Origin of the sequence: Nocardioides sp. NPDC023903, assembly GCF_040639295.1 — a bacterium.
Lineage (GTDB): Bacteria > Actinomycetota > Actinomycetes > Propionibacteriales > Nocardioidaceae > Nocardioides.
In genome coordinates, this window is record NZ_JBEZZS010000002.1 from 226,515 (window position 1) to 282,669 (window position 56,155).

General features: G+C 69.9%; 54 protein-coding genes and 1 pseudogene (2 of these 55 only partly in view). 31 read left to right on the forward strand and 24 right to left on the reverse strand.

Annotated elements, in window-relative coordinates:
• The 4 genes and pseudogenes from AB0F44_RS04550 to AB0F44_RS04565 form a co-directional block, all read left to right on the forward strand.
• On the forward strand, positions 1-506 hold the 3' portion of the coding sequence (locus AB0F44_RS04550) for an alpha/beta hydrolase (protein ID WP_357353100.1). It extends 316 nt beyond the left edge of the window; the window shows 506 of its 822 coding nt (coding positions 317-822); the start codon falls outside the window, past its left edge; its stop codon occupies positions 504-506.
• Positions 507-539: 33 nt separating this feature from the next.
• Complete coding sequence (locus tag AB0F44_RS04555) at positions 540-1,370, forward strand: alpha/beta hydrolase (protein ID WP_357353102.1); 831 nt, start codon at positions 540-542, stop codon at positions 1,368-1,370.
• 9 nt (positions 1,371-1,379) lie between these two features.
• Positions 1,380-1,976: pseudogene (locus AB0F44_RS04560) on the forward strand (MBL fold metallo-hydrolase); the annotation flags it as partial.
• A gap of 73 nt (positions 1,977-2,049) precedes the next feature.
• A complete protein-coding gene (locus AB0F44_RS04565) occupies positions 2,050-2,184 on the forward strand; it encodes a hypothetical protein (protein WP_357353104.1) in 135 nt (44 codons plus the stop codon).
• Between the two features lie 2 nt (positions 2,185-2,186).
• Here the strand turns inward: AB0F44_RS04565 and AB0F44_RS04570 are convergent, their stop codons facing one another.
• Positions 2,187-4,934 (reverse strand): AAA family ATPase, encoded by a 2,748-nt coding sequence (locus AB0F44_RS04570; protein WP_357353106.1) that lies wholly within the window; start codon positions 4,932-4,934, stop codon positions 2,187-2,189.
• A 496-nt stretch (positions 4,935-5,430) separates the two neighbouring features.
• On the opposite strand from AB0F44_RS04570, the gene leuS reads away from it, so the two are divergent.
• The 5 genes from leuS to holA all read left to right on the forward strand — a co-directional run bounded on the left by leuS (position 5,431) and on the right by holA (position 13,226).
• Positions 5,431-7,914, forward strand: coding sequence for a leucine--tRNA ligase (leuS, locus tag AB0F44_RS04575; RefSeq protein WP_357353108.1), 2,484 nt, complete (start codon positions 5,431-5,433; stop codon positions 7,912-7,914).
• Between the two features lie 51 nt (positions 7,915-7,965).
• The gene (locus tag AB0F44_RS04580; RefSeq protein ID WP_357353110.1) at positions 7,966-8,826 is read left to right on the forward strand and encodes a DegV family protein; all 861 of its coding nucleotides are present in this window, start codon (positions 7,966-7,968) and stop codon (positions 8,824-8,826) included.
• A gap of 115 nt (positions 8,827-8,941) precedes the next feature.
• Positions 8,942-9,829: a helix-hairpin-helix domain-containing protein gene (locus AB0F44_RS04585; protein WP_357353112.1), complete on the forward strand. Its 888-nt coding sequence runs from the start codon at positions 8,942-8,944 to the stop codon at positions 9,827-9,829.
• The gene (locus AB0F44_RS04590; protein ID WP_357353114.1) at positions 9,826-12,114 is read left to right on the forward strand and encodes a ComEC/Rec2 family competence protein; all 2,289 of its coding nucleotides are present in this window, start codon (positions 9,826-9,828) and stop codon (positions 12,112-12,114) included. The genes AB0F44_RS04585 and AB0F44_RS04590 overlap by 4 nt, the downstream gene beginning before the upstream one ends.
• A gap of 128 nt (positions 12,115-12,242) precedes the next feature.
• Positions 12,243-13,226 (forward strand): DNA polymerase III subunit delta, encoded by a 984-nt coding sequence (gene holA / locus AB0F44_RS04595; RefSeq protein ID WP_357353116.1) that lies wholly within the window; start codon positions 12,243-12,245, stop codon positions 13,224-13,226.
• A 208-nt stretch (positions 13,227-13,434) separates the two neighbouring features.
• Here holA and rpsT read toward each other — a convergent pair whose 3' ends face one another.
• The gene (gene rpsT, locus AB0F44_RS04600) at positions 13,435-13,695 is read right to left on the reverse strand and encodes a 30S ribosomal protein S20 (RefSeq protein WP_355227897.1); all 261 of its coding nucleotides are present in this window, start codon (positions 13,693-13,695) and stop codon (positions 13,435-13,437) included.
• 310 nt (positions 13,696-14,005) lie between these two features.
• Between rpsT and AB0F44_RS04605 the strand changes: the two genes are divergently transcribed.
• On the forward strand, positions 14,006-15,865 hold the full coding sequence (locus AB0F44_RS04605) for a long-chain fatty acid--CoA ligase (RefSeq protein WP_357353118.1): 1,860 nt from the start codon (positions 14,006-14,008) through the stop codon (positions 15,863-15,865).
• Here AB0F44_RS04605 and AB0F44_RS04610 read toward each other — a convergent pair.
• The 8 genes from AB0F44_RS04610 to AB0F44_RS04645 form a co-directional block, all read right to left on the reverse strand.
• Positions 15,850-16,794 carry a hypothetical protein gene (locus AB0F44_RS04610; RefSeq protein WP_357353120.1) on the reverse strand — a complete coding sequence of 315 codons (945 nt, stop codon included), beginning with the start codon at positions 16,792-16,794 and terminating at the stop codon, positions 15,850-15,852. The genes AB0F44_RS04605 and AB0F44_RS04610 overlap by 16 nt on opposite strands.
• 56 nt (positions 16,795-16,850) lie before the next feature.
• Positions 16,851-17,906, reverse strand: a complete 1,056-nt coding sequence (locus AB0F44_RS04615) for a hypothetical protein (RefSeq protein ID WP_357353122.1) — start codon at positions 17,904-17,906, stop codon at positions 16,851-16,853.
• A gap of 21 nt (positions 17,907-17,927) precedes the next feature.
• Positions 17,928-18,425 (reverse strand): DUF4919 domain-containing protein, encoded by a 498-nt coding sequence (locus AB0F44_RS04620; protein WP_350712926.1) that lies wholly within the window; start codon positions 18,423-18,425, stop codon positions 17,928-17,930.
• Positions 18,422-19,492 (reverse strand): hypothetical protein, encoded by a 1,071-nt coding sequence (locus AB0F44_RS04625; protein ID WP_357353124.1) that lies wholly within the window; start codon positions 19,490-19,492, stop codon positions 18,422-18,424. Before AB0F44_RS04625 ends, AB0F44_RS04620 begins: the two co-directional genes overlap by 4 nt.
• Positions 19,492-19,989 (reverse strand): DUF4919 domain-containing protein, encoded by a 498-nt coding sequence (locus AB0F44_RS04630; protein WP_357353126.1) that lies wholly within the window; start codon positions 19,987-19,989, stop codon positions 19,492-19,494. The genes AB0F44_RS04625 and AB0F44_RS04630 overlap by 1 nt, the downstream gene beginning before the upstream one ends.
• Positions 19,986-21,044: a hypothetical protein gene (locus AB0F44_RS04635; RefSeq protein ID WP_357353128.1), complete on the reverse strand. Its 1,059-nt coding sequence runs from the start codon at positions 21,042-21,044 to the stop codon at positions 19,986-19,988. The genes AB0F44_RS04630 and AB0F44_RS04635 overlap by 4 nt, the downstream gene beginning before the upstream one ends.
• Positions 21,044-21,346 (reverse strand): hypothetical protein, encoded by a 303-nt coding sequence (locus tag AB0F44_RS04640; protein ID WP_357353130.1) that lies wholly within the window; start codon positions 21,344-21,346, stop codon positions 21,044-21,046. The genes AB0F44_RS04635 and AB0F44_RS04640 overlap by 1 nt, the downstream gene beginning before the upstream one ends.
• A 78-nt stretch (positions 21,347-21,424) precedes the next feature.
• Positions 21,425-22,996, reverse strand: a complete 1,572-nt coding sequence (locus AB0F44_RS04645; protein ID WP_357353132.1) for an alkaline phosphatase D family protein — start codon at positions 22,994-22,996, stop codon at positions 21,425-21,427.
• Between the two features lie 188 nt (positions 22,997-23,184).
• Here AB0F44_RS04645 and AB0F44_RS04650 point away from each other — a divergent pair, with 188 nt between their 5' ends.
• The gene (locus AB0F44_RS04650) at positions 23,185-23,628 is read left to right on the forward strand and encodes a hypothetical protein (protein ID WP_357353134.1); all 444 of its coding nucleotides are present in this window, start codon (positions 23,185-23,187) and stop codon (positions 23,626-23,628) included.
• Here AB0F44_RS04650 and AB0F44_RS04655 read toward each other — a convergent pair.
• A complete protein-coding gene (locus AB0F44_RS04655; RefSeq protein ID WP_357353136.1) occupies positions 23,601-24,845 on the reverse strand; it encodes a sigma-70 family RNA polymerase sigma factor in 1,245 nt (414 codons plus the stop codon). The two genes, AB0F44_RS04650 and AB0F44_RS04655, sit on opposite strands and share 28 nt — an antisense overlap.
• A 37-nt stretch (positions 24,846-24,882) precedes the next feature.
• Between AB0F44_RS04655 and AB0F44_RS04660 the strand changes: the two genes are divergently transcribed.
• The 4 genes from AB0F44_RS04660 (at position 24,883) to AB0F44_RS04675 (ending at position 28,589) form a co-directional block, all read left to right on the forward strand.
• Entirely contained in the window at positions 24,883-25,251 is a 369-nt protein-coding gene (locus tag AB0F44_RS04660; RefSeq protein WP_357353137.1) for a YciI family protein, read from the forward strand.
• Positions 25,252-25,284: 33 nt separating this feature from the next.
• Positions 25,285-26,214: a hypothetical protein gene (locus AB0F44_RS04665; RefSeq protein WP_357353139.1), complete on the forward strand. Its 930-nt coding sequence runs from the start codon at positions 25,285-25,287 to the stop codon at positions 26,212-26,214.
• Between the two features lie 61 nt (positions 26,215-26,275).
• Positions 26,276-28,144, forward strand: a complete 1,869-nt coding sequence (gene lepA, locus AB0F44_RS04670) for a translation elongation factor 4 (RefSeq protein ID WP_357353141.1) — start codon at positions 26,276-26,278, stop codon at positions 28,142-28,144.
• A gap of 91 nt (positions 28,145-28,235) precedes the next feature.
• On the forward strand, positions 28,236-28,589 hold the full coding sequence (locus tag AB0F44_RS04675; RefSeq protein ID WP_357353143.1) for a hypothetical protein: 354 nt from the start codon (positions 28,236-28,238) through the stop codon (positions 28,587-28,589).
• Here AB0F44_RS04675 and AB0F44_RS04680 read toward each other — a convergent pair.
• Both AB0F44_RS04680 and AB0F44_RS04685 read right to left on the reverse strand, forming a co-directional pair.
• A complete protein-coding gene (locus tag AB0F44_RS04680) occupies positions 28,576-29,157 on the reverse strand; it encodes a hypothetical protein (RefSeq protein ID WP_357353145.1) in 582 nt (193 codons plus the stop codon). The two genes, AB0F44_RS04675 and AB0F44_RS04680, sit on opposite strands and share 14 nt — an antisense overlap.
• Before the next feature lie 105 nt (positions 29,158-29,262).
• Positions 29,263-29,670 (reverse strand): VOC family protein, encoded by a 408-nt coding sequence (locus AB0F44_RS04685; protein ID WP_357353147.1) that lies wholly within the window; start codon positions 29,668-29,670, stop codon positions 29,263-29,265.
• A gap of 85 nt (positions 29,671-29,755) precedes the next feature.
• On the opposite strand from AB0F44_RS04685, the gene AB0F44_RS04690 reads away from it, so the two are divergent.
• The 3 genes from AB0F44_RS04690 to AB0F44_RS04700 all read left to right on the forward strand — a co-directional run bounded on the left by AB0F44_RS04690 (position 29,756) and on the right by AB0F44_RS04700 (position 31,755).
• Positions 29,756-30,715: a WYL domain-containing protein gene (locus tag AB0F44_RS04690; RefSeq protein WP_357353149.1), complete on the forward strand. Its 960-nt coding sequence runs from the start codon at positions 29,756-29,758 to the stop codon at positions 30,713-30,715.
• A 79-nt stretch (positions 30,716-30,794) separates the two neighbouring features.
• Positions 30,795-31,271, forward strand: coding sequence for a pyridoxamine 5'-phosphate oxidase family protein (locus AB0F44_RS04695; protein WP_357353151.1), 477 nt, complete (start codon positions 30,795-30,797; stop codon positions 31,269-31,271).
• Between the two features lie 31 nt (positions 31,272-31,302).
• Positions 31,303-31,755, forward strand: a complete 453-nt coding sequence (locus tag AB0F44_RS04700; protein ID WP_357353153.1) for an NUDIX hydrolase — start codon at positions 31,303-31,305, stop codon at positions 31,753-31,755.
• On the opposite strand, the gene AB0F44_RS04705 is transcribed toward AB0F44_RS04700, so the two are convergent.
• A complete protein-coding gene (locus AB0F44_RS04705; RefSeq protein WP_357353155.1) occupies positions 31,740-32,264 on the reverse strand; it encodes a cupin domain-containing protein in 525 nt (174 codons plus the stop codon). The two genes, AB0F44_RS04700 and AB0F44_RS04705, sit on opposite strands and share 16 nt — an antisense overlap.
• Positions 32,265-32,318: 54 nt before the next feature.
• Here AB0F44_RS04705 and AB0F44_RS04710 point away from each other — a divergent pair, with 54 nt between their 5' ends.
• On the forward strand, positions 32,319-33,227 hold the full coding sequence (locus tag AB0F44_RS04710; RefSeq protein ID WP_357353157.1) for an aminoglycoside phosphotransferase family protein: 909 nt from the start codon (positions 32,319-32,321) through the stop codon (positions 33,225-33,227).
• A gap of 6 nt (positions 33,228-33,233) precedes the next feature.
• Here the strand turns inward: AB0F44_RS04710 and AB0F44_RS04715 are convergent, their stop codons facing one another.
• Positions 33,234-34,073 (reverse strand): hypothetical protein, encoded by an 840-nt coding sequence (locus AB0F44_RS04715; protein WP_357353159.1) that lies wholly within the window; start codon positions 34,071-34,073, stop codon positions 33,234-33,236.
• Complete coding sequence (locus AB0F44_RS04720; RefSeq protein ID WP_357353161.1) at positions 34,070-34,561, reverse strand: SigE family RNA polymerase sigma factor; 492 nt, start codon at positions 34,559-34,561, stop codon at positions 34,070-34,072. Before AB0F44_RS04720 ends, AB0F44_RS04715 begins: the two co-directional genes overlap by 4 nt.
• Before the next feature lie 88 nt (positions 34,562-34,649).
• On the opposite strand from AB0F44_RS04720, the gene AB0F44_RS04725 reads away from it, so the two are divergent.
• Positions 34,650-35,297 carry an MOSC domain-containing protein gene (locus AB0F44_RS04725; RefSeq protein ID WP_357353163.1) on the forward strand — a complete coding sequence of 216 codons (648 nt, stop codon included), beginning with the start codon at positions 34,650-34,652 and terminating at the stop codon, positions 35,295-35,297.
• Here AB0F44_RS04725 and AB0F44_RS04730 read toward each other — a convergent pair.
• Together AB0F44_RS04730 and AB0F44_RS04735 are read right to left on the reverse strand one after the other, a co-directional pair.
• Positions 35,294-36,415, reverse strand: coding sequence for a hypothetical protein (locus AB0F44_RS04730; protein WP_357353165.1), 1,122 nt, complete (start codon positions 36,413-36,415; stop codon positions 35,294-35,296). The genes AB0F44_RS04725 and AB0F44_RS04730 overlap by 4 nt on opposite strands.
• Positions 36,412-36,900, reverse strand: a complete 489-nt coding sequence (locus AB0F44_RS04735; RefSeq protein WP_357353167.1) for a sigma-70 family RNA polymerase sigma factor — start codon at positions 36,898-36,900, stop codon at positions 36,412-36,414. The genes AB0F44_RS04730 and AB0F44_RS04735 overlap by 4 nt, the downstream gene beginning before the upstream one ends.
• A gap of 112 nt (positions 36,901-37,012) precedes the next feature.
• On the opposite strand from AB0F44_RS04735, the gene AB0F44_RS04740 reads away from it, so the two are divergent.
• A complete protein-coding gene (locus AB0F44_RS04740; RefSeq protein ID WP_357353169.1) occupies positions 37,013-37,525 on the forward strand; it encodes a helix-turn-helix domain-containing protein in 513 nt (170 codons plus the stop codon).
• Positions 37,522-38,763 carry an MFS transporter gene (locus AB0F44_RS04745; RefSeq protein WP_357353171.1) on the forward strand — a complete coding sequence of 414 codons (1,242 nt, stop codon included), beginning with the start codon at positions 37,522-37,524 and terminating at the stop codon, positions 38,761-38,763. Before AB0F44_RS04740 ends, AB0F44_RS04745 begins: the two co-directional genes overlap by 4 nt.
• 3 nt (positions 38,764-38,766) lie before the next feature.
• Here the strand turns inward: AB0F44_RS04745 and AB0F44_RS04750 are convergent, their stop codons facing one another.
• Positions 38,767-39,825 (reverse strand): hypothetical protein, encoded by a 1,059-nt coding sequence (locus AB0F44_RS04750; protein WP_357353173.1) that lies wholly within the window; start codon positions 39,823-39,825, stop codon positions 38,767-38,769.
• Complete coding sequence (locus AB0F44_RS04755; protein WP_357353175.1) at positions 39,822-40,325, reverse strand: SigE family RNA polymerase sigma factor; 504 nt, start codon at positions 40,323-40,325, stop codon at positions 39,822-39,824. Before AB0F44_RS04755 ends, AB0F44_RS04750 begins: the two co-directional genes overlap by 4 nt.
• A 145-nt stretch (positions 40,326-40,470) precedes the next feature.
• Between AB0F44_RS04755 and AB0F44_RS04760 the strand changes: the two genes are divergently transcribed.
• The 4 genes from AB0F44_RS04760 (at position 40,471) to AB0F44_RS04775 (ending at position 48,071) form a co-directional block, all read left to right on the forward strand.
• Positions 40,471-42,234 carry a serine hydrolase domain-containing protein gene (locus tag AB0F44_RS04760; RefSeq protein WP_357353177.1) on the forward strand — a complete coding sequence of 588 codons (1,764 nt, stop codon included), beginning with the start codon at positions 40,471-40,473 and terminating at the stop codon, positions 42,232-42,234.
• A gap of 172 nt (positions 42,235-42,406) precedes the next feature.
• Entirely contained in the window at positions 42,407-43,120 is a 714-nt protein-coding gene (locus AB0F44_RS04765) for a hypothetical protein (protein ID WP_357353179.1), read from the forward strand.
• Positions 43,117-44,634, forward strand: coding sequence for a DNA polymerase Y family protein (locus tag AB0F44_RS04770; protein ID WP_357353181.1), 1,518 nt, complete (start codon positions 43,117-43,119; stop codon positions 44,632-44,634). Before AB0F44_RS04765 ends, AB0F44_RS04770 begins: the two co-directional genes overlap by 4 nt.
• Before the next feature lie 14 nt (positions 44,635-44,648).
• The gene (locus AB0F44_RS04775) at positions 44,649-48,071 is read left to right on the forward strand and encodes an error-prone DNA polymerase (protein ID WP_357353183.1); all 3,423 of its coding nucleotides are present in this window, start codon (positions 44,649-44,651) and stop codon (positions 48,069-48,071) included.
• A gap of 116 nt (positions 48,072-48,187) precedes the next feature.
• On the opposite strand, the gene AB0F44_RS04780 is transcribed toward AB0F44_RS04775, so the two are convergent.
• Entirely contained in the window at positions 48,188-48,895 is a 708-nt protein-coding gene (locus AB0F44_RS04780) for a GNAT family N-acetyltransferase (protein WP_357353185.1), read from the reverse strand.
• Positions 48,896-48,988: 93 nt separating this feature from the next.
• A complete protein-coding gene (locus AB0F44_RS04785; protein WP_357353187.1) occupies positions 48,989-50,200 on the reverse strand; it encodes an MFS transporter in 1,212 nt (403 codons plus the stop codon).
• 95 nt (positions 50,201-50,295) lie between these two features.
• On the opposite strand from AB0F44_RS04785, the gene hemW reads away from it, so the two are divergent.
• Positions 50,296-51,507 (forward strand): radical SAM family heme chaperone HemW, encoded by a 1,212-nt coding sequence (gene hemW, locus AB0F44_RS04790; protein ID WP_357353189.1) that lies wholly within the window; start codon positions 50,296-50,298, stop codon positions 51,505-51,507.
• Positions 51,508-51,596: 89 nt separating this feature from the next.
• The gene (locus tag AB0F44_RS04795) at positions 51,597-51,791 is read left to right on the forward strand and encodes a PspC domain-containing protein (protein WP_350664544.1); all 195 of its coding nucleotides are present in this window, start codon (positions 51,597-51,599) and stop codon (positions 51,789-51,791) included.
• 7 nt (positions 51,792-51,798) lie between these two features.
• Here AB0F44_RS04795 and AB0F44_RS04800 read toward each other — a convergent pair whose 3' ends face one another.
• Together AB0F44_RS04800 and AB0F44_RS04805 are read right to left on the reverse strand one after the other, a co-directional pair.
• On the reverse strand, positions 51,799-52,647 hold the full coding sequence (locus AB0F44_RS04800; RefSeq protein ID WP_357353191.1) for a DUF3097 domain-containing protein: 849 nt from the start codon (positions 52,645-52,647) through the stop codon (positions 51,799-51,801).
• 19 nt (positions 52,648-52,666) lie between these two features.
• Positions 52,667-52,939 (reverse strand): hypothetical protein, encoded by a 273-nt coding sequence (locus AB0F44_RS04805; protein ID WP_357353193.1) that lies wholly within the window; start codon positions 52,937-52,939, stop codon positions 52,667-52,669.
• Between the two features lie 197 nt (positions 52,940-53,136).
• Here AB0F44_RS04805 and hrcA point away from each other — a divergent pair, with 197 nt between their 5' ends.
• The 3 genes in view from hrcA to AB0F44_RS04820 are tightly spaced (at most 37 nt apart) and all read left to right on the forward strand, a layout consistent with a single transcriptional unit that may run on beyond the window.
• On the forward strand, positions 53,137-54,171 hold the full coding sequence (gene hrcA, locus AB0F44_RS04810; RefSeq protein ID WP_357353195.1) for a heat-inducible transcriptional repressor HrcA: 1,035 nt from the start codon (positions 53,137-53,139) through the stop codon (positions 54,169-54,171).
• A gap of 37 nt (positions 54,172-54,208) precedes the next feature.
• Positions 54,209-55,402, forward strand: a complete 1,194-nt coding sequence (gene dnaJ / locus AB0F44_RS04815; RefSeq protein WP_357353197.1) for a molecular chaperone DnaJ — start codon at positions 54,209-54,211, stop codon at positions 55,400-55,402.
• An 18-nt stretch (positions 55,403-55,420) separates the two neighbouring features.
• Positions 55,421-56,155, forward strand: the 5' portion of a protein-coding gene (locus tag AB0F44_RS04820) for a 16S rRNA (uracil(1498)-N(3))-methyltransferase (protein ID WP_350664551.1). It continues 9 nt past the right edge of the window; only the first 735 of its 744 coding nucleotides appear in the window; it begins with the start codon at positions 55,421-55,423; its stop codon lies beyond the right edge, outside the window.

Genomic DNA, 56,155 nt, shown 5'->3' on the forward strand with positions numbered 1-56,155 from the left:
CGGTCATCACCAACGCCGCCACCGGCGACCCCGACGTCACGGCGCTGGTCTACGTCGCCGCGTACGCGCCGGCAGCGGGCGAGAACATCCTGGCGATGAACGCCCTGGGCGGTGGCCACACCGAGGTGACCGACCATCTCGTCACCAGGCCGTTCCCCGGTGCCCAGCCCGGCGACATGGATGCCTATATCGACCCGGCGTGGTTCCCACAGGGGTTCGCGCAGGATCTGCCGCGTGCCGAGGCACGGTTCCTGGCCGCCTCGCAGCGGCCCGGCGCACTCGCAGCACTCGTCACACCGTCGGGAGAGCCGGCATGGGAGGACCAGCCGAGCTGGTACGTCGTCGCGAAGCAGGACCGGATCATCCCGCCCGAGGCGGAGCGCGCCATGGCGGCCAGAGCCGGCTCGAGGACTGTCTCCGTCGACTCCTCCCACGCCGTGATGATCAGCCACCCCGGACTCGTCGCCGACGTCGTCCACAACGCGGCGCGCACCACTGTGCGCTGACATGCCTGACCGAGCACCGAAAGGGAACCTGACATGAGCACTCCGGACACCATCGTCCTGATCCACGGCTTCTGGGTCACACCCCGATCGTGGGAACACTGGAAGGCCCGGTACGAGGCCAACGGCTTCACCGTGCACACCCCCGCCTACCCGGGCTTCGAGGTGGAGGTCGAGGCCCTCCGCGCGGACCCGACCCCGATCGCGGACCTCACCCTGGAGGCGATCGTCTCCCACCTGGAGGCCTTCCTCGACACGCTCGACACCGCGCCGATCATCATGGGCCACTCCGCCGGTGGTGCGTTCGCGCAGGTCGTGATGGACCATGGCTACGGAGCCGCGGGCGTCGTACTCAACTCCGCCCCGACCGAGGGGGTCCGAGCCACGCCGTGGAGCCAGCTCCGCTCGGTCTTCCCGGTCCTCAAGAACCCGGCGAACCATCACCGCGCCGTCGGGTTCGACGCCGAGCAGTGGAGGTACGCCTTCACGAACACCTACACCGAGGAGGAGTCGGCGGCGTTCTACGAGCGCTACCACATCCCCGCGTCGGGACGCGTCCTGTTCGACTCCGTGCTGGCGAACTTCCAGCCCGGCCACCAGGGCGCCTGGGTCGACTTCAAGAACGCCGACCGCGCGCCGCTGCTCTTCCTGTCCGGGTCCGAGGACCACATCATGCCCCCGTCGGTGCAGGCGTCGAACCTCAAGCACTACAAGGGCGCCGGAACGGTCACCGAGCACGAGACGTACGACGGTCGGCCGCACCTGATGGTGGCGGGCCCGGGATGGGAGGAGATCGCCGACCACGCGCTCGAGTGGGCGCTCGCCCACGCGGTACAGCGGGGGGCCGCCGAGCCCACCGCGTCCTGAGGGCACGCGATGGACCTCACCCTCACCCATGTGGGCGGGCCGACGACCGTCCTGGAGGTGGCCGGGTGGCGGATCCTGACCGACCCGACCTTCGACGCCCCCGGCCGGACGTACAGGTTCGGCTGGGGTACGTCCTCGAGGAAAACCGCAGGTCCTGCGGTCCCCGCCGCCGAGATCGGCGCCATCGACGCCGTCCTCCTCACCCACGACCACCATGCCGACAACCTCGACGACGCCGGCCGGGCGCTGCTGCCGGGCGTCGGCGTGGTGGTCACCACCGCCTCGGGCGCGGTCAGGCTCACCAGGTCGGGCCTGGGCCCGGCGGTCCGGGGTCTGCGGCCGTGGCAGACCACGGTGCTGCAGGCTCCGGGCCGTCCGACGGTCACGGTGACCGCGACTCCTGCGCGTCATGGTTTCCGCGGCAGCAGGCCGATCGTCGGTGATGGCATCGGCTTCTCCCTGACCTGGGAGGGGCAGGAGCACGGAGCGGTCTGGTATTCGGGGGACACGGTGCTGTACGACGGCCTCGAGGAGGTCGCGAACCGGGTCGACGTCGGGACCGCGGTCCTGCACCTCGGACGCGTCGGGTTCCCGGTGACCGGGCCGCTCGCCTACACGATGGACGGGCGGGACGCGGTCACGCTGTGCGAGCTGCTGGACCCGGCCACGGGTGGTGCCGGTGCACTACGAGGGCTGGTCGCACTTTCGTCAGGGGAAGGACCGGATCCTCGCCGACCTGGCCGACGCTCCGCATGGGATCGCGGACCGCTTCCGCTGGCCGACGCCGGGGGTGGCGCTCCGTCTGCTGGTCTAGACCTACGCGTTCAGACGGTCGGCCAGCTGCCGGCGGGAGGAGATGCCGAGCTTCTGGAAGACCTTCCGCAGGTGATAGTCGACGGTGTTCGGGCTGATGAACAGGTTGGCGGCGATCTCGGCGTTCGTACGTCCGGACGCGGCCAGCCGCGCGATCGTGTGCTCCTGCGTGGTGAGATCGAGCCGTGGAGCTGCCTCGCCGCCTGCGGCATCGTCGGGGCGGACGCCGAGGATCTCGAGCTCTGCCAGGACGCGCGGGACGAAGATCTCGGCCCCGCTGTGGCGCAGGTGCTTCAGGGCGAGCCGCAGCTGCTCGGCAGCCTCGCGACGGCGCCGGACGCGACGGAGCCACTCGCCGTGGAGCAGGTACGACCGACCGAGCTCGGTCTCGGCCAGCGTCTTGTGCAGGGCCGCGATCGACGCGAGGTAGTGGGCCTCGGCCGCGTCGTCCGGGCTCACCAGCGCGAGCGCGCGCTCGGCGACTCCCTCGCACCACGGCATCCCGTTGACCGCTGCCCGGCTCGCCAGATCCTCCGCGACGCGCTGTGCCTCGTCCAGGTGGCCGGAGCGTACGGCGGACTCGACGAAGTCGGCGTACCACATCGGGGTGACCTGGAGGAACGGCTCCTCGATGAGCGGCTTGTGGCGTCGGTAGGCATCCTCGTAGCGCCGGTCCGCCAGGTCACGCGCGACCAGGCCCTCGATCCCCGAGAACTGCACCCCGCCGAAACCGACAGCGCCGGCGCCGTCGGCCACGGCCTCCACCAGCTCGCGCGGCTCGCCGGACCACGCCATCACGGCGACGTTGGGCACGTTCGCATCCTCGTGGCCCATCGCGACACGCACCTCCCGATTCGACTCCACGAAGCGGTGCGCTCGGTGCAGCGAGCCGCCGTAGACCTCGGAGAGGGCCATGATCCACAGCAGCGAGTCGAGCACCAGCAGCGCGCCCCGGTCACGTGCGGCCCGTGCGGCCCGGCTGAGACCGGCGGCTCGGCCCTCGTCGTCCCAGAGGTAACCGCCGACACCGGCGAGCACGGAGCCGAAGTTCATGAGCTCGTCATCGGGCAGGGCGAGGACAGCGTCGTACGCGGCGCGAACCTGTGGGTAGGCCGTGTCATAGGGCTCCAGGATCAGTGCGGCCAACCCTCGCAGGACCACGGACCAACGGCCGTGCCGGTCCGCGCCGACCCGCATCCGCTCTCCGAGCTCGCCCTGCGTCACGCCCGTCATGAGTCGGTCGGCACTCGAGCACCGGTCGAATGCCCGGAGCAGAGCATCCTGCTCGCGGACGTCGTCGAAGCCGTGGAAGAGGTCGGCGGCCAGCAGCTGATCGGACGCGCCGCGCATCACGCCCTCCCGCTCGGCCCGCAGCACTGACAAGGCGCTCCGAGTCACCAGCGCACGACCTCGGGTGACCTGGCCGGCGGACTCCTCGTCGATCGCTTCGATGAGCTGCTGCGCGAGATGGGCGGCGCCGACCGCCAGGGCCGCCTCGGCCGCCCCGACCTGGCGTGAGGTACGCCCCTCGCCCGGCGGGCTGAGATCGGCGCCGCGGGCGAGCAGACGGGCGCTGGAGGCGAGGCCACCACGCCGGGCGGCCAGGATCGCGGTCCGGTCGAGCCGCTGGGCAACGGCCTCGTCCGTCCCTACGACGGCCCTGGCGGCATGCCATGCCTCCGCCTCGACGAGGTTCGACCGGTCGGCGGCCCGCGCGAGGGCACGGTGGACCCGGCGTCGCTCGACGCCCGAAGCCGCGTTGTAGACCGCCGAGCGCACCAGGGGATGGCGGAACCGTACGGTCGGGGTGAGCTGGACGAGCCCGGCGACCTCGGCGCGGTCGGCGTCGTCGAGGGTGAGGTCCAGCTCCGCGCCCGCGGCGGCGAGCAGGTCGATGTTGCCGGTCGAGTCAGCCGCAGCCAGCAGAACCCAGGTCTGGACCGCCTGGTCGGCCTGGCGTACGCGGCGTACGTAGTGGGCCTCGAGGTGGCGACCGACGGGGACGGGCTCGCCGGCCATGCCCAGATCCGGCAGCTCGTGGACCAGCGACTCACCGGCGAGGTCGATCAGGGCAAGCGGGTTGCCGCCGGTGGCCTGGGCGATCGCCAGGGCCACCGACGGCGGGAGCGGTTCCGTCGCCGCGCGGTTCAGCAGGCGGACGGCGGCATCGGTGTCCAGGCCGGTCAGCGCAAGCTGGGGCACCCCACCGAGATGCTCGGCCAAGCGGGCCTCGTCACGCCCGGCGAACACCACCGCGACGCGCTCCACCGCGATCCTGCGGGCCACGAACGCCAGCGCGTCCAGGCTTTCCGGGTCGAGCAGATGAGCGTCGTCGATCGTGCAGACGATGCCGTGCCCGTCGCTCGCGGCGGCCAGGAGCCCGAGGACTCCCAAGCCGACCAGATAGCGGTCGGGCGGCGGTCCGTCTGCCTCGCCCGAGGCGACCAGCAGGGCCCGGCGTTGCTGCTCCGGGAGCATCTCGCACTCGCGGCGCAGCGCCGTCGCCAGTCGCTGGACCGCGGCGAACGCCATGTCCGACTCGGACTCGTAGCCGTCGACCCGAACGACCCGGAGGCTCGTGTCCGCGGTGGCTGAGGTGAGCAGCGCGGACTTGCCCACCCCCGGCTCGCCGAGCACTGCGATCGATCCGCCCTTGCCGTTCCGCGCACGGCTCAGCAATGCGGCCAGACGTACCTGCTCTGATGCTCTGCCGACGAGCGCGGCCTCAGGCCGCTCGGGGATGTTTCCCACGGGCCGACGTTAGCCACCGGGGCAGCCGTGGCGCATGACCAATATGCCCTAAAACTTGGACTCCGCTGCTCGGAGCGTTCCTTGGATGAGATGGGGGGGTCCTCATTCACGACCGACATCACGAGCAGCGGAGCGCCGCCAGTCTGGCACGCTCAGACGGGCCGTCGCAATAGGTGAAGGCCCCTCCGAGCCTATTTTCTGTCGGTCGATCTGCAGGGCGGAACTCATGGACTATGGAAAGTACTAGACCAGAGGATTTGGACCGTACTTTCCAGGCCCTCTGACCCAGACGGGCCATGCCCGCGAACGGGTCGCGAATGACGATGGCCGTCGTGGTCGGCTACCCTTGACACATGCAGATGTCTGTCCTGCTTCTTAGGCAGCCGCGCTGACCCTGAGGGACACACCCCGGTCACGCGGCCACCCCTCCATGTGAGGGGTTTCTTTGTTCCAGAAGCAGTCTTGACGCACGACACTCGACAAGGACGAAAGACCAATGACGCAGGAGCAGGCCGAGCAGGCGACGTACGACGTCGTGGAGTTGCAGGACAAGTGGCGCCCCATCTGGGAGAAGCTGGAGCCGTTCAAGGCGGGCCAGCGCGAGGGGGCTGAGAAGCGCTATGCGCTCACGATGTTCCCCTACCCGTCCGGTGACCTGCACATGGGCCACGCCGAGGTGACCGCGCTGCACGACGTGATCGCCCGCTACTGGTGGCTGAAGGGCTTCGACGTCCTGAACCCGATCGGCTGGGACTCCTTCGGCCTGCCCGCCGAGAACGCCGCGATCAAGCGCAACGAGAACCCCGCCGGCTGGACCTACGCCAACATCGAGACCCAGGCGGAGTCGTTCAAGCGCTACGGCATCTCCTTCGACTGGTCGCGCCGCCTGCACACCTCCGACCCGGAGTACTACAAGTGGACGCAGTGGATCTTCCTGAAGCTGTACGAGGCCGGCCTGGCCTACCGCAAGAAGTCGCCGGTCAACTGGTGCCCCAACGACCAGACCGTGCTGGCCAACGAGCAGGTCGTCAACGGCGAGTGCGAGCGCTGCGGCGCGGTGGTCACCAAGCGTGATCTGACGCAGTGGTACTTCAAGACCACGGCCTACGCCGAGGAGCTCTACAACGGCCTGGACCAGCTGCAGGACACCTGGATCGGCAAGGTCGTCAACATGCAGCGCAACTGGATCGGCCGGTCCGAGGGCGCGCACGTCGACTTCGAGATCTCGCTGACCTCGGGTGAGACCAAGAAGGTCACCGTCTTCACCACCCGTCCCGACACGCTGTACGGGGCGACCTTCATGGTCGTCGCCGCCGACGCGGACCTGGCTGCCGAGATCGTGGCGCCGGACCGGGCTGCCGCGCTGGAGGGCTACCTGCAGGACGTGCGCAAGGCCTCCGACATCGACCGGCTGGCGACCGACCGTCCCAAGACCGGTGTCGACCTGGGCGTCACCGCGACCAACCCCGTCAACGGCGAGCAGATCCCGGTGTGGGCGGCCGACTACGTGCTGGCCGACTACGGCACCGGCGCGGTGATGGCCGTTCCTGCCCACGACCAGCGCGACCTGGACTTCGCCAAGGCGTTCTCGCTGCCGGTGCGCCGCGTCGTGGACGTGCCGGGCGCGGAGAACCCCGAGGAGACGTACGTCGCGACCGCGGGCGACGGTGCGTACGTGAACTCGCCGGAGCTGGAGGGCGTCGCCGACAAGGCGGGCGGCATCCACAAGATCATCGAGAAGCTGGAGGCCGACGGCCACGGCAAGGGCACGATCAACTACCGGCTGCGCGACTGGCTGCTGTCGCGGCAGCGCTACTGGGGTGCGCCGATCCCGATCGTGCACTGCCCGGTCGACGGCGAGGTGCCGGTGCCCGAGGCCGAGCTGCCGGTGCAGCTGCCGGAGCTGAAGGGCGCCGACCTGAAGCCGAAGGGCGTCTCGCCGCTGGCCGCGGCCTCGGAGTGGGTCAACGTCTCCTGCCCGAAGTGCGGCGGTCCGGCTACGCGCGACTCCGACACGATGGACACCTTCGTGGACTCGTCGTGGTACTTCCTGCGCTACCTGTCGCCGACCGACGAGACCCAGGCGTTCTCCTCCGAGCTGGCCCGCGAGTGGGGTCCGGTCGACTTCTACCTGGGCGGCGACGAGCACGCGGTGCTGCACCTGCTGTACTCGCGGTTCTTCACCAAGGCGCTGCGCGACATCGGCCTGATCGACTGGGACGAGCCGTTCACGTCCTACCTGTCCCAGGGCAAGGTCATCAACGGCGGCAAGAAGATGTCGAAGTCGCTGGGCAACGGTGTGAACCTGTCGGACGTGCTGGAGGAGTTCGGTGTCGACGCGACCCGTCTGACCCTGGTCTTCGCCTCCCCGCCGGAGGACAACATCGACTGGGCCGACGTCTCGCCGGCCGGCTCGGTGAAGTTCCTGCAGCGGGCCTGGCGCCTGGCCGGGGACGTGACGTCCTCCCCGGATGTCGACGTCTCCGGTGGTGACGTCGCGCTGCGGCGTACGACTCACAAGACCATCGCCGAGGCCGAGCAGCTGATCGAGTCCTACCGGTTCAACGTGGTCGTGGCTCGCGTGATGGAGCTGGTCAACGCGACCCGGAAGGCGATCGACTCCGGTGTCGGTCCCGCCGACCCCGCCGTACGTGAGGCCGCGGAGACGGTCGCGATCCTGCTCTCGCTGGTCGCGCCCTACACCGCCGAGGAGATGTGGGAGCGTCTGGGGCACGAGCCGACGGTTGCGCGGGTCGCGTGGCCGACGGTCGAGCCCCACCTGCTCGTGGAGGACTCGGTGACCGCAGTGGTCCAGATCAAGGGCAAGGTGCGTGCGCGCCTGGAGGTCTCGCCCTCGATCTCCGAGGCTGACCTCGAGGCCGCCGCGCTGGCCGACCCAACGATCGCGGCCGCGATCGAGGGTCAGACCGTACGCAAGGTCATCGTCCGCGCGCCGAAGCTCGTCAACATCGTCGTCTGATCGGATCGGCTCGCGCTGTCGACGCGATGGGTCGATCTGTAGGCTTCTGACATGGCCCGGGTAGCGATCGTGACCGACTCGACCGCGATGCTTCCATCCGATCTCGGGGATGCCACGGAGCTGATCACATCGGTGCCGTTGCAGGTGATCGTGGATGGGACGTCGTACGACGACGGGGTGGAGGAGACGTCGCCCGAAGCGCTGCTGACGGCGTTGGCGGCGCACAAGACGGTGACGACCTCAAGGCCATCGCCGGCGCTGCTGGCGGAGGTCTACGACAAGCTCGCGGCTCAGGGCTTCGAGGAGATCGTCTCCATCCACCTCTCCGCGGAGCTGAGCGCGACGTGCGAGTCCTCCATGCTCGCCGCGCGGGAGGCTCCGGTGCCGGTGACCACCGTGGACACGCGGCTGGTCGGGCCCGGGGTCGGCTTCGCGGTTCTGGCCGCCGCGGAGGTGGCCGGGCGAGGCGGGAGCGCTGCTGAGGCGCGCGAGGCGGCGTTGTCGCGGGTTGCCGCGACGCGTTCCTACTTCTACGTCGACACGCTCGAGTACCTGCGCCGGGGCGGGCGGATCGGAGCCGCCGCAGCCCTGCTCGGGACGGCGCTCGCGGTCAAGCCGCTGCTCACGATCGAAGAGGGTCGGGTCGTGCCGCACGAGCGGGTGCGTACGGCTGAGCGGGCGATCGCGCGGCTGCAGGCGCTCGGGGTCGAGGTGGGCGAGGATGCCGACGCCGTCGAGATCGTCGTCGCTCATCTGGGCAGCCCGGACCGTGCGGCCGCGATGGCCGCGGGGCTCTCCGCGGAGCTGGACGGCAAGATCAACGGCGACGTACGCGTCGGGGTGCTGGGCGCGGTGCTCGGTGCGCATGTCGGGCCGGGGTGTGTGGCGGTCGTTGTGGGGCCCAAGCTCTGAATCTGGACCTGATTGTGGGCCGGTTACCGTCCACAGGGGCGGTTGAGGATCGGGTTCTCCACAGGCGCTGAAAACGCGCTCGGAAGTGTCGGCGCGGGCGCATAGCTTCGGCGTCATGCGGACCCGACCGACCTCTGATCACGCCGATGCCGTCGCCCGGCGGCTGGAGCAGCTGCGCGCCGAGCTCGACCCGCCGGAGGAGGACCAGGGCGAGGAGGACTGGCAGCCGCCGTGGTGGGACGGGCCGCGGGCGACCGACACCGCGGAGCTGGATCCGTTGGTGCCTGTGCCGGGACGTCACGCGTCTCGGCGGCAGGTCGTGATCTCGCCCGACGCGGTGCTGCCGGAGCCGCTGCGCGGGCGGGTGAGCCTCGGTCCATGGCACCTCGTCGTCGTCTCGCTGGTGCTGGTCGCCGGGTTGGCGGTGGCCTGCTGGTGGATGATCCGCGCCGACCCGGAGGTGGTGCCGGCCGCCCGGGCCTCGCCCTCGGCCTCCCCGCTGGTCGCGCTGCCGACCGGCTCGGCCCCGCCCGGGAGCACGGCCGCGGTGCCGTCGGGCGGTGCGCCGACCGGGACTGTGACGGTCGACGTCGAGGGCAAGGTGCCCAAGCCCGGCATCGTCGTGCTGCCGGTCGGGTCGCGGGTGGTGGATGCCGTCGAAGCCGCTGGTGGGGCGCCCCACAAGCACCTCGCCGGACTCAACCTCGCCGCTCTGCTCAGCGACGGTCAGCAGATCGTGGTGGGTGCGCCCAACGGGGGAGTGGGCGCTGCTGCAGCCGGCTCCGGTGGTCCGGCCGCTGGGGCGCCGGGAGCGGGAGTGAGCCTCAACGCGGCCTCCATCGAGGAGCTGGAGACGTTGCCCGGGGTGGGGCCGGTGACGGCGCAGGCGATCATCGACTGGCGCACCACCAACGGCGCGTTCACCTCCGTCGACGAGCTGCTCGAGGTCGACGGAATCGGGCCGAAGACCTATGACTCGTTGGCACCGCTGGTCACGCTGTGAACGACCTGCGACTGCCGCTGCTCGGGGCCGGCGCGTGGGCGGGAGCGTTGACCGGGCCTGTCGTGGTCGCTGGCGGACGGACGGGAGTGGTTCTCCTGGTGCTCCTTGCCGCGGTCCTCGGCGTCGGCGGTGGATGGGCCGCTAGGAAGCGCCGCCCGACGGTGCTGGCGTTGGTCCTGATGATCGCCGGGACCGCGATCGTCGGGGGCCTGCACGCCGCCCGGGTCAGCGACAACCCGGTGGCGGACCTGGCCGCGCGCAAGGCGCAGGTACGGGTGGTCGCCACCGTCACCACCGACCCGAAGGAGGTGCGGGGCGAGCACGCGACGTACCAGCTCCGGCGTGCCAGCGTGCGGGAGATCAGGGGCCGTGGGGTGGTCTACCGGCTGCGTACGCCGGTGGTCGTGCTCGGCGACGAAGCGTGGGAGGACATCCCGCTGGGGGCGACGGTGTCGACGACCGGACGGCTGGGGAAGAGCGACTCGCACGAGGAGTCGGCGCTGCTGATCGCGGGGGCGCCGAGGGTCGTGTCGGGTCCGGGGATCTGGTGGCGAGCCTCCGAGACGCTGCGTGGCTCGATCCGGCAGGCGGTGGCACATCGGCCGGCTGACCAGGCGGCGCTGGTCCCTGCGCTGGTCGACGGCGACGACACCGGTCTCTCCGACGAACTGGCGGACGACTTCCGTACGACCGGACTCACCCACCTGCTCGCGGTCTCGGGCACCAACCTGACCCTCGTGGTGGGGTTCCTCCTCATCGTCGCCCGCTGGGCCGGGGTGCGGGGGAGAGGGCTGTACGCCGTCGGGGTGCTCGGCATCCTCGGGTTCATCGTCCTCGCCCGCACCGAGCCGAGCGTGGTACGAGCCGCCGCGATGGGTGCGGTCGGACTGCTGGCGATGACCCACAACGGACGCCAGCGAGCACTGCGCGGGCTCGGCGCGGCGGTGATCGGGCTCTTGCTGGTCGACCCCGGGCTGGCGACCTCGGTCGGGTTCACCCTCTCGGTCCTGGCCACGGCCGGCATCCTGCTCTTCGGGCCACCGTGGCGCGACGCTCTGAGGCGTTGGATGCCGCAGTGGTGCGCGGAGGCGATCGCGGTCCCGGCAGCGGCGCAGTTGGCCTGCACTCCGGTGGTCGCCGCCATCTCCGGCCAGGTCAGCCTGGTCGCGGTGCTCGCCAACCTGCTCGTCGAGCCCGCCGTCGCACCTGCGACGGTGCTGGGTCTCCTCGGAGGTCTGCTCGGGCTGGTGTGGGATCCGCTCGGCATGGTCGCCGGCACGATCGCGACCTGGTGCGTCGCCTGGATCATCGCGGTGGCCCGTTTCGGTGCCGGACTGCCGACCGCGGAGGTCGGCTGGGCGACCGGGCCGCTGGCATTGGCGGTGCTGGTGGGCATCTGTGCCGCGATCGCCTTCCTGGCGCCTCGGATCCTGCGGCATCCGGTCGCCGGGGTTGCCGGATGCCTGGTGCTGCTCGCGGTCGCGCTGGTGAGGCTGCCGAGCCCGGGCTGGCCTCCGCCGGGGTGGGTGCTCGTGATGTGCGACGTGGGACAAGGAGATGCCTTGGTGGTGCGCACCGGTTCGGGAAGTGCCGTCGTCGTGGACGCCGGTCCCGATCCGGACCTCGTCGACGACTGTCTCGACCGCCTCGAGATCGAGGAGGTTCCGCTCGCGGTGATCACCCACTTCCACGCCGACCACGTCAACGGCGTCGAGGGCGTCTTCGCCGGGCGCCGGGTCGGTGAGCTGTGGACCTCACGGCTCCAGGACCCGCCCGAGGGCGTACGGGTCCTCGGGGAGACCGCCGGCGTGGCCGGGGTGGTGCCGGTTCCGGCTCCCTACGCGGCCACGACCACCATCGGTGAGGTGCGGATCCAGGTGCTCTGGCCAACGGGCGAGTCCGACACCCGCGGTCCCGGGGACGGCTCCACCGCCAACGACGCGAGCGTCGTCCTCCTCGTCGAGTCCCGCGGCCTGCGTCTGCTGCTGACCGGCGACATCGAGCCGGAGGGACAGGACCAGCTCGCCGACGACCTGGCCGAGCTCGACATCGACGTGCTCAAGGTGCCCCACCACGGCTCCCGCTACCAGGACCTCGACTGGCTGCGTACGCTCCGGGCGCAGGTCGCACTCACCTCGGTCGGTGCCGCCAACGACTACGGCCACCCGGCCGCCGCCACGGTCCAGGGGCTCGAGGAGAGCGGCACCAAGGTCTACCGCACCGACCGAGACGGCTCGGTCGCGGTGGTCGAGTCGGGAGGTGAGGCAGCCGTGGTGACGCGATAGGTCTCGACCCGCTTCGCGGCTTCGCAAGCTCAGCCGCTGCGCTCGCTCGACCTTCTCCCGTTGCGCCGCCGCTCGTTCCTCGCGGCGCCGCAGGCTCGAATGTCGGTGCCGTGTGGGAGGGTTTGGGCATGGCACGCACCGCCTCCGCACCGAGCCCCACCGGCAACCTCTCGGCCTCCGACGTCCTGGGTCGGGTGATGCTGGTGACTGGCAAGGAGGAGTTCTTGGGGGAGCGTACGGTCGCGGCCGCGAAGGCCGCGGTGAAGGCCTACGACGCCGAGGCTGAGGTCTCCGAGGCGACCGCCGCCGACCTGACGCTGGCCACGCTCGGCGAGCTGAGCGCGCCCTCGCTCTTCTCGAGCATCCGGTGCGTCGTGGTGCGCAACCTGGAGAACCTGCCGGACGAGTCGGTCGCGGGCCTGATGGAGTACGCCGGGATGCCGTCGGAGGAGGTCGGGCTCGTCCTTGTCCACGGCGGCGGGCAGAAGGGCAGCGGCACGCTCGCCAAGCTCCGCAAGCTCCCGAAGGTGACCGAGCACAAGTCCGTCGAGCTGAAGGCGCGTGAGTTCGGTAGCTTCGTGAAGGCCGAGATGCGGCTCCACGGAGCGAGCATCGACGAGGAGGGCGCCGACTTCCTGATCCAGGCGGTCGGCCAGGACCTCCGCGCCTTGGCGGCCGCAGCGAGCCAGCTCGCCGGCGACAACGAGGCGAAGCGACTCGGCCTGGATCATGTGAAGCAATACTTCGGCGGCCGGGCCGAGGTGAAGAACTACGTGATCGCCGACGCGATCATCTCCGGCGACCGGGTCAAGGCCCTCGAGGAGATCCGCTGGGCCCTCGACACCGGCTCCTCCCCGGTCTACGTCCTCTCCGCCGTGGCCGGCCAGCTGCGCACCGTCGCCAACCACGTCGCCGGCATCCGCGACAGCGGCACCCCGCCCTGGAAGCAGAAGTCCATCGCCGGCCTCGCCCGCGGCTGGTCCCGCGAAGGCATCGGCGAGGCCCTCCGCTCGGTCGCCCGAGCCGACGCCGACCTCAAGGGCGCCGCCAGCGACCCGGCGTACACGCTCGAGCGCCTCGTCCTCACCCTCGCCTCCCTCCGCCAGCGCTGACCCCCCGAGGCGTCACCCCGGTCGGCCGAGGCGTCACCTAGGACGGCCGAGGCGTCAGGTACGTCGGCCGAGACGGCAGTACGGTGCCAACTCGGCCGACGCAAGTGACGTTTCGGCCGACGTAAGTGCCGTCTCGGCAGGGGCGGGACGTCTCGGCAAATGACGAAAGCCCCCGTCGCTAAGGACGGGGGCTTCGGCGGGGCTTACCTCAGAGGGAGGAAGCCTTCTTGGCGATCGCCGACTTGCGGTTGGCGGCCTGGTTCTTGTGGATGACGCCCTTGGAGGCGGCCTTGTCGAGCTTCTTGGTGGCGACCTTGGCGGTCTCGACCGCAGCGTCCTTCTCGCCGGCCTCGGCGGCGGCGTGGAACTTGCGGATGACGGTCTTGAGCTCGCTCTTGACGGCCTTGTTGCGCTCGTGCGCCTTCTCGTTCTGCTTGTTGCGCTTGATCTGCGACTTGATGTTCGCCATGGGTGAATGATCTCCAGTGCTTCGACGTGTGGTGGTGCGAGCTCTCAATCCGGCCCCTCGGGGAAATGAGAGGGGAGAGGCCTACGCGAACACGCTTGCGGTCAAGATTACAGACTCGCGTCGTTTGGCCTCAAATCGCCGTACCTCCCATAGCTACTCCGGGGTAGGCTGTGGTGATCTCGGTCACGAGATTTCCGGCGGAACCCCCTGTTGCGGCTCGGCTCCAGCGTCTAGGGTCCCCCGCGCGGTCCCTCTCGTGCTAACCGCCCACCGTTCACCCCCCACGCACACACTGCAGGCCAGGAGAATCATGCCGACCCAGTCCGCGATCGATCTCGCATTCCTCGACGAGATGCCGGCGAACTTCGCCCTTCACTTCCTCAACCGGGTCAAGGCGACCCCGAATGCGGAGGCGTTCCGTTATCCCGTGGTCGGCTCGACGACCGAGGCAGGCGGAGAGGAGTGGAAGTCGCTGACCTGGAAGGAGGCCAGCGACCTGGCCAGCCGGCTCGCCGCGGGCCTCGTCTCGCTCGGCCTCGAGCTCGAGCAGCGGGTCGGCATCGCCTCGACCACACGCTACGAGTGGATCATCGCCGACCTCGCGGTGATGCTCGCCGGCGGCGCCACCACGACGGTCTACCCGACGACCAACGTCGACGACACCGCCTACATCCTCGGTGACGCCGAGTGCCGCTTCGTCTTCGCCGAGGACGACGGTCAGCTCGCCAAGATCGCCGAGAGGGCCGCCGACCTGCCCGAGATCGTCAAGGTGATCACCTTCGACGGCGAGACGGACGGCGAGCGGGTCATCGGCCTGGACGACCTGGCGGTCATCGGCGACAAGTACCTCGCCGACCACCCGGACCTGATCGAGGAGACCGCGGCAAAGATCACGCCGGACCACCTGGCCACACTGGTCTACACCTCCGGCACCACCGGCCGGCCGAAGGGCGTACGCCTGCTCCACCGGGCCTGGGTCTACGAGGGCGAGGTATTCCGGGCCAAGGGCGACGTGCTCGGCCCCGACGACCTGCAGTTCCTGTGGCTGCCGATGTCGCACGTCTTCGGCAAGGTGCTGCTCTCGGTCCAGATCGCCTGCGGCTTCCCGACCGCGATCGACGGCCGGATGGACAAGATCGTCGACAACCTGGCGATCGTGAAGCCGACCTTCATGGGCGCCGCTCCGCGCATCTTCGAGAAGGTGCACGCCAGGATCACGATGATGGTCGAGAACGACGGTGGCGTGAAGAAGAAGCTCTTCGACGCCGCCTTCGCCAACGGCATCGCCCGTGACCGGTTGCTGCGCGAGGGCAAGTCCGTGCCGACCTCGATCGCGCTCAAGCACGCCGTGCTCGACAAGCTGGTGCTCAGCAAGGTCCGTGACCGCTTCGGTGGCCGCGTACGGTTCTTCATCTCCGGCTCGGCCCCGCTCAACCGCGAGATCGCCGAGTGGTTCCGGGCCGCGGGGATCCTGATCATGGAGGGCTACGGCTCGACCGAGAACGCCGCAGGCGCGTCGGTCGGCACTCTGCAGGAGAACAAGCTCGGCACCGTCGGCAAGGCGTTCCCGGGCAGCGAGGTGAAGATCGGCGAGAACGACGAGCTGCTCATCCGCGGCCCGCACGTGATGCCGGGCTACCACAACCTGCCCGAGGAGACCGCCAAGGCGCTCGACGCCGAGGGCTGGTACCACACCGGTGACAAGGCCTCGATCGACGAGGAGGGCTACATCACCATCACCGGCCGGATCAAGGAGCTCTTCAAGACCTCGGGCGGGAAGTACGTCGCGCCGCCGGCGATCGAGTCGAAGTTCGCCGCGCTGTGCCCCTACACCAGCCAGTTCCTGGTCTTCGGTGCCAACCGCAACTTCGTCAGCGCGCTGATCGCCCTCGACCCCGAGTCGATCACCGCCTGGGGCGCCTCCCACGGTCTGGAGGGGAAGTCCTACGAGGAGATCGTCACCTCGCCGCAGGTGCGCGAGCTGATCGGCGGCTACGTCGACGAGCTCAACGCGGGCCTCAACCGCTGGGAGACCATCAAGAAGTGGGAGATCCTCGAGCACGACCTGACCGTCGAGAGCGGTGAGCTCACCCCGTCCCTGAAGGTGAAGCGCAACGTCGTCGAGGCGAAGGAGCAGGCGCGGATCGACGCCTTCTACGCCGGGTCCTGATCCCAGGCTCGGCGCTCCGCCAGCCAGTCCAGACACACCTCGCCCTGCCACCGCTGCATTCTGCGGAGGTGGGGCGAGGTCGTCTTGACCGGCTGGTCGGCGGCGGCCAGGAAGTAGCCGGCGAAGAGGGCCAGGACGGAGTCGATGGCCTCCGGTGCGGCCTGCGACAGCAGCGGATGGGCGGCCAGGAACGACTCGGCGTCGAGGCCGTCGCCGCGCGGCCCGACCAGCAGCAGGAGCGAGTCGATCCAGTCGGCGCCGAGGACCGGCCAGGTCCACTCGACCAGCAGGACACCACCGTCGGGGCGGATGAGGATGGTGTCGTCGCGTACGTCCAGATGGACCAGCGTCTCGCCGGCCGTGTGCTCCGCGAACCCGGCGGCGAGCTCGGCAGCCTGGTCGGCATACGGGTAGCCGGCCACCCGGTCCCACAGGGCGGGGTAGGAGGCGTGCTCCTCGGCGAAGGTCGGCCAGCCGATGCCCGGCGCCGGGGTGAGCGCGGCCGCGGTCTCGACCAGCGCCTGCGAGACGACCTCGAGGTCCGAGGGCGTCCAGGGCCGTGACGGCAGCCGCGACTCGACGTACTCGAAGGCCAGGACCACCCACTCGCCGTCGTCGAACCACTTCAGCTTGGGGGCGGGGACCCAGCCGGCGAGCTTCTTCAGCTTCGCCGCCTCCTCCCGGTAGAGCGCCGCGGAGTCGCGCTGAGCCTTGGCGGAGGCCGCCTTCACGAAGTGCTGGGAGCCGTCCCGGCAGGTCAGCACCGAGGCGAACCCCGGCGTGAACCCGGCCCCGTGCGACTCCGCCGAGACCACGGGCCCACCGCCGAGCCGCTTCTCGATCGAGGACCGCAGGAAAGGCGGCAGGTGGGGCCACTCCAGGCGGCGGGCGGTCTGCCCGTGCGGGATGTTCGTCGGGATCGCGCTCACGCCCACATCCTTGTGTACGCCGGCCATGATGCGCCAGCGCACCACGGCACCGGTGGCTACGACATCGGCGGCTGGTCGAGCTGTGCGGCGGGCTTGCCCGTGGCGACGTCCCAGGCGGCGACGCCCTCCTCGGCCGACGCGGTGTAGAGGGTCTTCCCGTCGGGGCTGAAGATCACCTTCGAGCCCGACAACGCGGTCCGAACGAGGTCACGGGACTCGCCGGCACCGCCCAGCGCCTTGGGTGCCCACAGGATCAGCCCGGCATCGTCGGAGTCGCTCGTGGCAGCCAGCGAGCGAGAGTCGGGGGAGAAGGCGACGGCGGCGACCGGGTGACCTGGAAGCGTCTCGGCGGCCTCGAGCGTCTTGGCGTCCCAGATCGTGGGGTAGCCCTCGGTGGTCACACCGGCGATCCAGCGGCCATCCGGGCTCCAGACCGGGTCGGCGACGTTCGCGGCCGCGACGGTGCCGACCTCGTCGCCCGATTCGGCCTCCAGGACCGAGACGCTGTCGCCGGAGGCAACCGCCACCAGGTCACCGTCCGGGCTGAACGAGATGGATCCGACACCGTTGCCGAGGTCGGTGCTCGCCACCTCGTCCCCGTCCTCGACCGACCAGATGATCAGGTCGCCCTCGAGCCCGGCGCCGGCCACGAGCCGCCCGTCGGGGCTGAACGCGATCTCGCCGACCGGGCTGGCATCGGTGACCTTCGGGTTCGGCAGGCCCTCGAGCCGCTGGGTCTGCTTGTCGCCGTCCACCTCGACCAGCGCGATGTCCGAGCAACCGACCTTCCGTGCGACGAGCGTGAGGTCGGGGCTGATGGCGCCGTAGCCGGTCTCGGAGATCGTCTCGTACGCACCACCGGCTGCGTTCCAGCGGCAGGTGCCGTCGGTGCAACTGGCCACGACGTACTTCCCGTCCGGGCCGGCGACCAGCGAGCCAGGGTCGAGCCGCGAGGGCATGACCGCGGCCGCCAGGCTGATCGAGTCACCGGATGTCCCGAGCGCGGAGATGTCGCAGCCGTCCTGGTCGGGGTCGCCGGCGCACCCGGCCAGGAGCGCGGCGGCGAGCACGCCGATGAGCGGGACGCTGAGGACGTACGTTCGGGGTTTCATCGGTCCTTCTGGAGAGATCGGTCAGGCGAACGAGGACACGTCGAAGTAGGCGACGGTGCCGTCGGTGCAGGTGAGGCGGTCGAGTCGACGGCCCCCGGTCTCGACGAGGTCCTGGCGGTCCCGGACCTTGTCGAGGGCTCGGAGCATGTCGTACTCGTCGTTGATACGCAGCACCGACCACGGATGTTGCTCGCTGCCGTCGCCGGTGGAGCGGATGCTGCGCAGCGCGGCACCGGCGACCTGGCGCTCGCGGGCGGCGGCGCGGCCCTCGCCGGACTGCTCCAGCGCGGTGGCCATCCGCAGGTGGACCGAGGGGCTGAAGATCGCCCCCGGCATGGCCCGCCGCAGCTCGGCGGCGGCCGCGGCGTACGACCCCTCGGCGAGCAGCCTGTCGACCGAGTCGAGGTCGAGATCGGCGGTGAAGTTGGCCGCGCCACGGACGGCGCGGCGAAGCGGCCCGAGGGTCTCGGGGCCGGGGTCGTCGAGGTAGGCGGAGACCAGGTCGGCGTACGTCGTCATCGGGACTCCTCCAGGAGCCGGTTGAACTCCTCCTCGGTGAGGTTGTTCAGGTAGTCACGGCCCGAGTTGCGAGCGTCGGTCTCGACGGGCTGGTTGTAGTACTCGTCGAAGGAGTCGCCGTTGTCGGTGCTCTTGTAGTCGTCGAAGTTCTCCTCCCACTCCTCGGCCTGCTCCTCGGTGATCCCGTCTTCCTTGTGCTCGTCGAAGGGGTCGTCCTCCCACCAGAACTGCCAGTCGTTCTTGTCGTCGATGGCCTCGTGCTGGCGACCGTGACGGACCTCGTGGGCGACGGTGTTGATCAGCATGCCGGGGTTGTCGAGCACATTGGGGTTGAGCGCCATAGTCGGCTCTTCGTCGCTCCAGTAGCCGAACGTGACGCCGTTGCTGTCCCACTTGTCGTTCGCCAGGGCGTCCCAGTCGATGGTGGGCATGTCGACGCCGCTCTCCGCGGCGATCTTCTTGACCATGGCCTCCAGCACGGCCTTGCGCTCCTCGATGCTGAGCGTCTCCCACTTCTCCGCGATGGCCGGGTCGATGTTGCCGTACTCGTCGCCCTGCTCGTTGATGCCGGTCGGCAGGCCGCGGGCGAGGATCGCGTCGACGCCGACCGCCTTCGCCAGTGCCTTCTCGATCTCGTCGGCGAGCTCCTGGGCGACGTTCTGGCGGCTGTTGCCCCACTCCTCGGCCTCGAAGCGGCTCTTGAACGTGGGTGGGGTGGCCGTGCTGGTCACCGTGCCGTCGTCACTGACCGTGAACTCCTGGGTCTTGGCCCGGTCGAGGATGCCCTGGACGAGTCGCTCGATGGCCTCGACCTCGGGCTCGGCGGTGTAGAGCGCCTTCTGCATCTCCTGCTTGGCGGTGATGTGGCTGCTGAGGTCCTTGACGAGACCGTCGCGGTGCCCTCGGGCGGCGTCCGCCGCCATCCCGGTCCAGGACTTGGCCACGCCGTTGGCCTCCAGCTCGTCGCGGCTGGTCTCCAGCTTGCGGAGGTCGGCCTTGAGGCCGTCGCCGGCGTCACCCAGCGGTGCCGCCTTCCAGGTCTTGACCTGGCCGAACGTGATCGCCATCAGACGAGCGCGGTCGCGTCGAAGTGAGCGAGGGTCCCGTCGGTGCAGGTGTGGCGGTCGATACGCCGCCCGTCGGCCTCCAGGAGATCCTGGCGGCCGGGGACCTTCTGGAGCGCGCGGAGCAAGTCATATTCGTCGTTGATCCGCAGCACGGTCCAGGGGTGCTCCTCGGTGCCGTCGCCGCTCGCCCGGATGCTCCGCAGGGCGGCGCTGGCGACCTGGCGCTCGCGGGCGGCGGAGCGCTCCTCACCGGAGCGCTCCAGAGCGGTCGCGAGGCGCAGGTGAGCGGACGGGCTGAAGATCGCCCCGGGCATGAGTGCCCGCAGCGCGTTCGCGGCCTCGGCGTAATTGCCGTCGGCGAGCAGCTTGTCGACGTCGCTGAGGTCGAGGTCGATGGTGAAGTTGGCGGAGTTGCGGACCGCGCGGCGCAGCGGCGCCAGCGTCTCGGGGCCGGGGTCGTCGAGGTAGGCGGTGACCAGGTCGGCGTACGTCGTCATTTCGACTCCTTCAGGAGACGGTCGAGCTCTTCGGGTGACACGGTGTCGAGATATTCACGACCGGACTTGCGGGCATCTGCCTCGACGGGCTGGTTGTAGTACTCCTCGAACGTGGCGCCGTTGTCGGTGCTCTTGTAGTCGTCGAAGTTCTCCTCCCACTCCTCGGCCTGCTCCTCGGTGATGCCGTCCTCCTCGTGCGCGTCGAAGGGGTCGTCCTCCCACCAGAACTGGAAGTCGTTGTTGTCCTCGATCGCCTCGTACTGCCGGGCGTGACGCAGCTCGTGGGCCACGGTGTGCAGGATGTCGGGGTCCTGGAGGCGGTTCGGGTTGAGGCGTACGGTGTGGTCGCCCTCGCTCCACGAGCCGTTGGTGTTGCCGAGTGTGCCGTCCCAGACGATGTCTTCGACCTCGACGCCGTACTCCTCGGCGAGCTCTTTGATCTTCTGGTCGATGATCGCCTGCTTCTCGGCGTCGGTGAGCTGGGCCCACCGCTCGGCGGTCTCGGGGGACGCCATCCCGCGCTGCTCGCGGGTGTCGTCGAGCGACTGGTCGGTGCCGGAGGGGATGCCGTCGGTGAGGATCTGGTCCACACCGGCCGCCTTGGCGAGGGTGTCGGTGATGTCGTCGGCGAGCTCCTGGGCGACGGTCTGGCGGCTGTTGCCCCATTCCTCGGCTTCGTAGCGGTTCTTGAACGTCGGTGGGGTGGCGGTGCTGGTCACCGTGCCGTCGTCGCTGACGTTGAACTCGTTCGTCTTGGCCCGGTCCAGGATGCCTTGGACCAGGCGCTCGATGGCCTCGACCTGGGGCTCGGCGGCGTAGAGCGCCTTCTGCATCTGCTGCTTGCCGGTGATGTGGCTGCTCAGCTGGGCCACGAGAGTGTCGCGGTGGCCGCGAGCGGCGTCGGCGGCGACACCGGTCCAGGACTTGGCCACGCCGTTGGCCTCGAGCTCGTCGCGACTGGTCTCCAGGTTGCGGAGGTCGGCCTTGAGCCCGTCGCCGGCGTCACCCAATGGTGCCGCCTTCCAGGTCTTGACCTGGCCGAACGTGACCGCCATCAGTTGGGGCCCATGACCTTTCCGGCCTTTTCGCTGGCGGCCTTGTCTGCGGCCTCGAATTCGTCGAGAGCCTTCTGCATCTCCGCGGCCAGCTTCTGGGAGCTGTCGGCCGCGGCCTTCGTCTCATCGGTCCAGCGGTTGCCGAGATCGGACATGTAGGTGACCGACTCCGCCCCTGGGACCGCAGCGCCCGCCTTGGTCAGATAGCCGGCGGAATCGGCTTTGCGTACGGCGCTCTCGGCGTCCGTGGCGATGCCGATGGATGTCTTCATGTCCTTGGGGACGACATGAATTTCGCTCATGGTCTGCTGGTCCTCCTGGGCCCGAACGGGAGACGGCTAGGGCGTGTCTTCGGAGAGACACGCCCTAGCCGGGAGACCCTAACGGAAACTCGGGTCCAGCGTCTTCGTAAATAGCGCTCCGCCGTCGACGTCACGGAGGGTGACGGTGAGCTGCTGCGTACGTCCGTCGATCTCGACCTCGCCGAAGAACTGGAAGCCGTCGGCGGGTGAGGTGTTGGCGGCCGGGGGAGCGGCCACGAACTCGGCGGCCGGACCGAAGGTGGGGTCGAGCTTGTTGGGGCCGAAGGCGCCGGCGTTGAGCGGGCCGGAGACGAACTCCCAGAACGGGTCGAAGTCCTGGTAGGCCGCGCGGTCCGGCGAGTAGGAGTGCGCCGCCGTGTAGTGGACGTCGGCGGTCAGCCAGACGTGGTTGCGGATGCCGAGGCGCTTGAGCCCGGTCAGGACCTTGGCGATGTCGAGCTCGCGGCCGAGCGGGGCGCCGGCGTCGCCCTGGGAGATGCCCTCCTGCAGGGTGCCGTCGGGGACGACCAGGCCGATCGGCAGGTCGGCGGCGATGACCTTCCAGGTGGCACGGGAGGCGGCCAGCTCGCGCAGGAGCCACTTCGTCTGACGCTCGCCGAGCACGCCGCCGTCGGCGCTCGTCTCGGCGTTGGTCGTGTTGGTGTCCTTGTGGGTGCGCATGTCGAGGACGAAGAGGTCCATCAGCGGGCCGTAGGAGAGCTTGCGGTAGATCCGGCCGTCGGGGTCGGGGGAGGCGTCGCCGACCGGGATGTACTCGTGGAAGGCCTGCTTCGCACGGGCCGCGAGGACGTCGACACGGCGCTCGGTGTAGCGGCCGTCGTCGGGGAGGATCTCGCCCGGGTACCAGTTGTTGGTGACCTCGTGGTCGTCCCACTGCGCCACGATCGGCGTCTGGGCGAGGAACGCGCGCCAGTTGTCGGCGAGCAGGTTGTAGGCGTACTGCCCGCGGAACTCGGCCAGCGTCTCGGCGACCTTGTCCTTCTCCTCGGTGACGATGTTGTTCCAGACCCGTCCGTCGGGGAGGGTCACGGTCGAGGTGAGCGGGCCGTCGGCGTAGACGTTGTCGCCGGAGCTCAGGAAGAAGTCGGCCTCGCGCGCCGCCATCGCGGGCGCGATCCGGAAGCCACCGAAGTCGGGGTTGGCGCCCCAGCCCTGCCCGGCGATGTCGCCGGACCACAGGAACCGGATGTCCTGGCGACCTGCCGGGGCGGTACGCAGTCGGCCCATCTCCCAGGCGCTGCCGCGTCGCGGGTCGTCGGGGTCGACGGCGCGTACCCGGTAGAAGTAGTCGCGCCCCGCCTCGAGGCCGTCGACCTTCAGCTCTCCGGTGAAGTCGCTCTTCGCGGTCACCACCGGACCGCTCACGGGCCGGGCTCGGCGGAAAGACTCGTCGGCCGAGATCTCCGCGACCAGGCGCGAGGTCTTGTCCGCGCGGCTCCACAGGACACCGCCGCGGGCGCCGACGTCGCCGGACTGGACGCCGTGGGTGAGGGCCGGGCGGTTGCCGCGGACGAAGGCGGGGGCGGAGGTCGAGACGGCGTTGGCGGCTGCAGCGGTCGTGGGGATGACGAGTCCGGCACCGGCGGCGGCACCGAGGCCGAGGACGGAGCGGCGGTTGAGTGGGGTCATGGACCAAACCTGCCGATTCCGGCGGAACGACCGGTGAGTTCCGCGGGTCGTGTCGGTGAACACGTACGCCAAGGGTGCCGTCCCCGGGTGGAAGAAGAATTTCTTTCACCCGGATGTCGAGAACGCCGGGCGGGCTCCGAGAGAGGGGTGAAGGCCGGAGATGCCGGCCGCACCTGAGGAGCGACATCATGAACGACGAGTACGCCATGCCCGCCATGCCCGCACCGAGCCCCGGCGTCCGCGCCCTGGACCGGCTCATCGGCACCTGGAAGGTGACCGGTGGCGCGGACGGCGAGGTGACCTACCGCTGGATGGAAGGCGGCTACTTCCTGCTGCAGGACGTACGCCTGGAGCAGTTCGGCCAGGTCACGACGGGAATCGAGGTGATCGGCAACCTGCGCCCCTTCGGTGAGGAGCCGAGCGCCGACGTGCACTCGCGCTACTACGACAACACCGGCGCCACCCTCGACTACGTCTACGAGCTCGACGGCGACACCCTCACCATCTGGGGTGGGGAGAAGGGCTCGCCGGTGAAGTTCGTCGGCACCTTCGACGAGACCGGCGACGTGATGACCGGCGAGTGGGACTATGCAGGCCAAGGCGGCTACGAGTCGACGATGACCCGGGCCTGATCCGCACGCCGCAGCAGGTAGTCGCGTTCGGCCTCGTTGGCGGTCAGCTCCGCAGCCGCCCGGAACTGGGCGGCTGCGGACGGGTCGTGCCGTTGGTCCAGCAGGTGCGCCCGCACCGCGAGGACCCGCTGCGCGGTCAGCGGATCGCCGGCGAGGCCGTGCTTCGCGTCGAGCTCGTCCAGCAACTGCAGGCCGACCACCGGGCCGAACGCGTGAGCCGCCGCGACCACGCGGCCCAGACGGACCGGCGCGGTGGGCAGCGTACGTTCCAGCAGCAGGTAGAGGCCGAGGATCTCGCGCCAGTCGGTGTCCGTGGCGGACTCCGCGTGGGCATGGACGGCGGCGATCGCCGCCTGGAGCAGGAAGGGCCCGGGATCACTCCGCCCCCACACCTCCTCCAGTACGGCCAGCCCCTCCTCGATCAACGCGCGATCCCAGCGGGAGCGGTCCTGCTCGGCGAGCGGCACCAGGCCGAGGTCGGGGTCGGTGCGTGCCGGCCGCCGCGCTTCGGTGAGCAGCATCAGCGCCAGCAGACCGGCGACCTCGGGCTCGTCGGGAGTAATCCGCGCGAGCATCCGGGTCAGCCGGATCGACTCGTGCGCCAGGTCGACCCGGCCCAGCTCGGAGCCGGCGGTGGCGGTGTAGCCCTCGTTGAAGACGAGGTAGAGCACGTCGAGCACGCCGCCGATCCGATCGGCGCGCTCGCTCTCCCCGGGTGGTGTGAAGCGGGCGCCGGCCTTGCGCAGCGTCTGCTTCGCCCGGCTGATCCGGGTGCCCATGGTGTTCTCCGGGACACCGTACGCATGGGCGATCTCGGTCGTCGTCAGCCCGCCCACGGCGCGCAGCGTGAGCGCCACCTGCCCGGTCCGCGACAGCGCCGGATGGCAGCAGAGCAGCAACAGCGTCAGGCTGTCGTCGGTCTCCGCCGCCGGGCCGGCCGGAGTGACCACCTCGGCGATCCCGACCTGGAGCTCGCGGCGATGGGCCGCCTGCTCGGAGCGGAGCAGGTCCACCATCCGCCGGTAGCCGATCCTGGTCAGCCAGGAGCGCGGGTTCTCCGGAACGCCGTCGCGCGCCCACTGGACGCTGGCGTCCAGCAGTGCCTCCTGGACAGCGTCGTCGGCCGCCTCGAACCGGCCGAAGCGGCGGACCAGGGCGCTCAGGACGTACGGCGCCTCGGCCCGCAACAGGTCCTCGAGCGCCGCTGGTCCGGTCATGCCGACAGAGCCTAGTTTCGGGGACTAGTTTCGGGGCATGAAATACCTGCTGCTGGGATACACGCCCGCCGACGCCTGGGACGCCTCCGAGACGGCCTCCGAGGAGGCGCTCGCGGCGTTCGCGGAGTACCAGAAGTTCGAGGAGGAGCTGGTCGCCAACGGCGAGCTGGTCAGCACCGAAGGTCTGGGGCACCCGGCGGTGTCGGTCACGGTCCGGCCCGGCGAGAACGGTCCGGTCGCGACCGACGGGCCGTTCGCCGAGCTGAAGGAGGTGCTGGCCAGCTTCGCGGTCATCGACGTCGCCAGCCAGGAGCGCGCCATCGACATCGTGTCGCGGATCGTCGCGGTCCTCGGGGAGCCGATCGAGATCCGGCCGGTGATGGGGGATGACTTCGCACAGGTGTGACCCGCTGGGATGCGGGTGGCAGTATCTGCGGTGATGTGGGCGAGAAAGAACATGTACGCCGCTGTGCTGCTGCTCCTGGTGGCGCCGGTGCTGTTCGGCTGCGCCGCGGAGCCTCCGGCCGAGGCGGAGTCCGCCTCGCCGTCGATGCCCGCGATCACGGCACCCGAGACGTCGGCGAGCGCGCCACCACGCGCGCCGGAGTCGCTCGACATCCCGTCCGTCCCGCCTGCTGACGACCGCGGGATCGTCGAGGGCGGTGACCTGAGCTGGCCGCAGTGCCCCGAGGGGATGGGCATCAAGGAGCGTCGGACGCTGGGGCTGCCGATGCCGCTCGCCTCGGCGGAGTACGTCGTCATCGGGCTCACCAACGGTCCGGCGTTCACCCCCAACCCGTGCCTGGCCTCGCAGGTCGAGTGGGCCAAGAAGAACAAGGTGATGACCTCCGCCTATGCGGTCACCTCCTACCCCCGTGACGCCACGATCCGTGAGTACGGCGGCGAGGGGCCGGGGGACCCGGACACGAAGATCGGCCGGCTGACCAACGTCGGCTACCAGCAGGCGGTGTGGAATCTCGAGGAGATGAAGCGCGCTGGCCTGGAGTCGCCCTCGGTCTGGCTCGACGTCGAGCCGGTCGCTGTCTGGGAGTGGTCCGACGATGTCGAAGCCAACCAGGCGGTGGTCAAGGGCGCCCTGGCCGGCTACCAGGACGCCGGGAAGCGGGTCGGGGTCTACTCGATCGAGGGCCTGTGGACGCCGATCGTCGGCGACCTGCAGCTGCAGCTGCCCGAGTGGCGCCCGGCGGGTGAGGCATCGCGGGCCGCGGCCCTGGAGCGGTGCGGTGGCGATTGGATGTTCCAGGGCGGCGCCGCGGTGATGGTGCAGTGGCTCGAGGACGGCCGCGACCGCAACGTGACCTGCCCCGGCGAGTCGGTGCAGCTGCCGCTTTGGTTCCATCAGTACTGAGCGTGGGACAATAGGCGGTGACGTACCCGCCCCCGTTCTTGAGCATCTACGAAAGCAGCCTGTGACTCACTCCGCGCCACAGCCCGGCTCCACTGATCCGGCGATCATCCGCAACTTCTGCATCATCGCCCACATCGACCACGGCAAGTCGACGCTGGCCGACCGGATGCTGCAGCTGACCGGTGTGGTCGACGAGCGTGCCGCGCGGGCGCAGTACCTCGACCGGATGGACATCGAGCGCGAGCGCGGGATCACGATCAAGTCCCAGGCCGTGCGGATGCCGTGGACGGTCACCGAGGGCGACGACGCCGACAAGACGTTCGTGCTCAACATGATCGACACCCCCGGCCACGTCGACTTCACCTACGAGGTGTCCCGGTCGCTGGAGGCGTGCGAGGCGGCGATCCTGCTCGTCGACGCGGCGCAGGGCATCGAGGCGCAGACCCTGGCCAACCTCTACCTGGCGATGGGTGCCGACCTGCACATCATCCCGGTGCTCAACAAGATCGACCTGCCCTCCGCCAACCCGGAGAAGTACGCCCTGGAGCTGGCCAACCTCGTCGGCTGCGAGCCCGAGGACGTACTCCAGGTCTCGGCCAAGACCGGGATGGGCGTCGAGGGACTGCTCAACGAGATCGTGGCCCAGACTCCGGCTCCCGTCGGCGACCCGGACGCTCCCGCGCGGGCGCTGATCTTCGACTCCGTCTACGACACCTACCGCGGCGTGGTCACCTACGTCCGGGTCTTCGACGGCAAGCTGACCCACCGCGACAAGATCAAGATGATGTCGACCGGCGCGGTCCACGAGATGCTCGAGCTCGGCGTGATCAGCCCGGAGCCGGTCAAGGCCGACCACATCGGCGTCGGCGAGACCGGCTACCTGATCACAGGTGTGAAGGACGTACGCCAGTCGCGCGTGGGTGACACCGTCACCGGCAACAACCGCCCGGCCAAGGAGATGCTCGGCGGCTACTCCCACCCCAACCCGATGGTCTTCGCGGGGCTCTACCCGATCGACGGCGACCAGTACCCGGTGCTGCGCGAGGCGCTCGACAAGCTGCAGCTCAACGACGCTGCCCTGACGTACGAGCCGGAGACGTCGGGCGCGCTCGGCTTCGGCTTCCGCGTCGGGTTCCTCGGTCTGCTGCACATGGAGATCACCCGCGACCGTCTCGAGCGCGAGTTCAACCTCGACCTCATCTCGACGGCCCCCAACGTGGTCTACGACGTGATCATGGAGGACGGCTCCGAGCACATCGTCACCAACCCCTCGGAGTTCCCCGAGGGCAAGATCCGCGAGGTCCGCGAGCCGGTCGTCAAGGCCACCATCCTCTCGCCGTCCGACTACATCGGCACGATCATGGAGCTGTGCCAGAAGAAGCGCGGCACCCTCGGCGGCATGGACTACCTCTCCGAGGACCGCGTCGAGATGCGCTACGTCCTCCCCATGGGCGAGATCGCCTTCGACTTCTTCGACCAGCTCAAGTCCTCGACCAAGGGGTACGCCTCGCTGAACTACGAGTTCAGCGGCGACCAGGCCGCTGACCTGGTCAAGGTCGACATCCTGCTGCAGGGCGAGCCTGTCGACGCGTTCTCCGCGATCGTCCACCGCGAAGCCGCGTACTCCTACGGGGTCATGATGGTCGGCAAGCTGCGCGAGCTGATCCCCAGGCAGCAGTTCGAGGTCCCGATCCAGGCCGCCATCGGTGCTCGCGTCATCGCCCGCGAGACCATCCGCGCCATCCGCAAGGACGTCCTCGCCAAGTGCTACGGCGGCGACATCTCGCGTAAGCGCAAGCTGCTCGAGAAGCAGAAGGAGGGCAAGAAGCGGATGAAGATGGTCGGCCGCGTCGAGGTCCCCCAGGAGGCCTTCGTCGCCGCGCTCTCCACCACTCAGCCCTCTACCGACAAGACCGCCGGGAAGAAGTAGAGCCCCGCTGGTCGAGCCGCCGGAGCCGCTACGCCTTACGCTCGATGGTAGACAGCCTTTCCCGGGGGCGACGAGACGGGAGGGGACGCGAATGCGATCCGATGAGGAGCGCTCGGGCGGCCACGGCTGGGTGTGGTGGTACGGGCTGTTCGTCGGCTGCCTGCTGCTCGCGGCGGGAGCGGCGGAGACAGTTCGGGTCGTACGCAGTGGGGACGGCGGGCTTGTCTTCTGGTTCGGCACGCTCGTCGGTGGCGGCGTGCTCGTCCTGGCCGGCACGCTGCTGCTGCCCAGCCGACCCAGGACGGGGTTCATCCTCACGACGGTCGGATGTCTCGCGGGGGTGCTCCCGACCATGTGGACATTGATCGTGCCCGTGATGCTCGTGGGGTTGATCTTCGTGAGCGGCAGCCGAGCCATGGCGCCGCCGCCGGTCAGGAGCGGATGAGCTCGATGCTGTCGAGGACTGCGTCGAGGTCGTCGAGGCGCTGGTCGATGTCGTCGGGGTTCTGCCAGAAGACGCGGATGCCGTTGGCCTGCACCTGGACGCAGTCGAAGGGCGTGCCGTCAGAGTAGGACCACCAGCTGAGCCGCTCGCCCTCCAGGTCGCCGAAGGTGTCGGTCGGGGCGTCGTAGGTGACGTCCTTGACGTCGTCGTCACCGCCGCTGTCCTCGAACTCCTTCAGCTCGTCGTTCATGTCTGCGAGCGACTCCTTCTCGCCGACCCGGACGCTGAAGAAGCGGTCCTCGGACGTACGCCAGGTGCACTGGCCGCCGGGGGTCTGGTCGCTCGGGCCGGTGGCCTCCGGCTCGAACTCCTTCGGCACGTCCAGCCTCAAGACCACCCGCTTCCCGCCGATCGCCCCCGGACACTCGGCGGCGGTGAACCCCTTCGGCGTCGAGGTCGAGGACGCCGAGAACGGCGTCGGTGCGTCAGTCGTCACCGGCCCCGAGCCGGCCCCGCAGGCCGACGTGGCAGCGATCAGGACGATCAACGGTGCAGCCCGAAAATGCATGCCGGCTAGTCCATCACAGCAAGCGGCGGGCGGCCGCGCCGAGGAACCGAGCGGACTGCGTACGCCGGAATTTTTGGAGTGTCGGCAGGTTGATGTCGACGGTGGCTATCCGCGCATCGCCAGGTAGTGCGGGCTGTGCATGAGCCCGATCACGTTGCCGAACGGGTCGGCGACGGTGGCGATCTCCCAACCGGGTTCGCCGAGCGGTCGTGGGGCCGCCAGCCCGTTCGCGCCGAGGGCGAGCAGGTGGTCGTACGCCTTCTGCACGTCATCGACGTGCCAGTGCATGATCGCGCCGGCAGGGCTGGCGAACTCGTAGCCCTCCGGTGCGTAGCGGCGGTCGAGGAGGCCGAGCTCATCCTGGCTGTCGCCGATGCGGAACTCGACGTACGCCGGCTGCTCGGCGCTGGGGCGTGCGAAGTAGGGGGCTACGCCGAGGAGTTCCTGGTACCAGGCGGCAGCAGCCTTCACGTCGTCGACGAGGTAGTTGATCGTGGTGAATCCGTGGAACATGTGCTCTTCCTTTCGTGGTGGTGACTCCCATGATTCCGCTCAAAGTGCTCACGGAATGAGCACTTTGTGTGGCAGCCTCAGATCTGTGCGAGCCGAGCGGATGATCGCCACGCTCCTGCTGTTGCAGGCGCGCGGCCGGGTGACAGCGGCCGAGCTCGCCGTCGAGCTGGAGGTCTCGGTCGCCACCGCCCGCCGCGATCTCGAGGCGCTGTCGTCGGCCGGCGTGCCGGTCTACCCACAGCCGGGCAGGGGAGGGGGTTGGTCCCTCGTCGGGGGCGCGCGAACCGACCTGAGCGGGTTGACGGGTCCCGAGTCACAGGCCCTGTTCACGCTGGTCGGACCGGGTGCGGGCACGTCGCCCGAGGCGCAGCAGGCGGTGCGCAAGCTGCTCCGGGCGCTGCCGAGCCCATTCCGGGCCGACGCGGCCGCTGCCGCGGAGGCGGTGCGGCTCGATGCCGGCGACTGGGGCGAGCAACGTCGCTCGCGACCCGAGGTCGTAGACGTGGTGCAGCGGGCGGTGATCGACCGGCACCAGATCCGCCTGGACTACACCAGCCGGACCGGTCACGTCAGCACGGTCCTGCTCGATCCGCTGGGTCTGGTTGCGAAGGACGACCTGTGGTACCTCCTGGCGACCCGCGACGGCGCCCCGGACGTGCGCACCTATCGGATGGACCGGGTCGCCTCGGTCGAGGTGACCGCGCAGTCGGCGAATCGGCCCGAGGGATTCGACCTGGCCAGGGAGTGGCAGCGGGTGGTGGCGTACGTGGAGGAGCGGCGGGCCCGGGTCCGCGCCGCGGTGCTTGTGCGGCGCCGCCATCTGTGGGTTCTGCGCGACCACTTCGGCACCTACCTCGACGTGGTCGGCGACGCGCCTGCGGTCGGTGACGAGGAGCGGATCGAGGTGAGCGTCGCCGCCCACACCGCCCGGTCTCTCGCCGAGCAGCTGGCGGGATGGGGATCGATGATCGAGGTCGTAGGGCCCGAGGACGTACGTCACGAGCTGGCTCGCATCGGGACCGAGCTGGCGGCTGCGTACGGCTGAGAGTCGCGCAAGATCGGCTAAGCGCGCGGTCGGCGTTCGGTGATCTACTCGTGTGTGCCGACGAGTCGAAGGAGTGACGATGCGTACAGAACAGGTTCGGTTTCCGGAGGGATATGGCACGCCGAGCGAGCTGATGGCGTGGGAGGACGTACGCCAGCGGCTGGTCGAGGCGAAGCAGTTCTGGTTCGCGTTCGAGAGGCCGGGGCGGAGTCCGCACGTGACGCCGCTGGACGGGATCTGGTTCGAGGACAAGCTGGTCTACGGCGGCAGCCCGGAGACGTTGCACCGGCGGCTCGCGGCCGAGCATCCGAAGGTGACGGTGAACCTGCCGGACCCGTGGAAGCTGGTCGTCATCGAGGGCGAGGTGCGGACGACAACCTTCGACGCCGCGACAGCCGAGGAGATCGCGGGGCTGCTGAACGCGAAGTATCCCGAGTACGGGGAGAACGTCTTCGAGGCGAAGCACTACGTCGAAGGGTCGCCGGCGGTGCATCCACGGCGGATCCGGGCCTGGACCTCGTTCCCGAAGGACGCGACTGCCTTCGTCTTCGACTGACTTCCCGCTGGTCCGCGCTAGTCTCGCAGGGATGCACTTCACCGACTACGACACTCGGGTGGCGGCGTACGCCGTCATCGTCGACGACGCGGGGCGGATCCTGCTGAGCTGGTTCAACGGCAACCACCGCAACGACCCGGGCTGGACGCTGCCGGGTGGCGGCGTCGACTACGGCGAGCAGATGCCCGCCGCAGTCATGCGCGAGGTGAAGGAGGAGACCGGCTACGACGTCGAGGTCGGAGCTCCGCTGACGACCGACGTGTTCGTCGTGCCGTTCGACCCGGGGCGACGGCCCTACCAGTCGACCCGGGTGGTCTTCGAGGCCCGGATCGTCGGCGGTGAGCTGGGCACGCTGGAGGTCGGCGGAACCACCGACTACGCCGCGTGGATCGGGCTGGACGACCCCGCGATCGAAGCCGAGTCCACGAGCCCCATCGTCCGGATGGGGATCGCGGCCCTGAAGGTCGCTCAGTCGACCCAGTAGTTGTCGTGGAGCTTGTAGAACTCGGCCATCTCGTCCGGGCCGAGCTCGGTGCCCTCGGCTAGCTCGCGCAACCCCTCGAAGTAGCCCTCCCGCGGCGCGCCCGGGGTGAAGTGGAGCAGCATCGAGGCGGGCTCGTCGGTGGTGTTGCGGAAGCCGTGCAGGCCGCCGACCGGCACGTGCACGAAGTCGCCGGCGCCGGCCGGGATCCACTCCTCGCCGTTGTAGATCCGCACGGTCCCGGTCAGCACGTAGAACGACTCGGCCACGGCACGGTGGAAGTGGGGCCCGGGGCCGGTCTCGTTGGGACCGAAGTGCCAGCGGTAGAGCCCGTAGTCACCCGCGGTCGTCGCTCCGGTGGCGAGATAGTCGACCTTCACGCCGTTGGGATAGGTGAGATCAGGCGCGGTCTTGTCGGGACGGTAGAACGCCGAGACCTCACCGGCCTCGCCGTCGTAGCGCTCGGGCGGGTAGGGAACACCTTTGGTCCCCATCGACTCTGGAAGTGACATGGGCACAACCTGCCCGATCCGTCCGGGGTTGGGAAGCGGATTAAGGTGGCTCGCGTGACGCCGCTGCCAGACTCCTTCGTGGCACTCGCGGCGAACGGTCCCGACTGGGCAGCGTGGCTCGACCGGCTGCCCGGGCTGGTGCGCGATCTGCTCGAGGAGTGGTCGCTGACACCGGACGGCGAGGCGACGCACGGGAACACCGCGGTCGTCGTTCCCGTGCGGACCACCGAGGGCGAGGCGGCGGTGCTGAAGGTCGGCTGGCCGCACTGGGAGGCCGAGCACGAGGCGCTGGCGCTGCAGACCTGGGGCGGTCGGGGTGCTGTACGCCTTCTCCGGGCCGACCCGAAGCGCTTCGCGCTGCTGCTGGAGCGGCTCCACACCGAGGACCTCTCGGAGCTCTGGGACGTGCAGGCGTGCGAGATCGTGGGCGGGTTCTACCGGCGGCTGCACGTCCCGGCTCCGCCGCAGCTGCGTACGTTGTCGGCGCAGGCCGCCCGCTGGGCGAGCGAGCTGGGGGAGAAGGAGCGGCGGCTTCCGGTGCCGCCGCGGATGGTCGAGCAGGCCCGGGCGATCGCGCGCGACTTCGCCGCCGACGAGGCCACCGACGGGAAGCTGATCCACACCGATCTGCATTTCGAGAACGTGCTCCAGGGCGATCGCGAGGAGTGGCTGGTGATCGACCCGAAGCCCCTCTCCGGCGACCCGCACTACGAGCTCGCGCCGATGCTCTGGAACCGCTTCGACGAGTACGCCGGCCGGATCCGCGACGGCGTACGGGGCCGGTTCTTCGCCCTCGTCGACGCCGCCGAGCTCGACGAGGACCGCGCCCGGGCCTGGGCGGTGCTGCGCCTGGTCGTCAACGTCAAGGACGAGGTCGAGGACAACCAGGCGCCCGACAAGGCTGGACCTGATAAAGAGTGGATCACCGCGATGATCTCGGTCGCGAAGGCGGTCCAGGACTGAGGGCATCTAGTCGGTCGGCCAGGCTTCGCTCGGGACCGGCGTGGACCCAGCGACCAGCTTCCCGGCGGCGTCATAGGCCGCATAGCCGACGCTGTCCTGCCTCTTCTTCACCCCCTCCGCGCTGAACCAGGCGACGGCGATCCCGCTGTTGACGGCGCCGTCGACGTACTTGCCGCCGATGAAGAACTTCACGGAGACAGCCTCGGCGGGAACGGGCGACATGAAGCCGATCCAGTTCGTGGTCCAAGAGGTGCTGGAGTTCCCTGACAGGCCCATGCCGGGGTGAGGCCTGATCCGGTCTGCCGCCCCGACGACGTCCTCGGCTTTCGGCGAGCTGGAGTCGGTCGTGTAGGCGCGGCAGTCGATGAGGTAGTCGTCGGTCAGGAAGTACGCGCGCAGCTCGTTGTCGTGCTCCGGCCCGAAGTCGTTGCGCCTCTCCGCGAAGATCGGATAGACCTGATCGGGATCGATCGTGTCCGGCATCGACGGGTCTATGCCGCCCGTGTCGGCGACGTCCTGGGCGGCCATGGGGAGGCAGCTGCGTTTGATCGTTGCCAGTTCGGCGTCGGTGACGTTGGTGGGCTCGCCGCCCCAGGTGAGCACCTGCTCCGGACGAGACGGCGAGGTGCTCTGGTCCGCGGGCGCGAGATCGATCGCCAGCGGGCTACGTCCGAGACCGGCGAGGACGACCCCGGTCACGACGAGACACATACCGGCAGCGGCGGCGGTCAGCAGTGACGTACGCCGCCGGCGGAGCCGGTCCCCGCGGACCCGAATGGCCGCGAGCGGACGGTCGAGGGTGAGGTCGCTGCTGGTGCGCAGCTCGTCTTCGAGGTCGAGGCTCATGAGCGAGCTCCTTCGGTGGCGAGGTCGGCGCGCAACGTGGCGAGCGCCTGGTGCAGGTGGGCCGAGACGGTGCCTTGCGAGATTTCGAGCACGGCCGACGTGGTCGCCGTGTCGAGGTCGAGGATGTAGCGCAGCGCCACCACCTCGCGCTGCCGCTTGGGCAGGCGGCGCACGGCGGCGATGAGGTCGCTGCGCCTCTCGAGGTCGGGTTGGTCGCTGCGTTCGTCCTGGGGTGGGCCGACCTCGCGGCGGCGCTTCCGCCACGAGGAGATGTCGGCGTTGACCGCGGTGCGTACGACCCAGGCAGCAGGCGATCGGGCGTTGCGTACCGTCCGCCACCGTGCCCAGGCACGGGCGAACGCTTCGGCCACCGCGTCCTCGGCGCGCGCCGGGTCGACCCCGCTCGCGACGGTGGCTCGCAGGCAGCGGTCCTTGTGGGTGGCGTAGAACGCACCGAACTCGTCGAAGTTCACAGCCTGTTGACGCACCAGCCCTCGGTTCCCTTTAGGCGGCCATCGACATTTCTCGCCGGAAACCCGTTCGACCGTACTCGTGAGCCACGGGAGAATCGCGGCCATGCCCATCGTGCGAAGCGTGAACATCGGTCAGTCCAAGCCCGCCGAGTGGGCGGAGGTGGGCGCCACCTCGATGGAGAAGCTCGCCACGCCCGAGCCGGTGACCGTCGGCACGGAGGGCATCGTGACCGACACGCAGACCGACCGGCGTCACCACGGCGGTGAGGAGCAGGCGGTCTACGCCTTCGCCCGCGAGGACCTCGACGTATGGGGCTCGCGGTTGGGCGTGACGCTTCGTGACGGGCAGTTCGCCGAGAACCTCACCACCGAGGGGATCGACATCAACGCGGCTCTGGTGGGGGAGCAGTGGCGGATCGGGACGGTGCTGCTGGAGATCTGCAGCGTGCGTACGCCGTGCAACGACTTCAAGAACTGGATGGGCGTCTCGGGCTACGACAATGCCCAGTGGGTCAAGAAGTTCGCCGCCGAGGCGCGCCCGGGGCCCTACCTTCGCGTCCTCGAGGAGGGACAGTTGCAGGCCGGCGACGAGATCGTGGTCGTCCACCGCCCCGACCACGGCATCACCGTCTCGACGCTCTTCAAGGCGCTCACCACCGACCGCAGCCTGCTCCCGAGGCTCATCGGCATCGATGGGCTCGGGGACAAGCCGCGGGCGGCGGCGGAGAAGTACGTCGCAGCCCAGCGCTAAGGACCGCAGTGCGTGCGATCGTCGTGGCTCTCGGCGTCGCGCTTTTTGCCGCAACCGCGCAAGTAGTAACCCTCGGGGGAGATGCCCTGGATCTCGAGCTTGTTCAGCTGGTCCGTGGTGAGCCTCCCGGCCGGGATCAGCGCGACGGCCATGTTGTCCTCGGTGATGGTCGCGTCGAACCGTTGCTTGCCGACCCAGAACCAGGCGGACTCCAACGTCTCGTTGCCGAGCGATCGCGTCACCCGGACCCCTTCTGCGGTCTCGGTCCACTCGGTGGTCGGCGGTTCCCGCACCACGTCACCCGGCTCGGGATGGACCAGACTGCCGTCGGCGTCGTAGGCGCGGAACGTTGCCGACGCGGCGTCGACCTTGTGGTCGGTCCAGGCGACCGCTACGCCGTTGACGACGGTCGCCGGGAAGTCCTCGCCGCTCGAGGTGAAGACCACCTCGGTGACGTTCATCTTCTCGGGGAGGGGGAGCAGGAACTCCGTGCCGTCGCCGACGCTTCCACGAGAGAAGTCCTCCCATGGCCCGGTCTCCGCAAGGGAGCCCCAGAACTCCGGCGTCCCGAAGACCATGGTGAAGTCGGGCCCGGCAGTCGCGCTCCGCTGGGGGTTCGTCGAGGTCGAGCAAGTCACTGCATAGTCGGTGCCCTTGAAGATCGCCTTGGCTGTCGCTCCGCGTTTCTCGGCGAGGAATGGCCAGGTGTCTGACGGGATCTCCTCGACTTCATCGGGGTCGATGGCATTGTTCGCCTCGGAGCCGTAGCCGTACCGGGACTTCACGTCAGCCCAGGCCGTCTCCAGGCACCGCTTGCTCAGCGTGTCGAGCTCCTCGGACGTGAGGTTGGTCGGGTCGCCCGACCAGTCGACCGGAGTCTTCTGCTGGGGTGCGTCCGACGTCGACGGTTCCGGGGTGGCGATGTTCGAGTCGATCAGCCGATCGGGGATCGCGACGTACGCCATGACCCCGGCGAGCGAGAAGGCGGCGACGGCGGCGACCGCCTTCGAGCCGCGACGGAGGCGACGCATCCGGTCACCCCGGCGCAGGATCTCGGTGGCAGGGGTGTCGAGGGTCTGGCGACTGCTGTTGCGCAGCAAGGTCTCGATGTCGTTCATGACAGCATCCCTTCGGGGTTGGTCAGCTGCAGCCGCAGAGTCTTGAGCGCATGGTGGAGCGAGGCGGAGACGGTGCCGCGAGCGATACCGAGCTCGTGGGCGGTCGTCTCGGCATCGAGGTCGAGGAAGTAGCGCAGCGCGACCACCTCGCGTTGACGCGGTGGCAGCCGGCGTACGGCCTCCAACAGGTCGTGGTCGGTGTCGTTGTCGGAGTCGTTGCGGGGGAGCTCTTCGGGAGTCTCGGGAACGGTCAGTTCGCGGCGGCGCTTGCGCCACCAGGAGATGTCGACGTTGATCGCGGTGCGAACCACCCATGCGGCCGGGGAGTTGGCCAGTCTGACCGTCGGCCAGCGCGACCAGGCGCGTGCGAAGGCCTCGGCGGTCGCTTCCTCGGCCCGGCCGGGATCCATGCCGGTAGCGATCGCGGCACGCAGGCAGCGGTCTTTGGCGCCGACGTAGAAGTCGGTGAATTCTTCTCGGCTCACGCCTGGATGACGCACAGCAGCCATTATCGGTTTAGGCGCGACCCAAATAACTCATTGACGGTTCTGCCCGGCCTCACCAGACTCACTCCCAAACAACTCTTGGGAGGTTTGGGTGGACGAGGAGATCTCGCGGCTGCGGGCGGCCGGGCACCCGCTGCGGCTCCGGATGCTGTCATTGCTGACGGGTGCGGAGCTGTCGGCGGCGGAGGTGGCGCGCGAACTCGACCTGACGCACGCCAACGCCTCCTACCATCTCCGGCTGCTCGAGAGCGCCGGGCTGATCGAGGTCGCGGGCGAGGAGCGGATCCGCGGTGGGGTCGCGAAGCGGTATCGGTACGTCTGGCGCCGCGACGCTGCCCAGGGGCCGCCGTCCAAGGAGGACGACGAGGTCCACACCCGCGCGATCGCCGAGGAGCTCGTACGCCGCCGCCGCTCGCGCGCCGACGGACCTGCCATCGTCTCGGACGCGGAGATGTGGGTCGACCCCGAGGTCTGGCAGCGGGTCCACGACCTCGTCCGGGAGGCCAGCGGTCTGCTCCACGACAACGCTCGCCCGCCGCGTACGGAGGGCACGATCCACGTGAACCTGACCGCTTCCGCCTTCGTGATGGGCGAGGACAAGTGAGCGTCCGGGAAAGCCTCTTCGTCCTCAAGGAGCGCGACTTCGGATGGTTCTTCGCCTCGCGGTTCGTGAACCTCGCCGGGTCGTCGATGTCGCACGTGGCGCTCGCGTTCGCGGTGCTCGAGGTGACCGACTCGGCCTCCGCGCTGGGCTACGTCGTCGCCGCGCACACCATCCCGATGGTCGTGTTCCTGCTGATCGGCGGGGTGATCGCCGACCGGTTCTCGCGGCGGCTGGTGCTGCAGCTGAGCAACGTGGCCTCGGCCGTGACCCAGGCGGCCGCGGCGGCACTGGTGATCACCGGGCACGCCGAGATCTGGCATCTGGTCGTCCTGCAGGCGATGAACGGCACCACGATGGCGATGGCCTTCCCTGCGATGCAGGGGATGGTGCCGCAGCTGGTGGCGAAGAAGGACCTGCAGCCGGCCAACCTGTTGCTGTCGATGTCGCGCAGCACCCTGACGATCCTGGGCCCGTCGGTCGCGGCCGCTCTCGTGGTCGGCGTCGGTGCCGGCTGGGCCCTGGCGGTCGACGCCCTGACCTGGCTGCTCGCGGCGATCTTCCTGCTCCCGGTACGGATCCCGCCGCGTCCGGCGGACGCGGAGAAGACCTCGGCGATCGAGGACCTGCGGGCCGGGTGGACGTACTTCCGGAGCACCACCTGGCTGTGGGTCGTGGTGGTCGCCTTCATGATCCTCAACGCGATCCAGTCCGGCGGGCTGCATGTGCTGGGTCCCGCGTACGCGAAGTCCTCCTCGCTCGGCGTCGAGGGCTGGGGCCTGGCCAACTCCGCGCTCGCGGCCGGGATGCTCGTCATGACGATCCTGCTGATGCGGGCCACGATCCGGCGGCCGTTGCGAGCGGGGATGTTCGGGATCATGGCGTTCTCGCTGCCCTTCTTCGCGCTCGCGCTCTGGCCGGAGACGTTGCCGCTCATCGTGGCGATGGCCTTCGCCGGCGCCGGGATCGAGATCTTCAGCCTCGGCTGGAGCCTGGCGATGCAGGAGAACGTCCCGGGCGAGATGCTCTCCCGCGCCTACTCCTACGACGCGCTCGGCTCGTTCCTCGCGATGCCGATCGGGCAGCTCCTCTTCGGGCCGCTGGCGGCATGGTTCGGGGAGCGGTCGGTCTTCCTCGTCAGCGGCGTGCTCTACGCCGCGGTCTGCCTGGCCGCGCTCGCCGTACCGTCGGTGCGACGGCTGCAGCGTGCGGGCCAGGACGAGATGTCCGCGACCTCGTGAGGGTCAGACGCAGCCGTACGCCTCGGGACCGCTCGGGGCGTCGGGGTTTCCGCGCGGCTCCTCTGTGACCGTGGGTGCGTCGGGTAGCAGGTGGGCGGCATCGCTGCCGGCGAACTCCTGCCTGAGCGGCCAGGAGCGGGCCTCGGCCAGTGCCGTCTCCGCCCGCTCGATCCGGCTGTCGTCATCGGCCTCGGAGGCAGCCTTCCACTCGTCGTACCAGGCACAGACCGCTCCCTTCGCCACGTCGATCGCCAGGTGGTAGCGGTTGGGCTGGAGGCTGGTCAGCTGGTCCTCGTCGTAGCTCTCCGGAAGAGGTACGCCGGTGAGCAGCTGCTCGATCGTTGCCGATCGCTCCTGGGCGGTGAGATATCGGACGGGCAGGGCGGCGTCGAACTCAGCCTGGTCCACCCAGCGCAGCTGGGTGAGGAGCTCCTCGAACTCCGCCTTCGACATGCCGGTGCCGGTGATCACCTGGTAGTGGCCGGCGGTCAGCGGCAGCACGACCCGGAAGGCGTCTTCGCCGGCGTTGCGCCAGTAGGTCGCCTCCTGGCCGAGCACCTCGATCGGCAGCTCGGTGACACCGTCGTCAGCGGTGTCGAACGAGCCTGCGAATCGCAGCCCCTCCTGGTAGGTCGAGCTGTCGCCCCAGCTGATGTCCAGGCGAGGGGCTCGGCGGCCGCTGCCTGACGGTTCGTAGTCGACGCCGCCGATGTGGGACGCATCGGTCACCGAGCCGTCGGGCCCGGGCACGATCCACCCGGGTGCGTCGAGCACGAGCCGGTAGGCCTCGGCCGAGCGCGGCGTACCGTCGTAGGCGAAGCTCATCGCCGGCTCGAACGGGGTCTCGCCCGGAAGAAGCCGGGGCGCAAGGACGGCACCGGTGACGGCGAGAGCGCCGGCCAGACCGGCCACGGCGAGACCGCGGGTCCAACGGCGGCGGACGGTGGTGCGGCGGGCGGCGCCCGGGCGCGGCGCGCGGGCGATCACTCGCCCGGCGGCAGGGGCGTCCTCGGCGCGCTCGGCGAGAGCGGCGCGGATCAGGTCATCGAGGTCGGTGCTCATCGTGACTCCTCGGCAAGGGTGGTGGACATGAGGTCGGGGTGGCTGCGCAGCTTGGTGAGAGCGCGCATGGCGGTGCTGCGTACGGTGCCTGCGGAGATGCCGAGCGCCTCGGCGATATCGGCATCGGCAAGGTCCTCGTAGTAGCGGAGAACCACGACGGCGCGTTGCCGCGGAGGCAGTGCGCCGATGCGCTGCCAGAGCAGGTGACGTACGCCGACTGCTTCTGTCTCGTCCTCGCCGGCTCGTTCCGGCAGATCGGCGACGACGAGCTCGCTCGAGGCGCGTTTGCGGCGCCAGCTCAGGTGTTGGTTGAGCAGGATCTTGCGGGCGTACGCATGCGGGTCGACGACGTGGGCCATCCTCGACCAGCGTCGGCACAAGCGCTCCAGGGTGTCCTGGACGAGGTCCTCGGCGCGGTGACCGTCACCGGTCAGCAGGTAGGCGAGCCGCAGCAGCGCGCCGCTGCGCGTCACCACGTACTCGTCGAAGTCTGTGTCCATGCTGTCCTCCGTCTGGGCCCTCTCCTGTCCGGGACCTCTGCCTCTTCGATGCGGCGGCACGGCGTGGGTGTTGCGCTGACGGTGCAACTGTGGCCCTCTAGGCTGCAAGGCGTCGAGCAACTTCTGCCACCGAAGGAACGCCTGTATGAGCCTGAACACCTCCGTCGTCGACGAGCTCTTCCAGCAGCGCTTCGAGGAGAAGCTGACTCCGGGTCTGGCCTATGGGGTCGTACGCGGCTCCGAGCTGCTCCACTCCGGCGCGTTCGGGGCGACGACCGAGGGTGGTCCGGCGCCGACGGCCGAGAGCGTCTTTCGGATCGCGTCGATGTCGAAGTCGTTCACGGCGGCCGCGGTGCTGCTGCTGCGCGACCGAGGGCTGGTCGACCTGGACGAGGCGATCGCGCAGTACGTGCCCGAGCTCGTCGACCAGGCGCCCTACTCCGCCGACTCGCCGGCGGTGACGCTGCGGCTGCTGCTCTCGATGTCGGCCGGGCTGCCGACCGACGACCCGTGGGGCGACCGGCAGGAGTCGCTGTCCTACGACGACTTCGGGACGTTCCTCGACGGAGGCTTCTCGACCGGGCAGGAGCCGGGGGTCGGGTTCGAATACTCCAACCTCGGCTATGCGCTGCTCGGTCGCGCGATCGAGAACGTCGTCGGTGGTTCGTCCCCCGAGGGGGCCAACCGCGACTTCGTCGAGCACGAGCTGCTGGCGCCGCTGGGGATGACCTCCTCGGCCTACTCGCCTGATGCGGTGCCGAACCGGGTGCCTGGTCACGTACCGCCGCTGCACCCCGCCTGGGCCGGCGACCGGCTCGAGGGTCCGCCGACGTGGGCCCCGACGGCGCCGGTGCCCTCCGGGTCGTTCGCGGCGATGGGTGGTCTGCACTCCTCGGTCGCCGACCTGGCGCGCTGGGTCGGCGGCTTCCTGGGCGCCTTCTCCTCCGCCGCCGACGGGCACCCGCTGTCGAAGGCGTCGCGGCGGGAGATGCAGCAGCTGCATCGGTTCGGCTCGGTGTCGGCCTCGCTGGGGTTCGAGGGTGCCGAGGCCGGGATCGGCGCGGTCGCCGCCGGCTACGGCTACGGCCTGATGGTCGACCACGACAGCCGGCTCGGGCAGTTCGTCCACCACTCCGGCGGCTACCCCGGCTACGGCTCGCGGATGGTCTGGCACCCCGCGACCGGCCTGGGTGTGATCACGCTGGCCAACAGCACGTACGCCGGAGGCTACCCGACCGCGATGACCGCGCTGCGCTCGCTGGTGTCGGACGAGCTCGCCGGCAATGCTCCGCAGCGGTTCTCGACGGTGGTCAAGGGCCTGCGGCCGCGGCTCGACTCTGCGCTGGAGGCCGCGGTCGAGCGGCTGCGTACCTTCGATCCTTCGGGTGCTGAGGTCTTCGCGCTGCCGTCGCTCTTCGCCGACAACGTCGAGCTCGACGCTCCCGACGCCGGCCGACGCGTCCAGATCACCCAGGCGCGCGCGAAGGTCGGGCTGCCGCTGGGCGGCGCGCCCTACGGCTACTTCTCCCGCGCGATGGGTGTCGCGCTCGCCGTGGTGCCGGCCGAGAAGGGCCGCTACGACATCGAGGTCATGCTCTCGCCGGAGGCCGAGCCGCGCATCCAGACCCTGCGCGTCAACGCCGTCCCCGACGCCCACGGGGGCCTTGTCGCCGCCGCCCGCGCCGCCCTCGAGGAGAGCTCCCCGGTCATCGCCGCCCTCCGGGCCTTCGGTCAGCCCGAGCTGATCACCACGCCCCTGTCCGGCGACGGTTCGTCGAAGGCCGACTTCCTGGTCGTCGCCGGCACGACCTACTGGAAGATCGCGGTGGGCAAGACGACCACCGTCACCGCCCTCCCCACCTCCGACCACCCCCGCCTCACCTACCTCGCCTCCGCGCTCCGCGGCTGAGGTCCTTCGCGCCGAAACCGTAGTTGTGGCGGCCGAGTCTGTAGTTGTGGGTGACGAGTCGACAGTCTCGTTCGTCACAACTACGGACTCGCCCGCCGTAAGTGAGGATTCGGCACGCCAGAAGTGAAGACTCGACCTTGATGTGTTCGAACAAATGTTCGATACTCATTGAGTGGGAGTGGTAGCGGGGATTGAGCGACACCAGAAGCTGGCTCAGATCGAGCAGCTTCGGTCGAAGGTGCGACGGCTGGAGCAGAAGCCGGGCATCGGTGCGGAGCTGGCTACGCACGAGGCGCTCGGTGGGGTGGTGCAGCTCCGGGCAGGCGGGACGTACGCGGCCGACTCGCTGTCGCTGGCGATGCTGCTGCTGGCGGGGCCGTCGGCGGCGGGGGAGTGGACCGCCGTCGTCGGTGTCGAGGACTTCGGCGTCGAGGCGGCGGCCGAGGCCGGGGTCGACCTGGAGCGGACCATCCTGGTGCCGCGGCCCAAGGACTCGTGGCTGGAGGCGACCGCGGCGCTGGTCGATGTGACCACGCTGGTGCTGGTCCGGCCGACCGGTCGGGTGACCCCGGGCGTCGCCGAGAAGATCGGCGCCCGGCTGCGCACCCGCGGCGCCGCGCTGGTCGCGCTGGGGGAGTGGCCGAGAGCAGACGTACGCCTGCGGGCGACCGAGCCGCGCTGGGTCGGGCTGGGCAACGGCGACGGCCATCTCCGGGCGAGAAGGATGGTGGTCGAGGCGGTGCGCGGGACGGCTCCGCCGCGGCGTACGGCGCTCTGGTTCCCGGCCGAGGACGGCGGTCTGCGGCGCGTCCTCGAACCCGTCGCTGACCCTTCGACAGGCTCAGGACATCGCCTTTCTGACCTGCGGAAACAGGAGTCGGCATGAGTCGTACGCTGGTGGTCTGGTGCGCCGACTGGCCGGTCGCCGCGGCGCTGGGTGAGGCCGGCCTGCCGAGGCACCTGCCCGCCGCGGTCTTCGCGCAGAACCGGGTCCAGGCCTACAACCAGGCGGCGCGGGAGTTCGGGATCAAGCGCGGGATGCGCCGCCGCGACGCGCAGTCGCGCTGCCCGGAGATCCAGGTGCTCGCCGCCGACGAAGCCCGCGACGCGCGGGTGTTCGAGGAGGTGCTGGTGCGCCTGGAGGAGCTGCGCCCCGGCGTCATGCCACTGCGCCCCGGGCTGGTCGCGCTGCGCTCGCCGGCACGCTTCTACGGCGGCGAGGCCGAGGCCGGCGCGGCGATCGCCGAGTGCGTGGTCGGGCTCGGGATCTGGGACGTACGGATCGGCATCGCCGATGAGCTCTTCACCGCCGAGCAGGCCGCGCGGAGCGCCGGGCTGCAGGAGACGTACGCCGTCCCGGCAGATGGAGGCTCCACCGCGTTCCTGCGCGCCCTGCCGGTCCATGTCCTCGAAGACGCGAACGCGGTCAGCCTGCTGCAGCGGCTCGGCCTGACCACGCTCGGCGGCCTCGCCGACCTGCCCGGCGCCGACGTCAAGGCACGCTTCGGGGCGCAGGCCGCCTGGGTCCGCCAAGTGATCCACGGCGAGGGAGCGCGCCCGGTGACCGGGCGTACGCCACCGCCCGAGCTCACCACCGAGGTGGCCTTCGAGCCGCCGCTCGACTCCGCCGAGGCGGTCTGCTTCTCGGCCCGGCAAGCGGCGGAGGGGTTCGTGAAGGGCCTGGCGACGCGCCAGGAGGTCTGCACCGAGGTGCGGATCGAGGTCGCGATGGAGGACGTCACGGACTCGGTACGCACCTGGGCGCATCCGCGGTGGTTCTCCTCCGTCGATCTCATCGACCGGCTGCACTGGCAGCTGGCCGGGGTCGTAGCGGGCGGGGCGGTGACCGAGGTCCGCTTCGTCCCCGAGGTCGCCGTCTCCGAGGCGGTCCACGCCGATGGTCTCTGGGGCGGCACGAACGAGCGCGTCGATCGCGGCATCGCCCGGGTGCAGGGTCTGCTCGGCCACGAGGCCGTCGTCGCCCCGGTGCTCCAGGGCGGCCGGACCCCACGCGACCGGCAGGCGTACGTCCCCTGGGGCGACCGCCCCACCACTCTCCGCGACCGCACGCTGCCGTGGCCGGGGAGCATCCCGCCGCCGGCGCCTGCCCGGGTCCTCGCCGAACCGTGGAAGGCGGAGGTCTGCGACCAGGCCGGGCGGCAGGTGCTGGTGCTCCCGCGCGGCGGTGTCTCTGCCGACCCCGCCCGCTACCGGCCCTCGGCGGGCCAACCCTGGCAGCGGGTCGCCTCCTGGGCCGGTCCGTGGCCGGTCACCGAGGCGTGGTGGGAGCCCGGCGGCGGGCGGCGGGTCGCCCGCTTCCAGCTCGTCGGGGTCGACGGCCGCGCCTGGCTGGCCACCTTCGACACCGACCACTGGCTCACCGAAGCCAGCTATGACTGACGGGGCGGTGGCTGATGGGCTGGAACAACCCCGAGATCCCGTGGAAGGAGCTGGAGCGACGGCTGTCGGGCCGTCCGCCGAAGGACCCCTACGGCGACGCGCCGATCTCGCGGCGCAAGAAGCGGCTGACCGACGAGTCGGTGCGCTGGCCGGAAGGCCCGGTGGTGCCGTACGCCGAGCTCCACGCCCACTCCGACTTCTCCTTCCTCGACGGAGCGAGCTCCCCGTCGGCGCTGGTCAGCGAGGCGATCCGGCAGGGGCTGCACGGGATCGCGATCACCGACCACGACGGCTTCTACGGGGCTCCCGCCTTCGCCGAGGCGGCGCAGAAGCTGACAGAGCCGGGGCGGCGGTTGCTGACCATCTACGGCGCCGAGCTGTCCCTGGGCCTGACCAAGCCGCAGAACGGGGTCGCCGACCCTGAGGGCAGCCATCTCCTGGTGCTCGCCCGGGGCGTCGAGGGCTACCGGCAGCTGGCCGGCGCGATCACCGAGGCGCAGCTGCGCGGTGACGAGAAGGGGCGGCCGGCCTACGACCTCGACGAGCTCGCCGATCGGGCCCGCGCCGGCAACTGGCTGATCCTGACCGGGTGCCGCAAGGGCACCGTACGCCAGGCCCTCACCTGCACCGGCCCGATCGCTGCGGCCCGGGCGCTGCGCGAGCTCACAGACAGGTTCGGCCACGACAACGTCGTCGTCGAGCTGACCGACCGCGGCCATCCGACCGACTCCTACGACAACGACCTGCTCGCCGGCATCGCTCGCGAGGCCGGCCTGCCCACGGTCGCCACCAACAACGTCCACTACGCCACGCCCGACCGGCATCGAGTGGCCGACGCGCTCGCGGCGGTCCGCGCGCGGCGCACCCTGAGCGACATCGCCGGCTGGCTCCCGGCCGGCCCGGTGGCATACGTAAGGACGGGGGAGGAGATGGACCAGCTCTTCCGGCGCTACCCGGGCGCGGTGGCACGCAGCGTCGAGATCGCCGACGAGTGCGCCTTCGACCTGCGCAAGGCCACCCCGAAGCTGCCCAAGCGCGGGATCCCCGAGGGCGAGACCGCCGCGAGCCGGCTGCGACACCTGACCGAGGAGGGTTTCGCGGAGCGCTATGCAAAGGCGTACGCCACCGACCCGGAGTTCGTCGAGAAGGCCCGCAAGCGGGTGGATCATGAGCTCGACGTCATCGAGCGCAAGGACTTCCCGGGCTACTTCGTGATCGTGCACGACATCGTGGCGTTCGCGCGGGAGAAGAAGATCCTCTGCCAGGGGCGCGGGAGCGCGGCGGCGAGCGCGGTCTGCTACGCGCTCGGGATCACTGCGATCGACCCGGTCTTCTACAAGCTTCCGTTCGAGCGGTTCATCTCCGAGCACCGTGAGGAGGAGCCGGACATCGACGTCGACTTCGACTCCGACAAGCGCGAGACGGTGATCCAGTGGGTCTACGACACCTACGGCCGCCGCAACGCCGCGCAGGTCGCCAACATCGTCGGCTACCGGCCGAAGATGGCGGTCAGGGACGCGGCCAAGGCGCTCGGCCACAGCCCCGGCCAGCAGGACGCCTGGTCCAAGCACCTCGGCTACTCCCGCGTCGAGGCACCGGACGACGTCGGCATCCCCGCTCCGGTCCTTGCGCTGGCCGAGGAGATCCACGGAGCCCCGCGCCATCTCGGCATCCACTCCGGCGGCATGGTGCTGACCGAGGAGCCGATCGGCGAGGTCGTACCCATCGAGCGCGCTCGCATGGAGAAGCGCACCGTGATCCAGTGGGACAAGGACGCCGCCGAGTACATGGGACTGGTGAAGTTCGACCTGCTCGGGCTCGGGATGCTGGCGGCGCTCGACCACATGATGCATCTGGCTCTCGAGCATCTGGGGGAGGGCTGGACCCTGGCGACCATCCCCAAGGAGGAGCCGGCGGTCTACGACATGCTCTGCCGGGCCGACTCGATCGGGGTCTTCCAGGTCGAGTCGCGCGCGCAGATCGGCACCCTGCCGCGCCTGCAGCCGCGCTGCTTCTACGACCTGGCCATCGAGATCGCGCTCATCCGGCCCGGACCGGTGCAGGGCGGAGCGGTCCATCCCTACGTACGCCGGGCCACCGGGCGCGAGAAGGTCAGCTTCGCCCACAAGCTGCTGGAGCCGGTGCTGGAGCGCACGCTCGGGGTGCCGCTGTTCCAGGAGCAGCTCATGGAGATGGGCCGCGTGCTCGGCGACTTCAACCACGACGACGCCGATCTGCTGCGCCGGGCGATGGGCTCGAAGCGTGGTCTCGAGCGGATCGACTCGCTCAAGGAGCAGCTCTATGAGGGCATGCGAGCCAAGGGCATGACCGAGGAGACGGCCGAAGCGGTCTACACCCAGATCCTCTCCTTCGCGAACTTCGGGTTCGCCGAGTCCCACGCGCTGAGCTTCGCCAAGCTCGTCTACGCCTCGTCGTGGTTCAAGCTCCACTACCCGGCCGCGTTCCTGGCCGGCCTGCTCCGCGCCCAGCCGATGGGCTTCTACTCACCGCAGTCGCTGACCCAGGACGCCCGCCGCCACGGAGTGGAGGTACGCCGCCCCGACCTCGTCCTCAGTCAGGCCGCCGCCGACCTGGAGCCGCTCGATGTCGACGCCGTGTCGCCGACCGGGAAGGAGGACTGCCGGCAGGACGGGGAGAAGACCCCGTGGGTGCCCGGCACCCCCGACCCCACCCCGGAGCACCGGCGTGACGGCAACTTCGCGGTGCGGCTGGGCCTGGACTCCGTACGCGGCATCGGTAAGGACGTCGCCAAGCGGATCGTGAAGGCTCGTGAGGAGGCACCGTTCAAGGACTCCCTCGACCTCTCCCGTCGCGCCGGGCTGGAGCGGGCTCAGCTCGAGGCGCTGGCGACCGCTGGATGTTTGGAGGTGTTCACATCGAGCCGTCGCCAGGCGCTGTGGCAGGCGGGCTGGACCGAGACCGAGGACCAGCTCGAAGGGGTGCGGTTCACCGCCGAGACTCCCGCGCTGCCCGGCCTCGACCCGGTCGAGGAGACCCTCGCCGACCTGTGGGCGACCGGCGTGACCCCCGGCAGCCATCCCTTCGCCCATCTCCGGACCGGCCTGACCGCAGCGGGACTCCCGAAGATCAGCGACCTCCCCACCTCGGAGCCCGGCCGGCGCATCACCGTCGCCGGTCTGGTCACCCACCGTCAGCGCCCCGGGACCGCGGGCGGCGTCACCTTCATCAACCTCGAAGACGAGACCGGCATGCTCAACGTCGTCTGCTCCGCCGGCCTGTGGAGGAAGCACCGCAAGATCGCCGTCTCCACCTCCGTCATGCTCATCCGAGGCATCCTCGAGCGCAACGACGGGGTCACCAACCTGGTCGCCGACCGCCTCGCCCCGCTCGAGGAGATCCACCCCGAGGCCGCCAAGGCCATCGCCTCCCGCCACCGCTCCCGTGACTTCCACTGACAGCCGAGACGTCGGCTACGTCGGCCGAGGCGTCACTCCCGTCGGCCGAGACGGCAGCCGGTGACCTCTCGCACGACGTACGTGACCTCTCGGCCGACGCGGGTGACGCCTCGGCGCTAGGCGGGCGCGCGGAACATCTCGAAGGTCGTACGCCGCCGCTCCTCGAACCCGAGGCCCAGGTAGACCGAGATGGCGCCGGTGTTGGCGACCGAGGCGTGCATCAGCGCGCGGGAGCCGCGGGCGTGGATGTCGGCTGTGACCGCGAGGACGAGGCGGCTGGCGAGGCCGCGGCCGCGTACCTCCGGCGCGGTGCAGACGGCGCTGATCTCGATCCACCCGCCCGGGTGCATCCGCTGGCCGGCCATCGCGACAAGGCGGCCCTCGTGGCGCAGCCCCAGATACGTACCCATCGTGTGGGTCGCCTTCTCGAACGGTCCCGGCTCGGTACGGGCGACGAGGTCGAGCATCTCGGGGACGTCGGCGTCCCCGAGCACGACAGCCTCGGGATCGGGCGCGGCAGCGACCCGTGACGTCTCGACGAGCTGGACCCCTTCGCCGCCGCCGACGACCGACCACCCTTCTCCGCAGACACCCGCCGCGCCGGTGATGAGCGCAGTGCCGCCGGGTCCGACGGCCGCGGCCAGATCGCGCCACGCCTGCGGCTCGCGCGGGTCCGAGACGGCGGCGAAGGGCGAGACGTCGGGACGGTAGCGCCGACCGAGTCCCGAGCCCTCGGCGAGCGAGGCGTGCGCACCGGTCAGCGAGTGCCAGACCGGGTTGTCGAGAACATCGTCGAGAAGAAGATCAGGCTGCGAGACGGACACGCCGGAATTTTCCCACCACCCCTCCAGTCACGGTTAATCCTTTTCGACAGGTGGATTGATGGGACGGGCGCCTTCCGCTCCGCCTGAGAAAGGTCAGTGCCGTGCTGACCGGAACGGCGACAGTGCGAGGATCGCCGATGCGACCGCGAACACCGCGACAGCCAGCCACAACGTGGGCCGGAAGCCCAGCAGATCAGCCAGCAGACCACCGGCAACCGCACCTGCGACGGCAATGGTCCGGTTGGCCGAGCGCCTGGTCGCGTTCACCCGCCCCTGCACTTCGTCCGGTGTGTTCGCCTGCCAGTAGCCCATCTCGTTGGCGTTCTCCAGCCCCATCCCCAGTCCGAGGACCAGTTGCCCGGTCGCGACAACGATGAGCGGGAGCACCGTTCCGGATGATGCGGAAGGTGCGAGCGCCACCACCGCCCACGCGACCATGGTGAGGAAACGCCCGACAAGGACGACCGGTCCGGCCCCGAACGCATGTCCGAGTCGCGTGGCCAGGAGCGCTCCGATCAGGCCCCCGACTCCGGCGAGGGCGAGGGCGATGCCGTACGTCAGCGGGCTCAGTCCCAGCGGTCGGAGCGCGAACGGCACGAGCACCGTGGCGGCCATGCTGTTCCCGAGGAACCAGACATGCGTCGACCAGGCCAGCGGTGCGAGAGTCGGGTGTCGGTAGATCCAACGGATCCCTTCGGAGATCTCCTGGCGCAGGCGGGTGGTGGTCGGTCGCGGAGGCGGTTCATCGATAGGAACCCTTGCGATCAGCACCGCGCTGACCAGATAGCTGACCGCGTCCACGAGAACCGCCCATGGGGCACCGAGCAGCGATACCAGTCCGCCGCCGACCACCGGGCCGGTCGTCTGCGCCGCGGTCTCGCTCTGGTCGAGTCGTGCATTGGCGGCCAGGAGTTCGGACCTCGGCACCAGCCGGGGCAGGAACGACTGGACTGCCGCGAACTCGATGACGTTGAGTGTCCCGAACACGAACAGCACAACAGCGACGGCCGACAGCGAGAGCCTATCCACCGCCCACAGGGCGGGAATGACCAGCAGTGTTGCGGCCAGAAGGACGTTCGACCACACCAGTACCGGTTTGCGACGCATCCGGTCGACCAGTGCGCCGACGACCAACCCAAGCAGCAGGTACGGCAGCAACTGCACCGCTCTGATCAACCCGACTTCGGTGGCGCTCGCGTCGAGCACCGAGACGACCAGAACTTGAATCGCGATCACGGTCACGGATGAGCCGAACGCGCCGATCGTTGCCGCGGCCCAGTAGGTGCGGAACCCCGGGACGGTCACCCGGCGATTCTAGGGGTGTAGCACCGGCTCTCCGCCGGAACTGCACACTCGACCGCCATTTCTGACAACTCGGCGCGGGGGTTGAGAATGGAGGGGTGCCTTCCGCTCTGCCTCCCGGTGACCCCGCCCCCACCGACGGGTCACTGCCGGCCGAATCGCTGAGCACGCTGGGGGAGAAGGGGCTGGGCTTCTACGTCCACGTCCCGTTCTGCACGGTCAGGTGCGGCTACTGCGACTTCAACACCTACACCGCGATCGAGCTGGGCCCTGGCGTGAGCCGGCAGACGTACGCCGACCAGGCCATCGAGGAGATCAGGCTGGCCCGCCGGGTGCTGGCCGACAGTGACAAGCAGGTGGACACCGTCTTCTTCGGCGGCGGCACCCCGACGCTCCTGCCGGCGAGCGACCTGGTCAGCATGCTCACAGCGATCAAGGACGAGTTCGGCCTCGCCGACGACGTCGAGGTGACGACCGAGGCCAACCCCGACTCCGTCGACCTGGCCTACCTGCGCGCCCTGCGCGAGGGCGGCTTCACGAGGCTCAGCTTCGGCATGCAGTCGGCCGTCCCCCACGTACTGAAGACCCTCGACCGCACCCACGACCCCGAGCGGGTCCCGCAGGTCGTGGAATGGGCGCGCGAGGCCGGCTTCGAGCAGGTCTCCCTCGACCTCATCTACGGCACCCCGGGCGAGTCGATCGACGACTGGCGCACCAGCCTCGACACCGCGCTGGCCAGCAACCCCGACCACATCTCGGCCTACTCGCTCATCGTCGAGGACGGCACCGCCCTGGCCCGAAGGGTCAGAAGAGGCGAGATCGAGATGCCCGACGAGGACGACCTCGCCGACAAGTACGAGCTGGCCGACGCCACCCTCCGAAAGCACGGCCTGACCTGGTACGAGGTCTCCAACTGGGCCACCGACGAGACCCAGCGCTGCCGTCACAACATGCTCTACTGGCAGGGCGGCGACTGGTGGGGCGTCGGCCCTGGCGCCCACAGCCACGTCGGCGGCACCCGGTGGTGGAACGTCAAGCACCCCAAGGCGTACGCCGACCGCATCGGCGCCGAGCAGAGCCCCGCCCACGCCCGCGAGATCCTCGCCGAGGAGGACCGGCGGGTCGAGCGCGTTCTGCTCGAGCTGAGACTCGCGGACGGCCTCCCGACAGAAGCTCTCGACGACGAGGGCCGAGCCGCTGTTCCGGAGCAAGTACGCCGCGGTCTGGTCACCGTCGCCGACGACACGATCTTCCTCACCGAGACCGGCAGACTCCTCGCCGACGCGGTGGTCCGAGACCTGCTCCCCTGAGGATCCCTGAGTTCGGGACCTTGGTCCTGATCGAAGGATCAGGGGTGATCCTGATTGGTAAAGAGGGCCTGACAAGGGAGAGTGGAGCTATGGCAACCACAACTCTTTCCCGTCCCAGCAACGACAAATGGATCGCCGGCGTCTGCGGCGGTCTCGGCAACCGTTTCGGCATCAACTCGAACCTGATCCGGCTGGCCTTCGTCATCTCCTGCCTGCTCCCCGGACCGCAGTTCATCGTCTACATCGTGCTGTGGATCATCATGCCGAAGAAGTCGGCCTACTGACCGAGGCTCAGACGGGCTCGGTCACGAAGTCGATCAGCTCCTCGACCCGCCCGAGCAGGGCGGGCTCCAGGTCGCCGAACGAGTTCACCCGCCCCAGGATGTGCTTCCAGGCCCGGGCGATGTCGGCCTGATCGCGGTGCGGCCAGCCCATGTGCTGGCAGATGCCCTTCTTCCACTCGATCGACCGCGGCACGTTCGGCCAGGCCTCGAGCCCGAGCCGGCCCGGCTTGACCGCCTGCCACACGTCGATGAACGGGTGACCGACGATCAGCACGTGCTGGCCGACCGCGGAGCGCCGGATCGACTCCGCGATCCGGGCCTCCTTGGAGCCCTTGACCAGGTGGTCCACGAGGACCCCGACCCGCCGCTCCGGTCCGGGCTTGAACGAGACCAGGTGGTCGGCGAGGTCGTCGACACCGCCCAGATACTCGACGACGACACCCTCGATCCGCAGGTCGTCACCCCAGATCTTCTCGACGAGCTCGGCGTCGTGACGCCCCTCGACGAAGATCCGCGACTCGCGCGCGACCCGGGCCTTGACGTTGTCCACGGCCACCGAGCCCGACGCGGTGCGGGTCGGCTTCGCGGGTGCCGTGCGGGTCACCGGGGGAGTGAGGATGACCGGCTTGCCCTCGAGCCAGAAGCCCGGCCCGAGCGGGAACGTACGCCGCTTGCCCTTCCGGTCCTCCAGGGTCAGCGTGTGCAGGTCGCGGTCGATCCGCACGATCTCACCGACGAAATCGGTCTCGACCTCCTCGACCACAGCGCCCAGCTCTGCGGGAGTCTCGACGGCACGCCCGTTCTTGGGCTTGCGCCAGTCGCCGGCCAGTACGTCGGAGCCGTAGCGATCGCTCATCCGGAGAACGTTAGTGGAGTCAGCAGCGAGAACCGGTGAGCACTCGCCCGAGCTGCTCGAGAACCTCGTCCGGCGTGGCCGCGGTCTCCGGGAACCGGAAGGTCACGTGGTGGCCGCCGTCGAGGGTGATCCAGGAGACGTCGACGCTCTCGGCGGTGAGGTTGGAGAGGCGTACGCCCACGATGTGACGCGGCCGCAGCCCGAGCCGTGCCGAGAGCGAGCGGCACAGGTCCGCCTGGTGCTCGTCGTTGGCGTGGGCCGTGATGCGGACCAGCAGATCGTCGGCGATCATAGGACTCTCCAGTGGGGCGGAAGCAGTACAGCGAATGGCTCTAAGGTCAGCCTAACCTAAGGCTATCTCGATGGCGAGAGAAGTGTTCCGTTCCACAGAGCGGAGCGGCCACCGGGAACTGGTGCCTGTGACGCGAACCGGTAGGATTGGCACTCGCACGGAATGAGTGCCAGGCAGCCAGGACGATAGGAGGGCAGATGCAGAACGAACGCAGGCTCTCCGTCCTCAGGGCGATCGTCGAGGACTATGTGAAGACCGAGGAGCCGGTCGGCTCCAAGGCGCTCGTGGAGCGTCACGGTCTCGGCGTCTCCCCGGCGACGGTACGCAACGACATGGCCGCGCTGGAGGAGGAGGGCTACATCACCGCCCCCCACACCAGCGCCGGCCGGGTGCCCACCGACAAGGGCTACCGGCTCTTCGTCGACCGGCTGACCACGGTCAAGCCGATGACCGCGGCCGAGAAGCGGGCGATCGCCGGCTTCCTCGAGGGCGCGGTCGACCTCGACGACGTCGTCACCCGCTCGACCCGACTGCTCTCCCAGCTGACCCGCCAGGTCGCGGTGGTGCAATACCCGACCCTGAGCCGCTCGACCGTGCGCCACGTCGAGCTGGTCGCGCTGGCCCCGACCAGGCTTCTCCTCGTGCTCATCCTCAGCACCGGCCGCGTCGAGCAGCGACTGCTCGAGGTGACCGAGGAGGTATCCGAGGAGACTCTGGCCACGCTCCGCGCCAAGATCAACACCGCGGTCGCCGGTGCCGTCATCGCCGACGCCGGCGAGGCGCTGCGCACGATCGCCAAGCCGGCCGATGCGCCCGCCGACGCCCCGCAGGACCCACTCGCGTCCGCGGTGGCCGACGCCCTGATCGAGGCGATGAACGACCACCGCTCCGACGAGCGGATCTCCATCGGCGGCACCAGCAACCTGGCCCGCTTCGGTGACAGCTTCGACACCGCCGTACGCCCGCTCCTGGAGGCCCTCGAGGAGCACGTCGTCCTGCTCAAGCTGATGGGCGAGGCGACCGCGGGCGGACTGGTCACGGTGCGGATCGGTGCCGAGGGCCCTTATCAGGAGCTGTCGCAGACCAGCGTGGTCGCGACCGGCTACGGACCTGGCGACGAGGCGCTGGCCACGCTCGGCGTGGTCGGCCCCACCCGGATGGACTACCCCGGATCCATGGCGGCGGTGCGCGCGGTGGCGCGTTACCTCTCCCGGATCCTCGACGAGGCTTGAGCAGCAGACTCGATTCAAGGAAGATCAGCGAACTTCGATGGCAGGAAGACCGACGTTGGACCCCTATGAGCTCCTCGGTGTCGACAAGGACGCCGACGACGCAACGATCAAGAAGGCGTACCGGAAGCTGGCGCGCCAGTACCACCCTGACGTCAACCCCGACGCCGAGTCGCAGGAGAAGTTCAAGGAGATCTCCCACGCGTACGAGGTGCTGAGCGACCCGCAGAAGCGGGCTGCGTTCGACCGCGGGGGCGACCCGTTCGCGGGCGGCTTCGGCGCGCAGGGCGCGGGCTTCTCGTTCACCGACATCATGGACGCCTTCTTCGGCGGCGCCGGTGCCGGCACCGGAGGCGCGGGGCGTGGCCCCCGTCCGCGCGTACGCCGCGGGCAGGACGCCCTCATCCGTCTCGACATCGACCTGGCCGAGGCCGCCTTCGGCGTGACCCGCGACCTCAAGGTCGACACCGCGGTCGTCTGTGACACCTGTGGTGGCGAGGGCGCCGCGGAAGGCTCCCACCCCGTCCCGTGCGAGACCTGCCACGGCCAGGGTGAGGTCGCGGTCGTGCAGCGCTCCTTCCTGGGCGAGATCCGCACGCTGCGCCCGTGCTCGGCCTGCAACGGCTTCGGCACCGTCATCCCCGACCCGTGCCGCGACTGCAGCGGCGAGGGCCGGGTGCGCTCCCACCGCACCTTGACCGTCAAGATCCCGCCGGGCGTCGACGACGGCACCCGGGTGCAGCTCGCCGAGCAGGGTGAGATCGGCCCCGGCGGCGGCCCCGCCGGCGACCTCTACGTCGAGATCCACGTCGCCAAGCACGCCACCTTCACCCGCAGGGGCAACGACCTGCACTGCACCGCGAAGGTGCCGATGACCGCGGCCGCGCTCGGCACCACGCTCAACCTGCCGACGCTGGAGGCCGACCTCGTCGGCGAGGGCGCCGACCAGATCGACCCCGAGGACGCCTCGATCCAGATCGACCTCAAGCCCGGCACCCAGTCCGGCACCGACCACGTCCTGCGTGGCCGCGGTGTGCCCGGTCTGCGCGGCGGTCGCGGCGACCTGATCGTGACCATCAACGTGGAGACCCCCACCAAGCTCGACCTCGAGCAGGAGGCGCTGCTGCGCCAGCTCGCCGAGATGCGCGGTGAAGAGTCCGTCCAGGGCCAGCTCAAGGCGGCCCACAAGGGCGGCGTCTTCTCCTGGTTCAAGGACACCCTCAACGGCCACTGAGACAAGCGCGGAGCTGACATGACCCTTCCCGTTCACCTCGTCGAGTCGCTCGTCGGCACCCGTGTCGGCGACGACATCGAGGTGAGCGGCGACGAGGGCCATCACGCGGTCGTCGTACGCCGCCTCCGGGTCGGCGAGGAGGTCGTGCTCACCGACGGCGCCGGTGAGGGCGTCACCGGGACGATCACCCAGACCACCAAGAAGTCGATGACCGTACGCGTCGACGAGATCTTCCTCGGCGACGCGCCGCCCGAGCCCGCGCTGACGGTCGTCCAGGCGCTGCCCAAGGGCGACCGCGGCGAGCTCGCCGTTGAGATGCTCACCGAGATCGGCGCCGCCAGCATCGTCCCGTGGGCGGCGACCCGCTCGGTCGCCGTCTGGAAGGGCGAGCGTGCGGTCAAGTCCCTGGCCCGCTGGCGGGCCACCGCCCGGGAGGCCGCCAAGCAGTCGCGGCGGCTGTGGCACCCCGAGGTCGAGCCGCTGGCCACCACGGACGCCGTCGTGGCCATGATCGAGGCGGCCGACGTAGCTGTCGTGCTCCACGAGGAGGGCACCCTCCCGCTCGGCGCCGTCCCTGTCATCGACGAGGGCACCATCCTCGTCGTGGTCGGCCCGGAGGGCGGCCTGACAGACGAGGAGATCTCCCTGTTCGAGAAGGCCGGCGCCACCACCATCCGCCTAGGCGGCGAGGTCCTGCGCACCTCCACCGCCGGCGTGGCCGCCTCCGCCGCCCTGCTGGCCCGCACCCGCCGC

Coding starts and splice junctions, on each gene's coding strand:
- AB0F44_RS04555 (WP_357353102.1), top strand. CDS start 540: ATGAGCACTCCGGACACCATCGTCCTGATCCACGGCTTCTGGGTCACA.
- leuS (WP_357353108.1), top strand. CDS start 5,431: ATGACGCAGGAGCAGGCCGAGCAGGCGACGTACGACGTCGTGGAGTTG.
- AB0F44_RS04580 (WP_357353110.1), top strand. CDS start 7,966: ATGGCCCGGGTAGCGATCGTGACCGACTCGACCGCGATGCTTCCATCC.
- AB0F44_RS04585 (WP_357353112.1), top strand. CDS start 8,942: ATGCGGACCCGACCGACCTCTGATCACGCCGATGCCGTCGCCCGGCGG.
- holA (WP_357353116.1), top strand. CDS start 12,243: ATGGCACGCACCGCCTCCGCACCGAGCCCCACCGGCAACCTCTCGGCC.
- rpsT (WP_355227897.1), bottom strand. CDS start 13,695: ATGGCGAACATCAAGTCGCAGATCAAGCGCAACAAGCAGAACGAGAAG.
- AB0F44_RS04605 (WP_357353118.1), top strand. CDS start 14,006: ATGCCGACCCAGTCCGCGATCGATCTCGCATTCCTCGACGAGATGCCG.
- AB0F44_RS04615 (WP_357353122.1), bottom strand. CDS start 17,906: ATGAAACCCCGAACGTACGTCCTCAGCGTCCCGCTCATCGGCGTGCTC.
- AB0F44_RS04620 (WP_350712926.1), bottom strand. CDS start 18,425: ATGACGACGTACGCCGACCTGGTCTCCGCCTACCTCGACGACCCCGGC.
- AB0F44_RS04625 (WP_357353124.1), bottom strand. CDS start 19,492: ATGGCGATCACGTTCGGCCAGGTCAAGACCTGGAAGGCGGCACCGCTG.
- AB0F44_RS04630 (WP_357353126.1), bottom strand. CDS start 19,989: ATGACGACGTACGCCGACCTGGTCACCGCCTACCTCGACGACCCCGGC.
- AB0F44_RS04635 (WP_357353128.1), bottom strand. CDS start 21,044: ATGGCGGTCACGTTCGGCCAGGTCAAGACCTGGAAGGCGGCACCATTG.
- AB0F44_RS04640 (WP_357353130.1), bottom strand. CDS start 21,346: ATGAGCGAAATTCATGTCGTCCCCAAGGACATGAAGACATCCATCGGC.
- AB0F44_RS04645 (WP_357353132.1), bottom strand. CDS start 22,996: ATGACCCCACTCAACCGCCGCTCCGTCCTCGGCCTCGGTGCCGCCGCC.
- AB0F44_RS04650 (WP_357353134.1), top strand. CDS start 23,185: ATGAACGACGAGTACGCCATGCCCGCCATGCCCGCACCGAGCCCCGGC.
- AB0F44_RS04655 (WP_357353136.1), bottom strand. CDS start 24,845: ATGACCGGACCAGCGGCGCTCGAGGACCTGTTGCGGGCCGAGGCGCCG.
- AB0F44_RS04660 (WP_357353137.1), top strand. CDS start 24,883: ATGAAATACCTGCTGCTGGGATACACGCCCGCCGACGCCTGGGACGCC.
- AB0F44_RS04665 (WP_357353139.1), top strand. CDS start 25,285: ATGTGGGCGAGAAAGAACATGTACGCCGCTGTGCTGCTGCTCCTGGTG.
- AB0F44_RS04675 (WP_357353143.1), top strand. CDS start 28,236: ATGCGATCCGATGAGGAGCGCTCGGGCGGCCACGGCTGGGTGTGGTGG.
- AB0F44_RS04680 (WP_357353145.1), bottom strand. CDS start 29,157: ATGCATTTTCGGGCTGCACCGTTGATCGTCCTGATCGCTGCCACGTCG.
- AB0F44_RS04685 (WP_357353147.1), bottom strand. CDS start 29,670: ATGTTCCACGGATTCACCACGATCAACTACCTCGTCGACGACGTGAAG.
- AB0F44_RS04695 (WP_357353151.1), top strand. CDS start 30,795: ATGCGTACAGAACAGGTTCGGTTTCCGGAGGGATATGGCACGCCGAGC.
- AB0F44_RS04700 (WP_357353153.1), top strand. CDS start 31,303: ATGCACTTCACCGACTACGACACTCGGGTGGCGGCGTACGCCGTCATC.
- AB0F44_RS04705 (WP_357353155.1), bottom strand. CDS start 32,264: ATGTCACTTCCAGAGTCGATGGGGACCAAAGGTGTTCCCTACCCGCCC.
- AB0F44_RS04715 (WP_357353159.1), bottom strand. CDS start 34,073: ATGAGCCTCGACCTCGAAGACGAGCTGCGCACCAGCAGCGACCTCACC.
- AB0F44_RS04725 (WP_357353163.1), top strand. CDS start 34,650: ATGCCCATCGTGCGAAGCGTGAACATCGGTCAGTCCAAGCCCGCCGAG.
- AB0F44_RS04730 (WP_357353165.1), bottom strand. CDS start 36,415: ATGAACGACATCGAGACCTTGCTGCGCAACAGCAGTCGCCAGACCCTC.
- AB0F44_RS04750 (WP_357353173.1), bottom strand. CDS start 39,825: ATGAGCACCGACCTCGATGACCTGATCCGCGCCGCTCTCGCCGAGCGC.
- AB0F44_RS04755 (WP_357353175.1), bottom strand. CDS start 40,325: ATGGACACAGACTTCGACGAGTACGTGGTGACGCGCAGCGGCGCGCTG.
- AB0F44_RS04760 (WP_357353177.1), top strand. CDS start 40,471: ATGAGCCTGAACACCTCCGTCGTCGACGAGCTCTTCCAGCAGCGCTTC.
- AB0F44_RS04770 (WP_357353181.1), top strand. CDS start 43,117: ATGAGTCGTACGCTGGTGGTCTGGTGCGCCGACTGGCCGGTCGCCGCG.
- AB0F44_RS04775 (WP_357353183.1), top strand. CDS start 44,649: ATGGGCTGGAACAACCCCGAGATCCCGTGGAAGGAGCTGGAGCGACGG.
- AB0F44_RS04795 (WP_350664544.1), top strand. CDS start 51,597: ATGGCAACCACAACTCTTTCCCGTCCCAGCAACGACAAATGGATCGCC.
- AB0F44_RS04800 (WP_357353191.1), bottom strand. CDS start 52,647: ATGAGCGATCGCTACGGCTCCGACGTACTGGCCGGCGACTGGCGCAAG.
- AB0F44_RS04805 (WP_357353193.1), bottom strand. CDS start 52,939: ATGATCGCCGACGATCTGCTGGTCCGCATCACGGCCCACGCCAACGAC.
- hrcA (WP_357353195.1), top strand. CDS start 53,137: ATGCAGAACGAACGCAGGCTCTCCGTCCTCAGGGCGATCGTCGAGGAC.
- dnaJ (WP_357353197.1), top strand. CDS start 54,209: ATGGCAGGAAGACCGACGTTGGACCCCTATGAGCTCCTCGGTGTCGAC.